The 57,671-nt window shown below is 32.9% G+C and carries 56 protein-coding genes and 2 pseudogenes (2 of these 58 running past the window's edge); 40 read left to right on the top strand and 18 right to left on the bottom strand.

Features of this window, described 5'->3' with window-relative positions; translation table 11 throughout:
* From CCY99_RS03070 to CCY99_RS03040, 7 genes and pseudogenes are all read left to right on the top strand, one after another.
* On the top strand, nt 1-133 hold the 3' end of the coding sequence (locus CCY99_RS03070; protein ID WP_258443203.1) for a (Fe-S)-binding protein. It extends 1,340 nt beyond the left edge of the window; the window shows 133 of its 1,473 coding nt (coding positions 1,341-1,473); the start codon falls outside the window, past its left edge; the stop codon is at nt 131-133.
* A 63-nt stretch (nt 134-196) separates the two neighbouring features.
* Complete coding sequence (locus tag CCY99_RS03065) at nt 197-1,012, top strand: metal ABC transporter permease (protein ID WP_112059942.1); 816 nt, start codon at nt 197-199, stop codon at nt 1,010-1,012.
* A complete protein-coding gene (locus tag CCY99_RS03060) occupies nt 1,005-1,274 on the top strand; it encodes a DUF5408 family protein (RefSeq protein WP_112059941.1) in 270 nt (89 codons plus the stop codon). Before CCY99_RS03065 ends, CCY99_RS03060 begins: the two co-directional genes overlap by 8 nt.
* A gap of 163 nt (nt 1,275-1,437) precedes the next feature.
* Nucleotides 1,438-2,076: pseudogene (locus CCY99_RS03055) on the top strand (DNA adenine methylase); the annotation flags it as partial.
* A gap of 324 nt (nt 2,077-2,400) precedes the next feature.
* A pseudogene (locus tag CCY99_RS09830) lies at nt 2,401-2,823 on the top strand (DNA adenine methylase); the annotation flags it as partial.
* 235 nt (nt 2,824-3,058) lie between these two features.
* Complete coding sequence (locus tag CCY99_RS03045; protein ID WP_112059940.1) at nt 3,059-3,370, top strand: hypothetical protein; 312 nt, start codon at nt 3,059-3,061, stop codon at nt 3,368-3,370.
* Nucleotides 3,371-3,486: 116 nt separating this feature from the next.
* Nucleotides 3,487-4,110 (top strand): FkbM family methyltransferase, encoded by a 624-nt coding sequence (locus CCY99_RS03040; RefSeq protein ID WP_112059939.1) that lies wholly within the window; start codon nt 3,487-3,489, stop codon nt 4,108-4,110.
* A 93-nt stretch (nt 4,111-4,203) separates the two neighbouring features.
* On the opposite strand, the gene nikR is transcribed toward CCY99_RS03040, so the two are convergent.
* Nucleotides 4,204-4,623: a nickel-responsive transcriptional regulator NikR gene (nikR, locus tag CCY99_RS03035; protein WP_112059938.1), complete on the bottom strand. Its 420-nt coding sequence runs from the start codon at nt 4,621-4,623 to the stop codon at nt 4,204-4,206.
* A 188-nt stretch (nt 4,624-4,811) separates the two neighbouring features.
* Here nikR and exbB point away from each other — a divergent pair, with 188 nt between their 5' ends.
* The 3 genes from exbB to CCY99_RS03020 are packed head-to-tail and all read left to right on the top strand — an operon-like array spanning nt 4,812 to nt 6,285.
* A complete protein-coding gene (gene exbB / locus CCY99_RS03030; protein WP_112059937.1) occupies nt 4,812-5,231 on the top strand; it encodes a TonB-system energizer ExbB in 420 nt (139 codons plus the stop codon).
* Nucleotides 5,228-5,611 carry a TonB system transport protein ExbD gene (gene exbD / locus CCY99_RS03025; RefSeq protein WP_112059936.1) on the top strand — a complete coding sequence of 128 codons (384 nt, stop codon included), beginning with the start codon at nt 5,228-5,230 and terminating at the stop codon, nt 5,609-5,611. The genes exbB and exbD overlap by 4 nt, the downstream gene beginning before the upstream one ends.
* On the top strand, nt 5,611-6,285 hold the full coding sequence (locus CCY99_RS03020; RefSeq protein WP_112059935.1) for a TonB family protein: 675 nt from the start codon (nt 5,611-5,613) through the stop codon (nt 6,283-6,285). The genes exbD and CCY99_RS03020 overlap by 1 nt, the downstream gene beginning before the upstream one ends.
* Here the strand turns inward: CCY99_RS03020 and CCY99_RS03015 are convergent.
* The 6 genes from CCY99_RS03015 to purL form a co-directional block, all read right to left on the bottom strand.
* Nucleotides 6,277-6,990 (bottom strand): MnmC family methyltransferase, encoded by a 714-nt coding sequence (locus CCY99_RS03015; RefSeq protein ID WP_181646809.1) that lies wholly within the window; start codon nt 6,988-6,990, stop codon nt 6,277-6,279. The genes CCY99_RS03020 and CCY99_RS03015 overlap by 9 nt on opposite strands.
* Before the next feature lie 2 nt (nt 6,991-6,992).
* The gene (locus CCY99_RS03010) at nt 6,993-10,046 is read right to left on the bottom strand and encodes an efflux RND transporter permease subunit (protein ID WP_112059933.1); all 3,054 of its coding nucleotides are present in this window, start codon (nt 10,044-10,046) and stop codon (nt 6,993-6,995) included.
* Nucleotides 10,046-10,783: an efflux RND transporter periplasmic adaptor subunit gene (locus CCY99_RS03005; protein WP_112059932.1), complete on the bottom strand. Its 738-nt coding sequence runs from the start codon at nt 10,781-10,783 to the stop codon at nt 10,046-10,048. The genes CCY99_RS03010 and CCY99_RS03005 overlap by 1 nt, the downstream gene beginning before the upstream one ends.
* A gap of 29 nt (nt 10,784-10,812) precedes the next feature.
* Nucleotides 10,813-12,279, bottom strand: coding sequence for a TolC family protein (locus CCY99_RS03000; RefSeq protein ID WP_112059931.1), 1,467 nt, complete (start codon nt 12,277-12,279; stop codon nt 10,813-10,815).
* Nucleotides 12,280-12,458: 179 nt separating this feature from the next.
* Nucleotides 12,459-12,932 carry a cyclic pyranopterin monophosphate synthase MoaC gene (gene moaC / locus CCY99_RS02995; protein ID WP_112059930.1) on the bottom strand — a complete coding sequence of 158 codons (474 nt, stop codon included), beginning with the start codon at nt 12,930-12,932 and terminating at the stop codon, nt 12,459-12,461.
* Nucleotides 12,933-13,023: 91 nt separating this feature from the next.
* The gene (purL, locus tag CCY99_RS02990) at nt 13,024-15,216 is read right to left on the bottom strand and encodes a phosphoribosylformylglycinamidine synthase subunit PurL (RefSeq protein ID WP_112059929.1); all 2,193 of its coding nucleotides are present in this window, start codon (nt 15,214-15,216) and stop codon (nt 13,024-13,026) included.
* Nucleotides 15,217-15,297: 81 nt separating this feature from the next.
* Between purL and CCY99_RS02985 the strand changes: the two genes are divergently transcribed.
* The 6 genes from CCY99_RS02985 (at nt 15,298) to CCY99_RS02960 (ending at nt 18,867) form a co-directional block, all read left to right on the top strand.
* Complete coding sequence (locus tag CCY99_RS02985) at nt 15,298-16,530, top strand: molybdopterin molybdotransferase MoeA (RefSeq protein WP_112059928.1); 1,233 nt, start codon at nt 15,298-15,300, stop codon at nt 16,528-16,530.
* The gene (locus CCY99_RS02980; RefSeq protein WP_112059927.1) at nt 16,531-16,755 is read left to right on the top strand and encodes a MoaD/ThiS family protein; all 225 of its coding nucleotides are present in this window, start codon (nt 16,531-16,533) and stop codon (nt 16,753-16,755) included.
* Between the two features lie 8 nt (nt 16,756-16,763).
* A complete protein-coding gene (locus CCY99_RS02975; protein ID WP_112059926.1) occupies nt 16,764-17,207 on the top strand; it encodes a molybdenum cofactor biosynthesis protein MoaE in 444 nt (147 codons plus the stop codon).
* Nucleotides 17,204-17,686, top strand: a complete 483-nt coding sequence (mobB, locus tag CCY99_RS02970) for a molybdopterin-guanine dinucleotide biosynthesis protein B (protein ID WP_112059925.1) — start codon at nt 17,204-17,206, stop codon at nt 17,684-17,686. The genes CCY99_RS02975 and mobB overlap by 4 nt, the downstream gene beginning before the upstream one ends.
* The gene (gene mog / locus CCY99_RS02965; protein WP_112059924.1) at nt 17,680-18,198 is read left to right on the top strand and encodes a molybdopterin adenylyltransferase; all 519 of its coding nucleotides are present in this window, start codon (nt 17,680-17,682) and stop codon (nt 18,196-18,198) included. The genes mobB and mog overlap by 7 nt, the downstream gene beginning before the upstream one ends.
* A gap of 111 nt (nt 18,199-18,309) precedes the next feature.
* Nucleotides 18,310-18,867, top strand: a complete 558-nt coding sequence (locus CCY99_RS02960) for a prepilin-type N-terminal cleavage/methylation domain-containing protein (RefSeq protein WP_112059923.1) — start codon at nt 18,310-18,312, stop codon at nt 18,865-18,867.
* A gap of 360 nt (nt 18,868-19,227) precedes the next feature.
* On the opposite strand, the gene CCY99_RS02955 is transcribed toward CCY99_RS02960, so the two are convergent.
* The gene (locus tag CCY99_RS02955) at nt 19,228-20,091 is read right to left on the bottom strand and encodes a biotin synthase (RefSeq protein WP_112059922.1); all 864 of its coding nucleotides are present in this window, start codon (nt 20,089-20,091) and stop codon (nt 19,228-19,230) included.
* Nucleotides 20,088-22,286: a type I DNA topoisomerase gene (gene topA, locus CCY99_RS02950; protein WP_112059921.1), complete on the bottom strand. Its 2,199-nt coding sequence runs from the start codon at nt 22,284-22,286 to the stop codon at nt 20,088-20,090. The genes CCY99_RS02955 and topA overlap by 4 nt, the downstream gene beginning before the upstream one ends.
* Nucleotides 22,287-22,426: 140 nt before the next feature.
* Here topA and CCY99_RS02945 point away from each other — a divergent pair, with 140 nt between their 5' ends.
* Nucleotides 22,427-23,968 (top strand): flagellin B, encoded by a 1,542-nt coding sequence (locus CCY99_RS02945; protein ID WP_112059920.1) that lies wholly within the window; start codon nt 22,427-22,429, stop codon nt 23,966-23,968.
* Between the two features lies 1 nt (nt 23,969).
* Nucleotides 23,970-26,039, top strand: a complete 2,070-nt coding sequence (locus CCY99_RS02940; RefSeq protein ID WP_112059919.1) for a 6-hydroxymethylpterin diphosphokinase MptE-like protein — start codon at nt 23,970-23,972, stop codon at nt 26,037-26,039.
* A gap of 6 nt (nt 26,040-26,045) precedes the next feature.
* Here CCY99_RS02940 and tsaD read toward each other — a convergent pair whose 3' ends face one another.
* Nucleotides 26,046-27,035: a tRNA (adenosine(37)-N6)-threonylcarbamoyltransferase complex transferase subunit TsaD gene (gene tsaD, locus CCY99_RS02935; RefSeq protein ID WP_112059918.1), complete on the bottom strand. Its 990-nt coding sequence runs from the start codon at nt 27,033-27,035 to the stop codon at nt 26,046-26,048.
* Nucleotides 27,036-27,096: 61 nt separating this feature from the next.
* Here tsaD and CCY99_RS02930 point away from each other — a divergent pair, with 61 nt between their 5' ends.
* The gene (locus tag CCY99_RS02930) at nt 27,097-28,110 is read left to right on the top strand and encodes an agmatine deiminase family protein (protein ID WP_112059917.1); all 1,014 of its coding nucleotides are present in this window, start codon (nt 27,097-27,099) and stop codon (nt 28,108-28,110) included.
* Between the two features lie 70 nt (nt 28,111-28,180).
* Nucleotides 28,181-29,605, top strand: coding sequence for an Asp-tRNA(Asn)/Glu-tRNA(Gln) amidotransferase subunit GatB (gatB, locus tag CCY99_RS02925; RefSeq protein WP_112059916.1), 1,425 nt, complete (start codon nt 28,181-28,183; stop codon nt 29,603-29,605).
* A gap of 250 nt (nt 29,606-29,855) precedes the next feature.
* Here the strand turns inward: gatB and nspC are convergent, their stop codons facing one another.
* On the bottom strand, nt 29,856-31,058 hold the full coding sequence (gene nspC, locus CCY99_RS02920) for a carboxynorspermidine decarboxylase (RefSeq protein ID WP_112059915.1): 1,203 nt from the start codon (nt 31,056-31,058) through the stop codon (nt 29,856-29,858).
* A gap of 102 nt (nt 31,059-31,160) precedes the next feature.
* Between nspC and CCY99_RS02915 the strand changes: the two genes are divergently transcribed.
* From CCY99_RS02915 to CCY99_RS02860, 12 genes are all read left to right on the top strand, one after another.
* Nucleotides 31,161-31,646 carry a DUF2147 domain-containing protein gene (locus CCY99_RS02915; RefSeq protein ID WP_181646808.1) on the top strand — a complete coding sequence of 162 codons (486 nt, stop codon included), beginning with the start codon at nt 31,161-31,163 and terminating at the stop codon, nt 31,644-31,646.
* Nucleotide 31,647: 1 nt separating this feature from the next.
* Nucleotides 31,648-31,950 carry a YciI family protein gene (locus CCY99_RS02910; RefSeq protein WP_112059913.1) on the top strand — a complete coding sequence of 101 codons (303 nt, stop codon included), beginning with the start codon at nt 31,648-31,650 and terminating at the stop codon, nt 31,948-31,950.
* Nucleotides 31,951-31,993: 43 nt separating this feature from the next.
* Entirely contained in the window at nt 31,994-33,208 is a 1,215-nt protein-coding gene (locus CCY99_RS02905) for an MFS transporter (RefSeq protein WP_112059912.1), read from the top strand.
* A gap of 59 nt (nt 33,209-33,267) precedes the next feature.
* Nucleotides 33,268-33,765 (top strand): 5-(carboxyamino)imidazole ribonucleotide mutase, encoded by a 498-nt coding sequence (purE, locus tag CCY99_RS02900; RefSeq protein ID WP_112059911.1) that lies wholly within the window; start codon nt 33,268-33,270, stop codon nt 33,763-33,765.
* A gap of 2 nt (nt 33,766-33,767) precedes the next feature.
* Nucleotides 33,768-34,232, top strand: a complete 465-nt coding sequence (locus tag CCY99_RS02895) for a DUF3972 domain-containing protein (RefSeq protein ID WP_112059910.1) — start codon at nt 33,768-33,770, stop codon at nt 34,230-34,232.
* Nucleotides 34,229-35,053, top strand: a complete 825-nt coding sequence (locus CCY99_RS02890; RefSeq protein WP_112059909.1) for an ARMT1-like domain-containing protein — start codon at nt 34,229-34,231, stop codon at nt 35,051-35,053. The genes CCY99_RS02895 and CCY99_RS02890 overlap by 4 nt, the downstream gene beginning before the upstream one ends.
* 132 nt (nt 35,054-35,185) lie before the next feature.
* Nucleotides 35,186-35,695, top strand: coding sequence for a prepilin-type N-terminal cleavage/methylation domain-containing protein (locus CCY99_RS02885; RefSeq protein ID WP_112059908.1), 510 nt, complete (start codon nt 35,186-35,188; stop codon nt 35,693-35,695).
* 600 nt (nt 35,696-36,295) lie between these two features.
* Complete coding sequence (locus CCY99_RS02880) at nt 36,296-37,162, top strand: YihY family inner membrane protein (RefSeq protein WP_112059907.1); 867 nt, start codon at nt 36,296-36,298, stop codon at nt 37,160-37,162.
* 22 nt (nt 37,163-37,184) lie between these two features.
* Entirely contained in the window at nt 37,185-38,468 is a 1,284-nt protein-coding gene (rmuC, locus tag CCY99_RS02875; protein WP_112059906.1) for a DNA recombination protein RmuC, read from the top strand.
* Nucleotides 38,469-38,628: 160 nt separating this feature from the next.
* Nucleotides 38,629-39,120 (top strand): cytochrome c nitrite reductase small subunit, encoded by a 492-nt coding sequence (gene nrfH / locus CCY99_RS02870; protein WP_112059905.1) that lies wholly within the window; start codon nt 38,629-38,631, stop codon nt 39,118-39,120.
* Between the two features lie 20 nt (nt 39,121-39,140).
* Entirely contained in the window at nt 39,141-40,964 is a 1,824-nt protein-coding gene (locus CCY99_RS02865; protein ID WP_112059904.1) for an ammonia-forming cytochrome c nitrite reductase subunit c552, read from the top strand.
* Between the two features lie 122 nt (nt 40,965-41,086).
* Nucleotides 41,087-41,998, top strand: coding sequence for a hypothetical protein (locus CCY99_RS02860; protein WP_112059903.1), 912 nt, complete (start codon nt 41,087-41,089; stop codon nt 41,996-41,998).
* 71 nt (nt 41,999-42,069) lie between these two features.
* Here the strand turns inward: CCY99_RS02860 and CCY99_RS02855 are convergent, their stop codons facing one another.
* Entirely contained in the window at nt 42,070-42,489 is a 420-nt protein-coding gene (locus tag CCY99_RS02855; RefSeq protein ID WP_112059902.1) for a type II secretion system protein, read from the bottom strand.
* A gap of 173 nt (nt 42,490-42,662) precedes the next feature.
* On the opposite strand from CCY99_RS02855, the gene CCY99_RS02850 reads away from it, so the two are divergent.
* The 7 genes from CCY99_RS02850 (at nt 42,663) to CCY99_RS02820 (ending at nt 49,710) form a co-directional block, all read left to right on the top strand.
* Nucleotides 42,663-44,246: a PilT/PilU family type 4a pilus ATPase gene (locus CCY99_RS02850; protein WP_258443172.1), complete on the top strand. Its 1,584-nt coding sequence runs from the start codon at nt 42,663-42,665 to the stop codon at nt 44,244-44,246.
* Between the two features lie 53 nt (nt 44,247-44,299).
* A complete protein-coding gene (locus tag CCY99_RS02845; protein ID WP_112059901.1) occupies nt 44,300-45,796 on the top strand; it encodes an MATE family efflux transporter in 1,497 nt (498 codons plus the stop codon).
* Nucleotides 45,793-46,446 (top strand): HAD family hydrolase, encoded by a 654-nt coding sequence (locus CCY99_RS02840; RefSeq protein ID WP_258443169.1) that lies wholly within the window; start codon nt 45,793-45,795, stop codon nt 46,444-46,446. The genes CCY99_RS02845 and CCY99_RS02840 overlap by 4 nt, the downstream gene beginning before the upstream one ends.
* A gap of 113 nt (nt 46,447-46,559) precedes the next feature.
* Nucleotides 46,560-47,120, top strand: a complete 561-nt coding sequence (locus CCY99_RS02835) for a pyruvate flavodoxin oxidoreductase subunit gamma (protein ID WP_112059900.1) — start codon at nt 46,560-46,562, stop codon at nt 47,118-47,120.
* 7 nt (nt 47,121-47,127) lie between these two features.
* Nucleotides 47,128-47,523: a 4Fe-4S dicluster-binding protein gene (locus CCY99_RS02830; protein WP_112059899.1), complete on the top strand. Its 396-nt coding sequence runs from the start codon at nt 47,128-47,130 to the stop codon at nt 47,521-47,523.
* Nucleotides 47,524-47,532: 9 nt separating this feature from the next.
* Complete coding sequence (locus CCY99_RS02825) at nt 47,533-48,756, top strand: 2-oxoacid:ferredoxin oxidoreductase subunit alpha (protein WP_112059898.1); 1,224 nt, start codon at nt 47,533-47,535, stop codon at nt 48,754-48,756.
* A 9-nt stretch (nt 48,757-48,765) separates the two neighbouring features.
* Nucleotides 48,766-49,710 carry a thiamine pyrophosphate-dependent enzyme gene (locus tag CCY99_RS02820; RefSeq protein ID WP_112059897.1) on the top strand — a complete coding sequence of 315 codons (945 nt, stop codon included), beginning with the start codon at nt 48,766-48,768 and terminating at the stop codon, nt 49,708-49,710.
* Nucleotides 49,711-49,819: 109 nt separating this feature from the next.
* Here CCY99_RS02820 and fabI read toward each other — a convergent pair whose 3' ends face one another.
* Nucleotides 49,820-50,653, bottom strand: a complete 834-nt coding sequence (gene fabI, locus CCY99_RS02815) for an enoyl-ACP reductase FabI (RefSeq protein ID WP_112059896.1) — start codon at nt 50,651-50,653, stop codon at nt 49,820-49,822.
* Nucleotides 50,654-51,202: 549 nt separating this feature from the next.
* Nucleotides 51,203-51,883 (bottom strand): triose-phosphate isomerase, encoded by a 681-nt coding sequence (locus CCY99_RS02810; protein WP_181646807.1) that lies wholly within the window; start codon nt 51,881-51,883, stop codon nt 51,203-51,205.
* Nucleotides 51,884-51,954: 71 nt separating this feature from the next.
* Between CCY99_RS02810 and CCY99_RS02805 the strand changes: the two genes are divergently transcribed.
* Nucleotides 51,955-53,163 (top strand): hypothetical protein, encoded by a 1,209-nt coding sequence (locus CCY99_RS02805; RefSeq protein WP_112059895.1) that lies wholly within the window; start codon nt 51,955-51,957, stop codon nt 53,161-53,163.
* Between the two features lie 111 nt (nt 53,164-53,274).
* Here CCY99_RS02805 and CCY99_RS02800 read toward each other — a convergent pair whose 3' ends face one another.
* The 4 genes in view from CCY99_RS02800 to thrC are tightly spaced (at most 30 nt apart) and all read right to left on the bottom strand, a layout consistent with a single transcriptional unit that may run on beyond the window.
* A complete protein-coding gene (locus CCY99_RS02800) occupies nt 53,275-54,267 on the bottom strand; it encodes a Dam family site-specific DNA-(adenine-N6)-methyltransferase (RefSeq protein ID WP_112059894.1) in 993 nt (330 codons plus the stop codon).
* Complete coding sequence (locus CCY99_RS02795) at nt 54,252-55,265, bottom strand: DNA adenine methylase (RefSeq protein ID WP_112059956.1); 1,014 nt, start codon at nt 55,263-55,265, stop codon at nt 54,252-54,254. Before CCY99_RS02795 ends, CCY99_RS02800 begins: the two co-directional genes overlap by 16 nt.
* Nucleotides 55,266-55,292: 27 nt before the next feature.
* A complete protein-coding gene (locus tag CCY99_RS02790) occupies nt 55,293-57,284 on the bottom strand; it encodes an AlwI family type II restriction endonuclease (RefSeq protein WP_112059893.1) in 1,992 nt (663 codons plus the stop codon).
* 30 nt (nt 57,285-57,314) lie between these two features.
* Nucleotides 57,315-57,671, bottom strand: partial view of a threonine synthase gene (gene thrC, locus CCY99_RS02785; RefSeq protein WP_220092226.1) — the 3' portion only. The gene runs 1,392 nt beyond the window's last position; 357 of the gene's 1,749 nt are visible here — the last part of the coding sequence; its start codon lies beyond the right edge, outside the window; it ends in the stop codon at nt 57,315-57,317.

Genomic DNA, 57,671 nt, shown 5'->3' with positions numbered 1-57,671 from the left:
TTCTGGAGCATCCATCGTAAGTGCGGAATGCAGTGCGTGTCGAATGCAACTAAATAATGCACTTGATAATCAACAAGCAAATATTGTATTTAAACACCCTTTGGAATTGGTAAGAGAATCGTTAAGATGTTAAGATTTCTAGATTCTCTTTATGGGCGGCATATAAAAAGATTTAATTATATATTTAGGAATAATTTTGTTTGAGATATTATCATTACAATTCGTTCAACTTGCCCTAATATCTGCTTTGTTAGTATCCATATGTGGCGGGATTGTAGGCTCGCTCATCGTATCAAATAAGACCGTGTTTTTAAGCGGTGGCGTGGCTCATAGTGCCTTTGGGGGCGTTGGCTTGGCACTTTATTTTGGCTTTAGCACAATGCTTGGAGCGGCTATCACTAGCGTTATTATGTCTTTAATTCTACTATACTTTATCATCTATAAAAAAATAAATATAGACTCTTTTATCGCTGCTGCGTGGGCTTTTGGTATGGCTTTGGGGATAATTTTGATTGATATTACGCCCGGCTATGCAAGTGATATGACTAGCTATCTTTTTGGCTCAATTTTGGCAGTGAGTAAAAATGATATTGTGATAATTGCGATTTATGATATTTTGCTTATTGGTTTCATCATTACTTATTATAGGGAAATACTAAGTATTTCTTATGATGAAACTTTTTGTAGATTAAAAAATATCAATATCAATATATTTTTATTGTTTATTTATATTTTTATATCACTTGGGATTGTAATGAGTATGAATATCGCTGGGCTGATTTTGGTTCTAGCAATCCTTAGTATTCCAGCTTATATCGCAAGTATGTTTGTCCGCTCACTTGGAGAAATGATGATTATCTCTGGAATCTTATCGTTTATTTTTATTTGTAGTGGGTTTTTCGCTTCGTATCGCTATAATGTCAGCATTGGGGCGTGCGTGGTGATGTGTGCGTGTGCGGGAATGATTATGGGAAGTGCTTTAAAATATATCTTAAGGAAATATAATGGATAAAGATTTAGAAATTATCGAAAAAAAGGCGTTAAAAGCGATAAAAATAGCGATGTTAGCGGTGTTTATTTCCGTAATGCTTGGGATTCTCTCCCTTTGGGTTTTGCTAAATCAAGTAACAGTTAGCGCTGGAATCGATAAAAAATTAATATCAATCGAAAAGCGATTAGAAAAAATCGAAAATGTGGAATCTGGGGAATCTACGGAATCTACAAAATTTACAGAATCTGCGGAATCTGCTGAATCTGGCAAGGGAAACAATTAGGATTCTTTGGAATCTTTAGCAACGGAGCTTAAGTTTTGGGCAGACCTTTGTCGAGCGGGGCGATAATAATGTCAAAAAATCGCATGAGTTGTTGGTTGTGAATTTTTAAAAAGGGCGTTAAAATGCTAATAGAATGCGTGAAATATCGCAAAAAGCGTGATAAATGAACTACATCGGCTCGAAGTTTAAGCTAAGTGGATTTTTAAAAAATGGCATTAAAAATGCGGTAGCAAAACCGCTTGGGGAATACACTTTCTGCGATATGTTTGCTGGGACTTGTGCGGTAGCTAGGGCATTTCAAGGGGAAGTTGGGCGGATTATTACGAATGATAGGGAGTTTTATAGCTTTGTTTTAGCGAGGCATTATATCGGTAATTTTGCCAAAAACTGGGATTTTAGCAACCTACCATATTCTATGCCACATTCTAAAATCTCGCAAATTAGGGCAAATGAGCTTATAGAAAATCTAAATAATGAAGCCAAAACGCCAAATATAAAGGGCAAGATTTATCGCCACTACGCACTTGGAGGCGGAGAAAATCGCCAATATTTTAGCGACAAAAACGCCATTAGGATAGATTCCATTCGCATAAAAATCGAAAGCCTAAAATCGCAACGCCAAATCTCGCAAGATGAATATTATTTTTTGCTCGCTTCCTTGCTGGAATCTGCCGATAAAGTCGCAAATACCGCTTCTGTCTATGGGGCATTTTTGAAAAATCTTAAGAAATCCGCCGCAAAGGATTTTACGCTCCGCCCAGCGGATTTTAGGCGAGATATGGGGCAAGTGGATTCTGCAGATTCTGTGGATTCTGTGAAATTGGATAAATTTGGGAATTCTGCGACCTTAAAAGATTCGGCAGAATCTGTGGAATCTCGTGTGAATTCTGCAGATTCTTCGATTTTAAAAAAATCGTGTGGCGAATCTAATGCGGAATTTGTGGAATCTCGTGTGAATTCCGCAAATAAATACGGCGAATCTACGGAATCCAAAATAGAATTTCACACGGAATCTAGGGCAGAATCTAAGGCAGAATCTCACGCTAAATCCGCGGAATCCAAAGCCAAATCCCACGCAGATTCCCCGCCCACAAATACAATTTACGAAATTTGCGAGAATTGCGAGATTTACAACGAAAATGCGAACGACCTAATCAAGCGGATTTCAGGCGATATTCTCTACCTTGACCCGCCATATAATGCCCGTGAATATGGGGCGAATTATCACATTTTAAATACCATTGCACTCTATGACGACTTCACGCCACGGGGCAAAACGGGCTTAAGGGAATACGAAAAATCCGCGTTTTGTAAGAAAAATCTAGTCGCCGATGCGTTAGATTATCTAATAAAAAACGCGGATTTTGATTATATTTTCCTAAGCTACAACGACGAGGGGCTTTTGGGCTTGGGCGAGATTGAAGAAATTTTTAAAAAATACGGCAAATACGAGCGAATGGAGCAAATCTATCAGCGATTTAAGGCAGATTCCAGTCGCTTTTGTAAGCAAGATTCCACCACTGAATACTTGCATATCTTGCAAAAATAACCCTAAGAAAAATAAGACAAAAATCTCACTTTAGCGGAGTTATCCTAATATCACCAAAGAAATAAGTCGCTTTAGTAAAAATCCATTATATATTACAACACAAGATTTTCTATAATTTGTTTTATTGGAATGAGAATCTAGATTTCTACTTTATATCGCTATTAAACCTAAATAGAATCATTTGCTATAATGCAATCTTTAAAATCTCAGCTTAAAATTTCAACAAGGAGAGAATATGAGAAGTCTAAAAAATTTCATTAAACAAAAAATACAAAATGTAATAGGGGTAAATGAGGTAAATACTAGATTTAATTTCTTAATGTCTTATAATATTATAAAAGAGCTAGATATGCCACGAGAGCAAAAAGAGGCGATACTTTTATCTATGTATCCGGGTGCTATGGGCGGGATACAGCTAAGCTATAATATTGAAAATATCAAAAAATACCTAAATCTAATTCGTCCAATTTGCGTTAGTGTAGGAAAACTAAGTAGAATTGGTGGAGAGAATGACGGAGGGTATGTTATGCTCGCCCCCCCCCGATAAATGCAGAAACCACAAATATAAAATCTATAGATTCCAGCGATAACCACAAATCCCAAAATACAATCCCCAAAGCCCTATCACTCGGCGTTTCTCCATATTCCCCTTGGGATTTAGAAATGGCAAATATGGGCTACAAAGTCCTACAATACGACGCTAGTATAAATACTGCTCCATATAATCACCCAAATATCACATTTATTAAGAAGTTCGTAGGCGTGAAAGATAGCTGTGATACGATTAGCTTTGAGCGTGTGGTGCGGGAAAATAGCTTAGATAAAAATCACCATAACATTATGCAAATCGACATTGAGGGGGCGGAATGGGACATTTTAAGGGAAATCGATTTGGGCTTTGTCTCGCAGTATTTTCCGCAGATTGTGTTTGAATTCCACGATTGCAATCCAAATGATATAGAGGGAATGAAAATGCGATTGCCTATTTTAGAAAAATTAAGAAAATATTACACGCCTATCCACACGCATTTTAATAATAATGGAAGTATTTTTTATGGCAAGGGATTATTTTTAAGCACTTGTATTGAGGTTAGCTATGTGCGAAATGACTTAGTGGAGAATTTAAGTGTTTTGAGTAATTCAACAAATTCTAGCGATGTGAAAGATTTGCAAAATAACAAGCAGAATCTAAATCCCATCTATAAAAGCGGACTTGGAAATATAGTGGGGTTAGATTCACCAAATACCAAAGGATACCCAGATGTGCCAATTATTTTTTATGATTAATGTTAAGAACTGCTTTGAAATTTGATTGTTTATTAGGTTAAATTTTACAAGAAAAAAGCACAAATAAATAATGCTTTAGATTCTGCTTTAACATTAAAAACTAGATGTTTTTATAATCTTGTAGAATTTTACACCTTTTAATCCACCAATAGATAGGCTTAGATTCTCTATATCGCTTTTACTTCCCTTTAGCATTATGCTCTCCAAACAATTATTATGATTTAAGTGAATATGCGTAGTGCAGAGAATCTTAACGATGCTATTGTGCTGAATATCTATAATTTTTTGATTAAGCTCTCTTTGATGATGGTCGTAGATAATAGTCAAAACTGCCACAAGCTCCACAGAATCACTCTCATTCTCCCATTTTTCATCTACCATTTTTTCGCGTATCATATCGCGTATAAGCTCACTTCTAGATGAATAACCATTATTTATAATCCTTTTGTCTAGCTCATCTAATAAATCATAAGGAAGTGATATTGAGAATCTAGTAAGAGTATTTTTATCCATTTTAATCCTTATATAATTTTTTATATTATAATATTCATAGATAATACGAAAAATAAATTAGTATTATTTGTATTGCTAGTGCTTATGTTATCAAACTTTGCTTATCTTTTAGATTAAAAGTTAGTAGCAAATATCTTAGATTATGCTATCATTATACAATGATAATCAATCTTATTATTGGAAAGAAAATGGAATTTTTAAAAGAGTATATTGACCTTATAATTTTTGGAATCTTAGGGATTATGAGCTTTATTGTTGTTTGGTTTAGCATTGAGAGAATAATCTTTTATAAAAGATTAGATTTTTCAAAATTTAGTGATATTGATATGTTTGAGGAAGCTATAACAAAAAATCTAACTTCTTTATACATTATATATTCAAACGCCCCATATGTAGGACTTCTTGGCACTGTGATTGGGATTATGATTACATTTTATGATATGGGTGTAAGTGGAGAGATGAATGCCGCAGATATTATGGTGGGACTTAGTCTTGCTCTAAAAGCAACTGCTCTTGGGCTTGTTGTGGCGATTCCTACCTTAATTATTTATAATGCATTTTTACGAAAAGTAGATGTGTTAATCAACCGCTACAAGGCAAAAAAATGAGATTGCCGCGTAAAGAAGGGTTAAATATCATACCGCTAGTGGATATTATGCTAGTTTTATTGGCAATTGTGCTAAGCACTGCTAGTTTTATCGCTCAAGGGCAAATCAAAGTCAATCTCCCTGAATCTGAATCTGCAGTATTAAACAAAGAAAATAAAAAGATTCAAATTGGTATTGATAACGCAAATAATTTCCTATACGAGGGAAAAATCATAGATATAGAAAAGCTAAAAAGCAAGATTATGCTTATTGATAATAAAACGCAAATAGAATTAGTAAGTGATAGCGAGGCAAGATTTTCATCATTCATAGAAATATTAGATATTTTAAAAAAGAAAAATCACGAGAATTTCACCATTCAAGCTAGGATAAAAAACTAATGTCTCCGTTAAAAATTGGATTTATCGCTTCATTTGTATTTCATACGCTATTAATTGCGATGGTTACGATAAATCTCAATGAAAAGAAAATATCTGCAAAAAGTGATTACACTATATCAATCAATCTTTCAAATGTGGCAAATACGGGAGCTGGCTCTCAAGAAATCCAACAATATAAAAAGAAAGAGAAAAAACAGCATAAAAAGAAAAAAGATGTAGTAAAAAAGAATATTCCAAATAAAACCATAACTAAGAATCCAAAACAAGAAAAAGAGGTTGTAGAGGAAACCACAGAAAGTGCCGAATCTAACATAGAATCTAATCAGCAAGATACAGAATCTAATAATTTTAATGATTCACAAAATGCAAATTTTGGCGGTGGTGGAATCCAAACATTAGATAATGATAGTGAGCTTTTTGCAATGATAAAAAAAATTATTGAAAAACATAATCAATATCCAAGAATGGCGCGTAAAAGGGAGATTGAGGGTAATGTTGTCGTTGAATTTGTGCTATTTAAAAATGGTGAAATTAGTGATATAAAAATCCTAAATAACGCACATAATACCCTAAATCAAGGAGCAATAAATGCGATTAAAAGGTCTTATAAGGAATTTCCAAGCATTGATAATAATGTAAAAATAAAAATAATCATTTCATACAATCTAATTTAATCTATCAATCTTATTTAGAATAATATTTTCTATATTTTTTATATCTATATCTTGTTTTGTAAAAATACTACCTTGCTTCAACTTGAAATATTTCATATTAAAGACAAAAAAACCACATAAAAAAGCATTTTTACGCACAAAAGATGAACTCGAATAAGTCGTAATAACCCCATCATTATGCAGGATTCTATATAGCTCTCTAAAATGAGATTCGCTCCAAAGCTCGTTATTTTTAGATGGACTAAAAGCATCTTGATAGATAATATCAAAAAAACCATCTTTAAATTGTTGTAGATAAATACTAGCATCGCCTTTAAAAACATATAGGGATAGATTGGATTGATTATACTTTTTGCTTTGAGTAATGGAATGTAAAATATTATTAATATCTAGGTAATTGTATAGAATCTTAGGATATTTAAAATTTCTCAATCCATCTAATAATAAAATATCCTTTTCTGGGGAAAATATCTCTACATTAATATTAAATTTTTTTGCATAAGCTAGTGTGAAAAGTGAGTTATATCCAAGTCCAAAGCAAATATCTAGAATCTTTAAAGAAGTTTTATCTACAATGCTAAAAGACGGAATAATATGCTTATATAAGGTTTCTAAGATTGCTCCGTCTTTTTGGCTATGGTAGTAATCGTCATATTTATCATTATATGCACTAATACTACCATCATTAGTTTTTACATATTTCAAAATTATTCAAATTCTAGGTTTTTAGCATAGAATTTTCTAATCCAATCATCGACTGGCACCATAATCTTATAAAATGCCGGCACAGCAAGTAAGCTTAAGAACATCGATACGATAAGCCCACCAATCATCGCAATTCCTATTGGATATTTCATCGCAGAACCCGCTCCAGTAGATAGTGCAAGCGGAAGCATACCAAATACCATCGCAAACACAGTCATAAGAATCGGTCTAAGTCTAGATTCCCCTGCTAGGCAAATAGCTTCATCGACGCTCTTACCTTGTTTTCTAAATTCATTTGCCATATCAACCACAAGCGTGGCATTCTTACCGACCACACCCATCAGCACCATTAACCCAACTAATCCAAACATACTTAGGCTATTACCCGTCAAATAGAGTGCTATAAATGCTCCCGAGAAGCTCAAAGGCAATGTAATCATAATGATTATAGGTTGAACTAAAGATTCATACAATGCCGCTAAAACAAGATAAATCAAGATAAACGCCGTTACTACAGCAATACCAATTTGTGCTAAGGTTTCCTTAGCATATTTTGCTTCACCATCTAGTGAGTAGGTTACGCCATCTAGCATCCATTCGCTTTTTTTACCCTCCACAACACCATTTAAAACATCATTTAAGGTAGTTTGTCGTTGGTCTAGATTCCCATATATGGTTACACTTCGCTCTCTATCATATCGCTTGATTGAGGCTGGAAGTGTAGTCTCTCTTATATCTATTAAACCATCGATAAAGACCATATCACCATCTGCATTTGGAATCTGCAAGTATTTCAAATCATCAATGGTTTTTCGCTCACTATCTGGCACTCTTATAACAATATCATATTCCTTTGCATTTTCTCTAAAATATGATATTTGATTTTGTCCAGAGAATGCTGAATTTATCGCAGAGCCAATACTTTGAGCACTAACATTATTTTTATTAGCATTTTGTCTTAAAATATCAATAGTATATTGCGGGGCATAATCTGGCGTATCAGTTCTAATACTAGTTATACCTTTGGTTTCTTTTAAAAGAGCGATTAGATTATCCGCTGATTTGGATACATCATCTTGAACATCACCTTTTATGATAACCTGCACAGGCGAGTTTGGACCGCCACCCATAGATGAAATCTCGGCTGTGGATATACTCATATCTGGTAATGCTTCGCCTATTTGTTTTTGTAAATCCGCCATAATGTCAAATTGGCTTCTGCCTTTTCGCTCTTTTTCTGGGGTTAAAGCAACATATATCTTTGAGCGATACGCATTTTGGAGGCTATTATAACCAATCTGCATACTAACAAATGTTACATCTTTATCACTCTTTATTATATCTTGAGCGGTAGTTACTTTTTCTCTCATATAATCCACTGTAATACCCGGTGTAGTCTCAACAAATACATTGAATTCACCTTTATCCTCAGATACCATAAAGTTAAATCCAAGCCTAGAAATCAAAAATAATGAAAGTATAAAGAATATAACCACGGCTAAGAGTGTGCTAAACTTGAATCTTGTTGTAAATTTAACCATTTTTACATATATATTATCCATTCCTCTAAAAAATGGCTCTGTTGCGATATAGAATTTACTTTGCTTAGAACTTACAACAAGCGAACTAACCGTCGGTATAATAGTAACAACAACAAAATATGATATTACAATAGCCGCAACAACAGCTAATGCAAAAGCCTTTAAGATTCTACCTATCATCTCACCCATCGAGGCAATCGGCACGAAAACCGATAAAAGCATCGCAGAAATCGCAATAATAGCAAATCCAATCTCCCTAACGCCCTCATAGGCTGCCTCAATTCTAGGCATACCTTTTTCTATCTTTTTATGAATATTTTCTATTACAACTATCGCATCATCGATGATAATACCAATAGCAAGAGTTAGGGCTAGCATTGTCATCATATTTAGGCTTTCCCCCATCGCTTGGACGAATGCAAATGTCCCCATAATAGATACAGGAAGGCTTATTGCCGATACTATTGTCATAGTAAAATTTCGTAAGAATATAAAAACTATCAGTGTTGCAAGAACAGCTCCAAGTGCTAAGTCAAACTTTACTTCTGCAATGGATTGTTTAATGTATTCTGTAGTATCACTAAAAACCTCTATCTCATAATCTTTTAATTGCTCTTGTAGTGCGGGTAATGCAGCCTTAACACTATCTGCTATTTGGACATCATTTTGTCCGGCGATTTTTTGCACCTCATAAATTACACCCATTTTGCCATTTACAGAAGCATAGGTGGTATCCTCGCTAACATAATCAACCACTTCGGCAATATCGCCTAATTTTAGATTATTTGAGATTCTAATCTGTTTTAAATCATCTACCTTTTTCGCATCAGCACTAGTAGTTATAACCCACTCTTTTTGGTCGGTTTGAATCTTACCTCCATCAATCTCAACATTTTCTGCTGCAATAATATTTGCTAATTGTGTAAAGGTAATATTATATTTATTCATTAAGCTAATATCTGGATAGATTCTAATAGTTCTTTCTCTATATCCAATAGCATTTGTTCCCGCAACACCCGAGATTCTCTCCAATGCTGGTTTTACTATATTATAGGCATCCATCATTAAATCAGTTATAGGAGCTTTATCCGAGCTTACAAAAACACTTATAATAGGCGAAGAGCTACTATCGAACTTCATAATAACAGGATTCTGTATATTGGTATCTTCAAATTGAACAGAGCCGACCTTATCCCTTACATCGCTCATTGCTTCTTCTTTTGGTTTATCTAAAAGAAATTGCACGATTACAAGCGATACATTTTGTGAGGTTATAGAAGTAATCTTATCTACTCCATCAATTCCGCCCAATGCTTCTTCAATCTTATCAGTTACTTTTGTTTCAATTGTTTCGGCATTTGCACCCGGATAAGTAGTCATAACAGCAGCAACAGGGAAGTCAATATCTGGAAACAAAGCAATTGGGAATCTAAACAATGCTAATGTTCCAAAAAATATCAATAATAACCCAAAAACAAGTGTTAAAATTGGTCTTGAAATAGCTATTTTATACATTATTTAGTCCTTATATTTCCATCACCAAAGACCCCAGACATCATATTTTTCACCAATGCTTCAGCTTTTAATTTTCTATTTTGAGAATCTATACTTGGGTAAACTTTTGTGATTTTTACGCTTTGCTTGTTTGTAGAGCCATCAACCGAAAAGGTATAAGTATCTCCTACTTTTACTTTTCCTGCATATTTGGAATCAAACTCCAAAACTAATTTCACATCATTGCTTACTAGGTAAAACAATGTAGTACTATTTTGTGCAACACCATCTCCTAGCTCTATTGTTTTATCAGCTATTACACCATCAAACGGAGCTATTAAATAAGTATTTGCTAATAATTCTTCTTGATACTTTAGTGTTGCTTGAGCGACTTTTAAATCATTTTCTGTTTTTTTGAAATTAAAATAAATCTGCTCATATGTGTTTCTATCAATTGCATTTTTACTTTGCTCATATCGCTCAAATTGATTTTTTTGGAATTGATATGTTTGCGCAGAGGCGGCTACTTGAGCTTTTTGGATATTTACACTCTCCATTTGCGTATTATTTTGAATCTTTAGTAGTATATCACCCTTTTTTACCCTAGAACCAATATCAACCATTATAGAATCCACGATTCCAGATGAATTAAGCTTTAGCGATGCTTCTTTCACACCTTGTGATAAAAATGTAGCATATACATCTTCGGCATAAACACTAGCACATAAAAATATAAATAAACATAGAATCTTTTTCATCTTTTTCCTTTCAAATTTTCTAACATTTTTTAATCAACATAATCTAACAATGTTTGACCGCTATAAAAAATATAATTTGCTTTTTGCAGTTCATAATTATTCAAACTTTGTATAAAAGTGGCTTCAGCATCGTATTTTGTGCTTAACGCATCTAAATAATCATTATAATTTACTAATTGAGCATTATATTTTTCTGCAACATTATCAAAAGAAATACTTGCAGATTTCAACGACGCTTCCGCACTTTTAATCTGTGATAATGCCGCTTCTATAGACTTTTTATAGAATTTAATATTACTTTTTTGTTCCTCTTTAGCATAGGCAATACCTTTTTGTAATCTTAAATGTGTAAGCCTTAGGGCTTCTTTCTGCCTATTTGTGCTAAATCCACTAAATATATTCCAAGTAACACTCACACCAAATACATTTTGCTGTCGTGGGTAGTTATACGACATTAATAGCCCTTGTTCGCCAGAAATATTGGAATTGCCATTAAAATTCCAAGTGAAAGTATCAAAAAGCGAGATTGTAGGCCAGTAGGTGATTGTCCCTATTTGATATTCTGCACTTTGTGCTTGCTCTTCTTGCATTGTAATATTTAGGCTTTGAATCTCTTTAAACTCTGGATTGTATATCTCATCTCTTTTTAATTTTTCTACATCGATATTTGTGTATAACGATAATTGAAGTTTTATTTGCTCGAAATTTAATCTTAGGGTTTCTAATTGATATTCAGTAGAACTTAACTCTGCTTTTAATGCTTCTAGGGCATCAATGGTTTGCAAACCTGCATCGTATAAAACTTGGATTCTAGCGACATTAGCAGCAATATTAATTTTCTTTTGCTCCATCGCAATAATCTGTCCTTTGATGGAAAAATACTGATAATATGAGCTTATAACCTGTAAGAATAATGTTTCTTGCGAATAACCTTTATCGGCGATTGCCGCACGAATTAGAGCATTATTTGATAATAACGAAAACTCCCTAGATGCTCCATCAAAAAGCACCCAATTTGCACTAGCTTGTGCGGAATGCATATTATTTGTTGGCTGCCAACCATTTATATTTCGCTTTGTGATGTTAAGATTATAACCCAAATCAAGGCTAGGCAAATATCGTCCATATACCGATGAGCGAGTAGCTTCTGCCTCTTGAATAGCAATATCTTTTGCTTGTAGATTATAATTATCTTTTGCTTTATCTAATAATTCTTTGAGATTTAAAACATCAGTAGAATCCTCATAAACATCTAAAATATCTTTTATCTGCGTATCTGGTGCAATAGTTGGAATAAAAACATCATCTAATGGGATATTGATATTTTCATTTATATTATTAGAATATATGGAATCCAAACTCAAAGAATCTGTGTTTGTAATGTCTAAATTACTAGATTCTTCTTTTTGTATAATCATATCACTCGTTTCTGTATTTGTAGTTTCTGCAAACAAACTACAGCAAAAAACGCAAACAATGAAAAAATGTTTTTTCATATAAAAAACTCCTTAAAAAATAAGCATAAAAAATTATTAAAACAAAATAATTTGCAATTGTATATAAATAATATTAATTAAAAATTAAACATAAAATAATTTACATTGCTTAATAGTTTATAAAACACCATAAATAAAGCAGTTTTTAATATTAAACTTTTTAGACTTATGGTATAGTATTATAATCGCCTATATTCTCCGCTCTTACCGCCACTTTTACTTATTAAAACAATATTAGAAATAGTCATATTTTTATCTATCGCTTTTAGCATATCATAGATGGTTAATAATCCTATTGATACTCCACTTAAAGCTTCCATCTCAACCCCTGTTTTACCCTCACATTTCACGCTAACTTCAAGTGTAATTGTGTAAGTTTTATAATCTTTTTTGATATTACAATCAACCTTACTTAAAAAAAGCGGATGGCACATAGGGATAAAATCACTAGTTTTTTTCGCTCCCATAATCGCTGCAATTATCGCAGTATCGATAACGGGACCTTTTTTGACATTATTATTAATCAAAGCTTCAAATGATTTTTTGCTTAATTGTATATCACCTGATGCAACTGCCACTCGGCTAGTTACATCTTTTTGTGATACATCAACCATTGTTGGATTATTATTGTCATTAATATGGGTAAGATTCAAAAAAATAGCTCCATTTAGAATATTTGTTTAGCTAGGATTCTACCATAAAAGAGATTCTAAATACTGCTTAAATAAATCAATCGCAACAATATCAATTATTCATTAAAGTGCTAAAAGTATCAAAATATAATTTTCTTACTTCATTTTGCGTGATTGCAACAGAATCTATATTTATATTTGCACCTTTTTGGGTAACTTTTCCAATAATCTTATAAGGAATGCTAAATTTATTTGATAATTCATTTAATCTATTTAATTTATTTTCATTAATCTCAATACAAACGCAACTTTGAGATTCACTAAAAATCATATCCTTAGAAATATCCATTTCCACATCAATACCAAATCCACCAAGTAAAGCCATCTTAGTTAAAGCGATAGCTATACCGCCCTCTTTTACACTTTTTGCTGATTTTATAAATTCTCCGCTTTCTTGTAAAAGTTTCCATAAAGCTAATTCTTTGTAGAGATTTATTTTAGGCGGGATTCCAGCGATTTGATTTCTTGATATTTTAAGCAATAAACTTCCGCCAAAATCCTCTCTCAATTCTCCCAAAACAACTAAAATATGACCTTTTTGTTTTAATGCAGAATCTTTTAGATTTTCTATTTTGTCAATGATTCCAACCATTCCAATACTTGGCGTTGGATAAATATCAATTTGCTCACTTTGATTATAAAGTGAAACATTTCCGCTAACAACAGGGGTTTGCAAGATTTCACAAGCCTCCGCTATCCCCTCACAGGCTTCTTTAAACTGCCACATTACATTTGGATTATCTGGACTACCGAAGTTTAGGCAATCTGTAATGCTAAGCGGCTTTGCCCCACGCGTCGCACAATTCCGCCCGGCGGTTGCTACGGCGATTTTCCCACCCTCTCTTGGGTCTAGGTAGCAATATCTAGGATTGCAATATAGGCTCATAGCCAAGAATTTGCCATTTTCTTTTACGCGAATTACACTCGCATCGCCACTTCCGCTACCTAGAATGGTGTTTGTTAAAATAGTGCTGTCGTATTGATTATAAATCCAGCTTTTATCACAAATATCAGGGCTTCCTAATAGCTCCCTAAAAATCTCATTTTGGGATTTTTGACTAGGAATAAAAGTAAAATTCTGCAAATTATCCAAATATTGTGGCTTTTCTATAGGTCTATGTAGCACGGGTGCAGCGTCGCTCAATGGGGCAATTGGGATATTCGCACAGATTTCGCCATTAAAGAAAAGCTCCATATTTCCGCTATCGGTAACCTCGCCGATAACTGCCACATCGATTTCCCATTTGTTGAAAATCTCAATTACCTCATTTTCCTTGCCATTTTTAGCACAAATTAGCATTCGCTCTTGAGATTCGCTTAGCATTAGCTCATATGGGGTCATATTCTCTTCCCTAGTCGGCACTTTATCAAGGTGCATTTTCATTCCACTTCCCGCACGCGACGCCATTTCAAACGATGAGCTAGTAAGCCCAGCTGCCCCCATATCCTGAATCCCAATAATTAAATCTTTTTTAAATAGCTCCAAACACGCCTCCAAAAGGAGCTTTTCGCTAAATGGGTCGCCCACTTGCACGGTTGGGCGGAGATTCTTAGATTCTTCATTGAAGCTATCGCTACTCATCACAGCCCCACCTAAGCCGTCTCTGCCCGTTTTACTGCCTACATAAATGATTGGATTCCCCACGCCTTTTGCTTTGCCATAGAAAATATTTTCTTTTTTCACAATGCCTAGATTAAAGGCGTTCACTAAGATATTTCCATTGTAGCAAGATTCAAAGCTAGTCTCGCCCCCAATAGTTGGAATCCCCATACAATTCCCATAGTCGCCTATCCCAGCTACCACGCCACGAACTAGATATTTATGCTTTTTTGCGTGTTTAGAATCTAAAATATCCCCAAATCGTATGGAATCTAAACTCGCCACAGGTCTAGCTCCCATCGTAAAAATATCCCTTAAGATTCCGCCCACGCCCGTTGCAGCCCCAGCGTATGGCTCTATGAAGCTAGGGTGATTGTGCGACTCCATTTTAAAAACCGCGCAGTATCCGCCGCCAATATCGATTATCCCAGCGTTTTCGCCCGGACCTTGCACGACATAGGGGGCGGAAGTGGGGAAATTCCGCAAGTAAATCTTGCTAGATTTATAGCTACAATGCTCACTCCACATCGCAGAAAAAATGCCGATTTCAACGATATTTGGTACTCTCCCTAGAATCTTTTTGATATTTTCATAATCTTCAACGCTTAATTTATGATTTTTAAGCACATCTTGTATATTTTGCATTTTGTTTTCGCTTTTTTAAAGTTTTGCAAATACGATTTTATATAAAATAGCGACACTATGTCAAAAAATTAAGGTATAAATATGAATAAATATGTAACTTTCAATGAAGCTTTGAAACTTATACAACAAACGAAAATAAATGAACTTGGCATTGAAAAAATATTTATAAATCAAAGTGTAGGTAGAATCTTATACAATGACATAAGAGCAAAAGATAATATGCCGAAATTTGACACTTCAAATATGGACGGATATGCATTTTGCTATGATGATTTAGAAATATTAAAAAATAGCGGATTAACAATAGATTCCATAAATAAGGCTGGAAATGAGTTTAAATGTGAGGTTAAAAAAGGATTCTGTATTAAAACTTTCACAGGCTCTAAAATGCCAGAAAATGCCGATAGCCTAGTGATTGTAGAGCAAGTGAAAGTAGTAGATAATAAGATATTTTTAAAACAAAATGAAAATGTAGAAAAAGCTAAATGGATTAGAAAAAAGGGTGAAAATTATAAGAAAAATGATATTTTGCTACACAAAGGAACGCATATTAGCCCATTTGATATAGGAATCCTAGCACAAAATAATAATGTTTTTGTAGAAGTTTATCGACAACCAAAAGTTGCTATTCTAACAAGTGGCGATGAGATACTTGAGATTGGCGAGATTCCAAACAATGATAATTATATTTATAGTTCAAATAATCACATTTTAAATGCGATTGTATCATCTCTTGGGTGTATTGGGAGTATCTATCCTATCTTAAAAGATTCCAACACAACAATAAAAAATGCACTAAAAGATGCACTAAAGCAAAATGATGTTGTAATAACTACGGGCGGAATGAGTAAGGGGGATTTTGATTTTACAAAAAATATTATAGGGGAATTTGGTAGTAGCATTTTTGAAAGTGTTCAAATCAAGCCGGGGAAAGTTATCTCATATATAAATTGTAATGCAGATAAGCACATTATCGCGCTTCCGGGCAATCCTATCTCTTGCGTTGTTTCGTTTCTTTTATTTGGAAGATTGATAATAGCAAAAATGCTTGGTGTTACACCAACAATACCAATACATAAAGCAAAATTAATAAATGATATAAAAGATATTGATACTAGTAGAATGGAGTTTGCATTAGCAGATTTATATTTAAGAGATGGAAAATATGAAGTAGAATTAAAGCCAAATAGGCAATCTTATATGATTAATAATATTAATGGGGCAATGATTTTAATTGATAAAAAACCTATAAAAAAAGATAATTTAGTGGATATAATTCTACTTGATGAACTAATAAAATTAAAAGGATTATAAATGGTAAAAGTTAATTTTTTAGGACCAATAGGATTAGATTCTATGGAGATTGATGTAAAAAACTTTAGTGAATTAAAAGAAAAATTATATGAAATTAAAACACTTAAAGATTGGCTTCCGCTCTGTGCTATTGCTCTAAATGATGAGATAATCCAAAATACATCAAATATTACATTTAAAGACAATGACAATATCTCGCTTCTACCTCCTGTATGTGGCGGATAAGATAATTTATGAAAAATAATCTCTCTATTTATAAAGGGGCATTAGAAACCTTAAAAATCTATGCTTTATGGGAAAAAGAAGTAAAGTTAAATAATTGCGGTGCATTTTGTGTTTTTACAGGAATTGTCCGGAGTGAAAATGGCATTTCTGGGCTAAGCTTTGATATATATATGCCAATCCTGCAATTATGGTTTAATAATTGGCAAAAAAAAGCAGAATCTAAGAATGCGAGAATCTTTATGGCACACTCAAATGGTGATGTCAAGGTTGGAGAATCCTCTTATATGTGTGCCATCGTATCGCCAAATAGAAAATCAGCTTTAGAACTATATGAGAGTTTTATAGAAGATTTTAAGAGTAATGCTCCAATATGGAAATATGATATTATAGATAATCAAAGAATCTACGCAAAAGATAGAAGCAAACCAATAAATGGAGCTGGTATTTTATGACAAAAGTAATTAGCTTTAGTGGTATTTCAAATAGCGGTAAAACGACTTTAATTGAGGGACTTTGTAAGATTCTAATACCTAATTTTAAGGTTGGTGTGATAAAACACGACCCAAAAAATAAAATGGTTTTTGATACAAAAGGTAAAGATAGCTATAAATTTTTTGAAAGTGGTGCAGATGTAGCTGTTATTTCACCATCACAAACAACAATTAGATTTCATCAATCATTGCCAAATAACAAGGTTTTAGATATTATGAATAACAATAAATCTTTAGATTATCTGTTTATAGAGGGTTTTAAAACAATGCCTTATAAAAGGATTTGTGTCATAAGGGATGCGTTTGTGAAAGAAGATGTTATAAACGCAGATGCAATCGCTACTATTGATAGCCTAAAAGGGCAATTTAGCGATAAAGTAACACTTGATTTGAATAATCATAATGAAATATTAGATTGGATAAATGCTATAAAATGGTAAAAATTGGTATATTAACAGCATCAGATAGAGCTGCAAAAGGGATATATGAGGATTTAAGTGGAAAAGCTATTATTGCTACATTAGATTCATATATAAAGACGCCGTGGGTGGCAGAATATAAGTTAGTTAGTGATGAATTAGAGTGTATTAAAAATACATTATTAGAATTATCTCAAATATGCTCTTTAATACTCACCACAGGAGGCACAGGACCAGCACCAAGAGATGTAACCCCAGAGGCAACCGAGCTTGTTTGTGAAAAAATGCTTCCGGGATTTGGTGAATTAATGCGTAGTGTAAGTTTGCAATATGTTCCAACAGCAATACTCTCTAGGCAAAGTGCTGGAATCTGCGATAAATCGCTTATTATAAATCTACCCGGAAAACCAAAAAGTATAAAGGAATGTTTGGAAGCTGTATTTCCTGCTGTGCCCTACTGCTTGGATTTAATCGGTGGAGATTATATAGAAACTAATGAAGAAGTGATAAAAGCTTTTAGACCAAAAAGCTAAGATTTAGAGCTTGGTTTAAGATATGCCTTTAAGTAAAAATTAAAAAAAAAAAGTTTATAATTCGTTTACTTTAAGATTTAATCTAAAAGAATTCAGCATTAAGGATTGAGTATGAAAAATGTAAATAGAAGTGGTTTCTCAATGATTGAATTAGTTTTCGTTATCGTTATTTTAGGAGTTTTAGCCGCAGTTGCTGTTCCTAGATTTGTAACAACAAGAACTGATGCACAAGTAGCTATGGCTAGAAGTGATATAGCAACTGTTTTAAAAGCAATTCCAGCTAGGGTTTTCGCTGAAAATATTGACCCAACATCTTCTACCGCTCCAGATGGATTTTCAACTTGGGGAGAGTGGATGATTGATACAGGTGGTATGGATAAAAGTAGATGGGCAGTAGGTGGAAATGGTGCAATAGGAACTCGTGGCATACAACCACTAGGAAATGTTCAAAGTAGAGGTGGAGCAGTAGCTACAACTGGTGGCTGTGGAGCAGTAATAAATATAGACACAGATGGTAATCTAATATTTGACCCAAAAAATATCAACCTAGCAGGTGGAGCAACACAAGGTGGAAATGATGGGGTTTTCTGTAAAAACCTAAGAGATTCCTATCCAAGCAATTCTAATAGAATTATCCCACTTGCTACAACAGGTGCAGTTAAATTCTAAATCTTATTATATTAAGGGACTTAATCCCTTAATATAAACTTCAAATAATTCTTAAATAAATATTCTAAATATTCTAATACTTATTAATTACTAATATATTTGGAGATTCTAAGATAAAGGCTGGAATCTTAAATAATTTTGATTATGGGAATCTTAACTTACGGGGTAAATCTTATAAAATTATTAAGTAATTTAAAATTTAGCTTTAGAGATTAATCTAATATTAGGATTCCATTGATAATTCTTTGTTTCTAATGGAACTAATTCTATATTTATAAATAATCTTAGAGATTCTTAAATTAAGGGCTTATTGTGAACTTCAAATATTCTTAAATACTCTAAAAGATTCATTTTTTAAATTCACACCACACATTGCCTATCTTCGATTAAATGTCCTATTTTTAGGTGATAGTTTTGCAACATTTCTAAATCTTTATATGGTTTATCGCCACTTGTGGTAAGGTAATTACCCAATACAATAGCATCAATACCATAATCAAATATTTTCTTTTGTTCGTTCTCAAAGACGACTTCACGACCGCCTGCAAGCATTAATATGGAATCTTTTAACATCTCCCTAGACATTATAATACACTCTAAAGCCTCATCTTTGCTGATTTTAGGTTGTTTTATCGGTAAAGCATCATTTGGGATATAAAAATTTATTGGTGAGCTATGAGGATTTAACTCTTTTAGTGTTTTTAAAAACTCGATTCTCTGCTCAAAACTCTCGCCTATTCCATAGATTCCACCACTACATAATTTTAAGCCCACGCTTAGAACATTATTGCAAGTTTCCAATCTATCATAAAAACTATGTGTAGTGCAAATATTACTAAAATTACTTTCTGCTGTTTCTAGATTATGATTATAGCTATCTACGCCATTTTCTTTAAGGTATTTTAGTGAATCTCTATCTGCAATACCACAACAAGCAATAATCAACATTTTTGGTAATGCGGATTTAATAAAAGAGGAAAGAGTGGCTATATATTCACATTTTTTGGAATCTAATCCAAGACCAGAAGTAACTAGACAAAATCCACTAGCTCCAAACTTTGCTAATTGTTTTGCTTCTTCTAACACCTGCTCTTTTGATTTATTTTTATAAATTTCTATATTTGTATTATATTTTGCACTCTGCGTGCAATAAAAGCAATCTTCCTTACACGCTCCACTTGTAACATTACTTATCGAGCAAAGATAAATTTTTTTTGCCATCATATTTCTTTTTTATACTTACATTTTATACATTGCAAGTATTTTTTTGTTTTTGTTTCTTTTTTAGCCATAATAGAGCCACATTCCTGACATTTCTCATTAGTTGGTTCATCTTTACTTATAAAATTACATTTTGGGTAATTATCGCAACCAAAAAATGTGCCCCTTTTGGAGAATCTTTGGACAATATTCCCTCCATCAAGAGGGCATTTAACATTTTGGAGTATTTTTTTAGTATTATTTTTTGCTAATGATTTTATATTTTTGCAATCTGGATAGCCACTACAAGCTAAAAATTCACCATATCTACCTTTTTTCTTAACCATAGCTTTTCCGCAAATCTCACATTTTTCTTCACTTTGGATTATTTCATCTTGCTTTTGCTCTTGTTTTATATATTTACATTTTGGATAACCACTACAACCGATAAACTCACCATATTTGCTATTTCTAATGACTAGTTCTTTTCCACAATCCGCACAAAATTCCCCTGTTTGTTTTACTACTTTTAATGAAGCGATATTTGCCTTTCCATCATTAATTTGATGTATAAATGGCTCATAAAAATCCCATAAAACCTTTTGCCAATCAAGGGTAGAATCTGCGATTTTATCAAGCTTCTCTTCTAATTTTGCCGTAAAGCTAGAATCTACAATCTCTAAGAAATGTTTCTCAAGCATATCAATAACAACAAATGAAATGTCTCTAGCAAAAATTTGCTTCTTTTCTATTTTTATATATTCTCTATTGGCTAAAAGCGAGATAGTCGGTGCATAGGTGCTTGGGCGACCAATTCCTAAACTTTCTAATGTTTTCACAAGCGAAGCTTCGGAGAATCTAGGTGGCGGTTCTGTTTGATGTGCATTTACCTTGCATTCATCTAAAAGCAATTCTTCACCTATTTCTAAAGGTGCTAAAAGCTTATCTTTGTCCTTATTTCCTATGATTTTATAGAATCCATCAAATATTAATTTTGAGCCACTAGCTTTAAAAACTGCCTTTTCATCGCTTATAAATCCATTTTGCGATTGAAAAATAGCATCACTACTTTGAGATGCTAAGAATCTATTGTAGATTAATGTATAGACTTTTAGTTCATCGCTTTTTAGATATTTAGAAGCAATTTCTGGGGTAAAATCAAGCCTCGTTGGGCGGATTGCCTCGTGGGCTTCTTGGGCGTTTTTTTGTTTTGTTGTGTAGATTCTAGGAGTTTTAGGGATAAAATCCTCCCCAAACATTTCTACAATGAGTTTTCTAGCCTCATTTTGAGCCACTTTAGCAATATTTAAACTATCTGTTCGCATATATGTTATAAGCCCCATTATACCTTTATCGCTTAGGATTCCCTCATATAATCTTTGTGCAATCTGCATTGTTTTAGACGGAGAATATCCAAGCACATTTGAGGCACTTTGCTGTAAAGTAGAAGTCATAAAAGGCGGTGGCGGAGAAACTTTTTTATTTTTTGTTTCAATATTTTTAACACTAAATTTAGATTTTACAATCCAATCTCTCATCATCTCTGCTTCTTCTTTTTTTCGTAGAGATAGCTTTTCTATTTTATTGCCCTCCCATTCTATAAGCTGGGCTTCTATTTTTTGCTTATTTTTATGAAAGATAGAATCTATACTAAAATATTGGATTGGTATAAAACTCTTAATCTCTTTTTCTCTATCAACTATTAATTTCAATGCACTACTTTGAACCCTACCAGCACTTAAGCCTTTTTGTATTTTTTGGTTTAAAAGTGGACTTAGCTTAAAACCTACGATTCTATCGAGCAATCGCCTCGCTTGTTGTGCATTTACCATATTTGCATTAATCTCTCTTGGATTTTTAAGAGAATCTAAAATAGCTTTTTTTGTTATTTCGTGAAATACGATTCTAGGATAAGAAGCATTTTTATTAATAAGCTGCCCTATATGATAGCCTATTGCTTCACCTTCCCTATCTTCATCAGTTGCGATATAAATCACATCTGCTTCTTTTGCAAGCTTTTTGATATGCTGGACTATTTCTTTATGGTCTTTAGATACTTCGTATTCTGGATAAAAATTCTTACCCTCAATCTTTATGCCAAAAGCTTTTTTAGGCAAATCTCTAATATGCCCTTTTGATGCAACCACCACAAAATCATCACCTAAAAAATTTTTTATTGTTTTAGCTTTAGCTGGGGATTCTACTATTATTAACTTCAATGATTTTCCTTAAATTTTAGGATTTCAATAAAAAAATGCATTTTAACACAAAAAATACTTCCATTAATATATTTATAAAACAAATTTATGGAATACAAATTGCTTTAGCTATCTCATAAATATTTAGCAAAGGAAAGCAAATGAGTTTTAGGATTAACACTAACATTTCCGCTTTAAGTGCCCATACTATTGGAGTGCAAAATAATAGAAGTATCCATAATTCGCTAGAAAAGCTTAGCTCTGGTTTAAGGTTAAATAAAGCCGCAGATGATGCTTCCGGAATGGCGATTGCCGATAGTTTGCGTTCTCAAAGCGAAGCTTTAGGACAAGCAGTTAGAAACGCAAATGACGCAATTGGTATGATACAAGTCGCCGATAAAGCGATGGACGAGCAATTAAAAATACTAGATACCATCAAAACAAAAGCCGTTCAAGCAGCCCAAGATGGACAAACAACAGAATCTAGACGAGCATTGCAAAGTGATGTTTTAAGATTATTAGAGGAATTAGATAATATCGCAAATACCACAAGTTTTAACGGACAGCAAATGCTTTCCGGTAGCTTTTCAAATAAGGAATTCCAAATTGGTGCATATTCAAACACCACGATAAAAGCCTCAATTGGTCCAACAAGTAGCGATAAAATCGGGCATGTAAGAATGGAAAGCTCATCATATTCCGGCGAGGGAATGGAGCCTGAAAATGGGAGAGAGAATCTAACAGAAGTCGCCCTTAGAGCATTAGAAGTCGATGGCGTAAATAGCTATGAATTAGAAACGGTAAAGATTTCGACAAGTGCTGGAACAGGTATTGGCGTATTAAGTGAAGTTATAAATAAATATTCCGATAAACTTGGAATGAGAGCATCTTTTAATGTTATGGCGACAGGTAGCTCAGCAGTGCTATCCGGCACCATTCGAGGACTTACTATAAATGGCGTTCAAATCGGGACGATTAATGATGTCCGGAAAAATGACTCCGATGGTAGACTTATAAATGCGATAAATTCTATAAAAGAGCGAACAGGCGTCGAGGCATTTACAGATATTACTGGAAGAATAAATCTAAGAAGCACCGATGGACGAGCGATAAGCATTAGCACATTAGAGGGACACGAGGTGTTTGGTGGTGGAAATTTCACTGGAATCGATGGCGATAATCACGCGATTGTAGGTCGCCTTACATTGGTTAGAACGGATGCTAGGGATATTATCATCTCTGGGATAAATTATAGCCACATAGGATTCCACTCTGAACAAGGCACAGCGGAATACACAGTAAATCTTAGGGCAGTTCGTGGCGAGTTTGATGCAAATATCGCCTCTGCTTCTGGGGCAAATGCGAATGTGGCTCAAGCACAATTAAACGCAAACGGCATTGGTGCGGGAGTTACAAGCCTAAAGGGTGCAATGGTCGTTATGGATATGGCGGAATCTGCAAGAGCCCAGCTTGATAAACTTAGAGCTGATATTGGTTCAGCACAAATCCAGCTAGTTGCCACGATAAACAATGTCTCGGTAACGCAAGTAAATATAAAAGCAGCGGAATCTTTGATTAGAGATGTGGACTTTGCAGCGGAATCTGCCACATTTAGTAAGCATAACATACTAGCTCAAAGTGGTAGCTTTGCTATGGCTCAAGCAAACTTAGTTCAGCAAAATGTCCTAAGGCTACTACAATAATATGGATACTTTTAAGCAGAATCTAGCTGCGATTTCAAAGCTGGATTCTGCCCTTGCTACGCTACTATTAAATATCACTCCAAATGAAAATTTAGAAATATTTGTAGGAAAAGATTCTGCGGATATAAACTTTTTTGATAAAAAGCATAATATTTTTTTATTCCAACATAATGGCGTTGAATTTAGCATAAATAAGATTAATGAATTTAATGAATTTGCATTATATTCGTATCTATATTGTTTTGGGCTTGGGAATGGAATCTTTTATAAAATGCTACTTACGAATAAGCATTTAAAGCGACTTATTGTCATAGAGCCAAATATAGAAATAATTTTTAGTGTTTTAAATCTAGTAAATCTAAAAAAAGAGCTAGAATCTAATCGCCTTATAATACTCTATTCAAAAGATTTAAACTACGAGAATCTCTCGCCATTTTTTCACAAAAACAAAAACGCCCTACTCTACTCCAAGCTATACAATCTGCATATTTTCAATGAATATTATGATATTTATATGAGCGAGGCAATGCGAATAAACCGCCTATTTATCGATATTATCGAGCATGGCGTAGTAGCTGTGGGGAATGATTCCAAAGACGCAATTACTGGGATAAAGCACCACATCGCAAACCTGCCCTTAATGCTACAAAGCCCAACTTTACTTGAGCTAATAGCAAAAGCTAAAAATACAAATACCGCAATCATCGTATCCACGGGACCATCACTCTACAAACAGCTAGATTTACTCAAGGAAATCGCCCCATATGTGAGTATATTCTGCATTGATGCCTCTTTCCCAATCCTATGCAAACACGATATTAAGCCGGATATCGTGCTTACAATGGAGCGAGTAGAAGAGGGAGCGAAGTTTTACGAAGTGGTGGAAAAAGAAAAATATCAAGGCGTCATCTTTGAAATCACATCAATCGCACATAAAAGGGTAATCCAAACCATACAGCAAAAAGGCGGAACAATACAATTCTCAGAGCGTCCATTTGGCTACACAAGCTACTTTGAGTTAAATGAATACGGCTATATCGGCATTGGAATGAGTGCGGCAAATATGGCGTATGAGCTAGTGGTGCATTCCGGATTTGAAACTTGCATATTTATCGGGCAGGATTTGGCATTTGGCGAGAATGGCAAAAGCCACAGCAAAGGGGCGGTTTATGGCGAAGATGAGATAAAAAAAGAGTCGCAAAATAGCAAGATTCTAGTAGAGAGATACGGCGGAGGCGGATTTGTCGAATCTACTAGGGTTTGGAAGCTATTTCTAAACTTTTTTATCAAAGATATTTACGACACCAAGGATAGAATAAAAGTCATAAATGCCACAGAGGGCGGAGCGAGAATCCCCGGCACAATCGAAATGAGTTTCAAAAAAGCAATTGCAAATATCCCAAAAAATACCCCAAAAAAGACGATAACTCTAACGCCCCCAAATAAAGAAAAAGTGCAAGAAAATCTAAAAAATGCAAGGGCGAAAGTGGAGCATTGGCTTAGCTATGGGAAAGAGAAAAAGGCGACAATTGAGGCATTATTTTTAAAAGTGGTTGAGAAAACAGAGGAATTAGAGCGATTAAATAAAAGTGCTTTGGCAAATGGGGAATCTCCGGCAAATGCCAAATCTACGGAGAATCTAGCAGAATCTATGGAATCTAAGAAAATCGCCAAATCTATAGAATCTGTAGAATCTATGCCAAACGCAGAATCCACCGAATCCAACACAAACAACACAAATAATACAAACGAAGCAAATGCCAAAAATATCCTAGAAAATTTTGATTTTAAATCCCTAGAACCAATTTTTGATGAAATAGAAGAGATAAAAGGGCTATTTACCAATAGGGAATTTATGAATATGTTTAATGAAGCCACCCAAGCCTACATTTTCCACCAAGAAATGGAGCTCGCCAAAATCACCACGACCTACACAAAAGACCCAATGCTACAAAAAGCAAAGCAAATCGAGTGGCTATTCGCACATAAGGCGTGGCTATTTTCCCTTGCTGGGTGCTTGGATTCTGTCCTATTTTGCGTAAAAGATAGTTTTGAAAGCTGGAAAAAATAGTAACTTTTAGAATCTTGATTTTGGTGAAATATCCAAATCCATAAATGATACAAACTCTCCTAAATGATAAGCATCAATCCCACATCTGCCAATCATAGCGGCATTATCGCTACAAAACTCAAGTGGAGCAAATAATATATCTTTATCAAATTGAATGCATAGCTTTTCTAGCTCCATACGCAAAGATTTATTTGCACTTGCACCGCCTACAACACCAAAATATTTAATATTAGAATATTGCATATATTTTTTACTTTTTTGGATTATATGCTTTATGGCACTTTCTTGAAATGCATAGCAAATCTCGCTTTTAATAGATTGATTTAAACTTTTGTTTTCAATAAATACCCTAACGGCATTTTTAAGCCCTGAAAAACTAAATGCCATCTCATTGGAATATCTAAGCGGAATAGGAAAGCAAATATCTCCCTTGCCATTTAATGCATAAGATTCTACTATGGGACCACCGGGATAACCCAAATCTAGCATTTTAGCCACTTTATCAAAAGCTTCTCCAAAGCTATCGTCCATTGTTGTTGCAATAAGCTTAATATTATTATAATCATATGCCTCCAAAATAAGGCTATGTCCGCCTGATAAAAGCAAAATAGAAATAGGGAAAATCGCTTTTTTTTCTAAGAATAAAGAATAAATATGCCCTTTTAGATGATTTATAGCAAGTAGCGGAATCTGTAAGCTAATAGAAAGTGCCTTTGCCATCATCACACCCTCTATTAACGATACACTTAAACCCGGCTCGTTAGTTACTGCTATCGCCTTTATCTTACTAAAATCAAATCCATCATTTTTAATATTCTCTAATATTCTTGGCAGACTAGCAGAATGTAATCTTGATGCAAGTTCCGGCACAACTCCGCCATAACGCGAATGCTCTTTGTCTTGTGAGATTTTTTGATGGAATAAAAGCTTGTAATTATCTATATTACTAAGGGCTATGCTACTATCATCACAACTACTTTCAATACTTAAAATCACTTATTTCTCTTAACATTAAAATTTAAGTAAAATTATATCTTAAAAGTTATAAGGATTTACGATGAATAAAAAGCTTAGATTCCCTGCTGAATGGGAAACTCAAAGTGGGACAATAGTAGCTATGCCACATAAAGATTCCCATTGGAATGCATACTTAAAACAATCACAAAATAAAATACTTGAGATAATTACCCATATAGCAAGATTCCAGCCTGTTATTGTGGTTTATAAATATGCTAAAGATGTAGCACTACTGCAAAATAAGGCTAATATCCACCTAATCAACATTAACACAAATGATACTTGGTGTAGGGATTTCGCACCAATTAGCCTAATAAAAAATAATAAAATAATAATGTTTGATTTTATTTTTAATGCTTGGGGTTTGAAATTTGCCGCAAACCTTGATAATGCATTTTCAAAAAAACTATATAAGAGTGGAATCCTAAAATATATATCAAAAAATATCTCATTGAAATCAAAACATTTTATTTTAGAAGGCGGTAGCATTGATACAAATGGAAAAGGGGTTTTACTCACAACTACACAATGTTTATTAGAATCTAATCGAAATAATATAAGCAAAAATAAAATAGAAAAAAAACTAAAAAAATATTTTAATGCGAAATTAATCTTGTGGCTAGAAAATGGCTTTTTAAGTGGTGATGATACAGATTGTCATATTGATAATTTGGCTAGATTTGTAGATAGTAATACTATTATTTATCTAAAATGTAATAATAGATTTGATAAACATTACAAAGCATTAAATGCGATGGAAAAGGAATTAGCCACATTTAGAGCGTTAAATGGCAAGGCGTTTAATCTTATCCCACTTCCTATGCCAAAAGCAGTATATTATAAAAAAGCTAGATTACCAGCTGGTTATATTAATTTTCTATTTATCAATAATGCTATTTTATTGCCTATTTTTAATGATAAAAACGATGAGATTGCAATTAATACATTTAAAAATCTATTTCCACATAGAGAGATTATCCCGATAGATTCTAGGATTCTACTGCGACAGGGTGGCTCTATCCATTGTCTTAGTATGAATATACCATCAATATAAACTAAATAATAAATTGTGATTTAATCATTTTAAAAGTAGAATCCAGCAAAAAATACTATAAGGTTAAACAATGGATTTTGAAACTATCATTGGGCTAGAAGTGCATGTCCAATTAAACACTAAAACAAAGATATTCTGCTCTTGTGCAACATCATTTGGTGATATTCCAAATACAAATGTCTGCCCTACTTGTTTGGGGCTTCCGGGTGCTTTACCCGTGCTAAATAAAGAAGCATTGAAAAAAGCTATTTCTTTTGGAGTGGCAATAAATGCTACGATAAATCAGGATTCAATCTTTGCTAGAAAAAACTATTTTTATCCAGATTTGCCAAAAGCTTATCAAATAAGTCAATTTGAAAAACCAATCGTTGGATTAGGAAGTATTAATATCGAAGTAGATGGAGAGATTAAAAAGATAAATATCACAAGGGCACATTTAGAAGAAGATGCTGGGAAAAATATCCATCAAAGTGATTATTCACAAGTCGATTTGAATCGTGCTTGCACTCCGCTTTTAGAAATCGTGAGTGAGCCTGATATGAGAAGTGCACAAGAGGCAATAGCATATCTTAAAAAATTACATTCGGTTGTAAGATTTATTGAGATTTCGGATGCAAATATGCAAGAGGGTAGTTTTAGATGTGATGCAAATGTATCAATACGACCGCTTGGAGATAAGAATCTATACAAAAGAGTAGAGATTAAGAATCTAAATAGTTTTAAATTTATTCAAAAAGCAATTGATTATGAGGTCGAGAGACAAATTGAATCTTGGAGAAGTGGAAACTATGATAAAGAAATTATTCAAGAAACAAGATTATTTGATACACAAAAAGGCATTACAAGAGGAATGCGTGATAAAGAGGAGTCGGCTGATTATAGGTATTTCCCAGACCCTGACTTATTAAGCGTTCATATTCCGCAAGATTTATTAGATGAAGCAAGTAATATAGGGGAACTTCCAGAAGATAAACTAAATCGTTTTATAAATGAATTAGGGATTAAAAAAGATGATGCCAAAACGCTCATTAGCTCTTTAGAAATGGCAAGATTTTTTGAAGATATGCTAGATTCTGGTGCTAGTATCAAAAATAGTGTAACTTGGCTTAATGTAGAGCTTTTAGGACGATTAAAGGGAGATATTAATCTACAAAATTGTGGCATAACAGCACAAGGATTGGGAATCCTAGTAAAGCGAATCGATGAAGGAAAAATAAATGGAAAAAGTGCAAAAGAAATACTAGATTCTATGCTTAAGCAAAGAAATAATGATGTTGATTTTCTCATTAAATCGCTAGGATTAGAGCAAATAGATAATGATGATATGATAATTAGCACGATTGATAGTATTTTAAGTGCAAATAGCGATAAAGTAAATGAATATAAAAGTGGCAAAGATAAACTTTTTGGCTTTTTTGTAGGACAAGTGATGAAGAATCTAAAAGGAGTAAATCCTGTAAAAGTCAATGAAATCTTAAAAGAAAAATTAAAATAGATAAATCTTTTTATTAAAGCTTAGATTCTTTATATTACATACTAGAATCTAAGTAGAATCTAAAGCTTATTATTTTTATCCATTTCTTTTTTTTATAATCGTTATATGCAAATTTTGCCATTTTCTTTTAGGATTCCAAGAGGTGGCACAAGAAATTACACAAGAAACTGCACAATAGATTGCAATGGAGTGCCATTATTAGATTCTATTTAATTTTAATAATAATCTTAGAATCTAAAGCTTATTATTTTTATCCATTTCTTTTTTTATAATCGTTATATGCAAATTTTTTGACTATTTTTAGTTTGCCATTTTCTTTTAGGATTCCAAGAGATGGCAGTGGAATGCCATTAAATGTATTATTTTTCACAATAGTATAGTGAATCATATCTTCGATGATAATCTTATCACCAATGCAAAGCTCTTTATTAAAAGCATAATCACCTATAATATCACCTGCCAAACAGCTAGGAGAACCCAATCTATAGGCATATTTACTTTCTTTATCTGTATCTAAGTTAATAATCTTAGCATCGCGAATCTCTGGCGTATAAGGCATCTCAAGACAATCTGGCATATGTGTAGCTGCACTAATATTTGTAATAGCTATTTTATAATCATTACTAATAATATCCATTATCTGCCCCACAAGAACGCCACATTGCCACCCCACAGCCTCACCGGGCTCTAAATAAACATCAATATTATTATGGGATTCTTTGAATTTTTTAATGATATTAATGAGTTTTGAAATATCATAATCTTTTCTAGTGATATGATGTCCGCCACCAAAATTTACCCATTTCATCGTTTTTAGATATTTGCCAAAATATTTTTCAAAATATTCTAATGTCCGCTCCAATGCATCGCTATTTTGTTCGCAATGCGTATGAAAATGGATTCCACTTACCTCATCTAGAGAATAAATCTTAAGTGCTTTTGTGAATTCATCTGGTGTTATACCAAGCCTTGAGCCTTTAATGCAGGGATTATAAATAGGCGGAGTTACTGTGGAATACATAGGATTCACCCGCAAACCTATATCAACCTTAGAATCTTTTAGTAAATCTTTAAATCTCCCAAATTGACTAAACGAATTAAAAATAATGTGATTTGCAAATGGAAGTAATTTTTTAATCTCTTTTTTGCTAAATGCAGGTGAAAAAACCGCAATTTCAGCATTTTTATTATATTTTCTAAACTCCTCAAAACCCAATCTCGCCTCATAGATTCCACTTGCAGTAATGCCTTTAAGATATGTTGAAACCATCTTAAAACTACTCCAAAATGCAAAACCTTTTAAAGCTAAAAGGATTTTTGCACCGCTTTGTTGTTGGATAGAATCTAGAATCTCCAAATTACGCCTTAATTTCGCCTCTTCTAAGATATAGATTGGGGATTTTATCTTATGCAAGATATTTTCTATATTTGGATTGTTTTTAGTATTTTTCATTATTCGCCTTATTAAAAAAATTATAATATTGATATAATACATTTTTTTTAAATTTCGTTTAATAAAAAGGTATTTGAAATAAAACTAGCAATATCTTATATGATGATAAATATATTTATGGTAAATATATTTGCTAATGATATTTCTAAATATGATATAGATGGAATATGGGAGATTCCAGAAGAGATAGAAGGACAAGTATCAATAGGAGAGATTATCACACAAGATGAAAAATCATTTGCATATGCTTTTGCATACACAAGAAGAGATGGAGATAAATTAATAGAAAGAGAGATTCGCAACGAAGAAAGCAATGCCAAAGATATGGTTGGCAAGGTTTTTTTATCTAATCTTGAATTTAATGGTAAAAAATGGATAAATGGTAGAATCTATAATCCAAATAATGGGAATGTTTATTACGCAGAAGCCTCTTTATCACCTGATAAAAATGTATTAGCGATAAGAGCTACAATTGATAGTTTTGGATTTATAGGAGTAACATTATATTGGAATAGAGTAAAAACCCCATCTTATACTCCGCTTAGTCGCAATGAAATAATTTTAATTGAAGCATTAAAGGAAAATTAATATGAACAATTTATTTTTAGTTATAGTTACTTATATTAAGCCACTAGATGAAGTAGAAGCTTTACGACCCAAACATAGAGAATATCTAAAAGAAGGATATAAAAATAAAAATCTCCTTTTAAGCGGTCCCCACAAAGAGCATAATGGAAAATTTGGCGGAATCCTAATAGCTAGATTCCCATCTAAAGAAAATGTAGAAGAATTCACCAAAAACGACCCTTTTTATTTAAACAATGTTGCAACATATGACATAATAGAATTTGAGGCAGTTTTATTCGATGAGATTCTAAAAAATTATTTTTAAACTTTATTAATAGATTCATTTAGTATATTTAAAAGGATTCTACTTGGAAGAAAAATTAATTAAAGATAATATTTGCGATACTAAATTATTTTATTTTGCATTTTTCTCTATAGCTGCAATGACTGTTTTAGGCGGTGCAGCAATCTCGCCATCTCTGCCAAGCTTAGAAAAACATTTTAGCTATGTAAAAAATATTGACATAATAGGAAAGTTTGTATTAACCACACCTGCGTTATTTGTTATATTTTTCTCGCCGATTAGTGGATTTTTATTTGATAAATTTGGGCGATTAAAATTAATGTATCCAGCTATGATTGTTTGGAGTCTTAGTGGCGTAGCGGGATTTTTCTTAGATAATGTATATCATATATTAATCTCAAGGGCGATTTTTGGCATTGCAACGGCTTTCGTTATGACGGGCTCAGCGGCACTACTAGCGGATTATTATAGTGGAGCAAAGAGGGAAAGAGCTATAAGCATACAGGGATTCTACACATCATTTGGTGGAGCGACATTTCTAACGATAAGTGGTTTTCTATCAAATATCAATTGGCGTTATCCATTTTTAGTATATTTGCTTGGATTAGTTGTATTTTTCCTAGCCTCTAGAGTGTTGTTTGAACCAGCAAGAAAATTTCCAAATAAAGCAAAACCTAAAGAAGAATCCACAGATGAAAGTTTTCATATTTCCACATTCCTACCCATATATTTCTTAGGATTTTGTGGAATTAGTCTATATTATATTATCCCTACACAAGTTCCATTCTTTATCGTAGATGTTTTGCATAAAGGTGGGGAATTAGTAGGAATATCCGTTGCTGTTTCATCTATATCTGGGGCGATGAGTTCGCTATTTTACGCTAGAGTTAGGTATTTATTAAAATTAGAAAAAGAGAGTATGTATTGCATTGGATTTAGTCTTGTTGGTTTAGGATTTTGTTTGATACATATTTTTCATAGTTATAATGCCCTATTATTATCGCTAATTTTTATTGGTTCTGGATATGGAATCTTTCTTGTTACAAATGCCTCGTGGCTTTTTTCGCTAACAAAAGATAGTTTTCGTGCAAAAGCATATGGATTCTTGGCAAGTTCATATTTTCTAGGACAATTTCTATCACCCATCATCACCCAACCCATAGTTGAAATGATAAATATTGTAAATATGTTTTTAGCTATTGGCATAATATCCTTACTTTTTGGAATATGGTTTTTTATCGAAGTAAGATTAAAAAATATAAAAACTGCAGAATCTTAAATATTATAAGGATAAATTTGCGACAATACATTAATCTAAAATAGATTATGGAGAATAATATGGAATTTATAAGCATTATTATGGGAAGTAAGAGTGATTGGAAGGTTATGCAAGAATGCGTTGAGATACTAAAAAAATTTGATTGTGCATATGAGGTTATCATTAGCTCGGCACATAGAAGTCCAGAGCGAACAAAAGAATATATCAAAGACGCACAAAATCGTGGTGCTTGTGTATTTATCGCAGCAGCAGGAATGGCAGCACATCTAGCTGGAGCGATAGCAGCACAAACATCAAAGCCTGTTATTGGTGTGCCACTAGATTCCAGCTCTTTAGGTGGATTAGACGCACTTTTATCAACAGTGCAAATGCCAAGTGGAATGCCCGTTGCAACAATGGCTATAGGAAAAAGCGGAGCGATAAATGCGGCATATTTTGCAATGCAGATTCTATCATTGAAAAATGAGGAATTAAGCGGTAAATTAATCGAAGATAGGGTTATAAAATCAAAAAAAGTTGAGTTAGATTCTAATGAAATAGAAATTAGGATTGTATAGATATGAAAGCAAATTGGATTAAACTTGAGGAATTCCTAGAGATTACCGGACTTAGTAGAGAAAGTGTAAAAAAGCTTATACAAAATGGACAAATCAATGCTAAATATATCAATGAAATACTTTATGTAGATAGTATAAGCGGGACAAATGCGATTGTGAAAAGCACACATAATTCATTTGTATCAAAAAGTTTAGATGCTGATTTCGTAGAGCAAAGCATAGGAACGATATTAAATCTACACGAAAAAGTCATAGAAGCAAAAGATGAAACGATTTTGGCTATAAAAAATGAAAATCAATTCTTAAAAGATTCTCTAATTAGTGCGAAAGAAACGCAAATAGATGATAAAAAAACAATAGAATCCCTAAAGCAAGAAATACAAAGCAAAAAAGCCGAATTAGAGGCGATAAATCGCAAATATAAACTAATGTGGGGAAAAATGCTAAACAAAGATAGAGAAATTTGAAAATACAAGATGAATGCTCAATCTGCCTTTTTAGACAGATTGAGCGATTTTTAGATGGCAAGAATCCGCATATTTTACAAGCAATAGAATCTGCTATAAAAAAGATAGATATGCAAGATTCTCCCCCAAAATCGGCGATTAAAATCTATGATATATTAAAAGATTCCCTAAAATGCAATGACCCATACTATGAAATAAAACAAGATTCTATGATATTAGCAAAACAAATCGCCCAAACAATAAACCCAAATAATCTACAAGAAGCGATAAAGGCAGCTGTAATAGGCAATGCTATCGATTATGGTTCACAAAACCAAGATAATATCCACGATGCGATAGAAAAAACAATGAGCGAAGATTTTGCGATAAATCATATTAGTAATTTTAAAGAAACTTTAAATAAAGCAGAATCATTGCTTTTTATCGCAGATAACGCAGGAGAAAACTATTTTGATGAGATTTTGCTTAGATTTATCAAGCAACACTATAGCATTAAAATCACATATTTAGTTCGTGGAAAGCCCATAATCAATGATTTAGTGATGAGCGATGTAGAAAATCATAAAAGTTTATTTGATATTTGCGAGGTAAAAAGCAGTGGAGTGCCATCTCCGGGGTTTATTTATGATTTAGCAAATGAGGATTCTAAAAGGCATTTTATGCAAGATTCTATAATCATCGCAAAAGGTATGGGTAATTTTGAATGCCTAGAATCCACAAAAGATAAACGATTATTTTTACTATTTAAGATTAAATGTAATGTTGTTAGTGGATTTTTAAACCAGAATCTAAATAAATTAATATTTTTGAATAATTATTAACACTCATTTAAAATTCATTTGTTTTTTTATTATTTTTAAGGAGAGATTAAAAAAAAAAGGTTTATAATCCATTAACTTTTATAGATTTTCGTGGAATTTATTAAAAGTAAAAATCTTATTAAGGAATATAGAATGAAAAGAAATGGTTTCTCAATGATTGAATTAGTTTTCGTTATCGTTATATTAGGTGTTTTGGCGGCTGTGGCTGTTCCTAGATTTGTAACAACTAGGACAGATGCACAAGTTGCAATGCTAAGAAGTGATATTGCATCAACGCTAAAAGCAATCCCAGCTAGGGTTTTCGCTGAGAATCTAGACCCAACAGCTTCCGCTCCAACAGGGTTTTCAAATTGGGGAGAATGGATGATAGATACAGGTGGACTAGATAGAGGTAGATGGCAAGCAAGTGGGAATCAATTACAAATCATAGCTCAAACAGAGTCTAATGGGACTAAACAACCTTGTAATGGAACCTATATCGAGCTCCAAACAAATACAGGTGATTTGATATTTGACCCATCTAAGATTGCTGCTCCTTCTTCTGGAACAGGTAAAGTGCTATGTGATAATCTAAAAAATTCCTATCCAAGCAATTCAAATAGGGTTATCCCACTTGCCACAACAGGTGCAGTTAAGTTCTAAATCTTATTATATTAAGGGACTTAATCCCTTAATATAAACTTCAAATAATGCTTAAATAAATATTTTAAATATTCTAATACTTATAATTATTAATATATTTTAAAGATTCTAGTTTTTCTTTAAAATTAAAGTTTGTTGAAATATATTTGGAGATTCTAAATAAAGATGGCTGGAATCTTAAATAATTTAAAGATTTAGCTTTATAGATTAATCTAAATATTAGGATTCCATTAACAATTCTTTTACTTCAAATAAAATAATCTCTCGTGCCACAATAGATAAAGTTAAATTCTAAATCTTATTATATTAAGGGCTTAGTCCCTTAATATAAACTTCAAATAATTCTTAAATATCTTAAAAAATTCTAACTTTTCTTTAAAAATAATGGTAGCTTAACTCTAAATATTAAAGTTTATTGAAATATATTTAGAGATTCTTATCCAAGCAATCCAAATAGAATAATCCCGTTTGCTATAATAGATAAAGTTAAACTCTAAAAATTCTTTAGGAATCCTAATTATTAAAGGGTAAGATTCCCTTTAACAATTCTTACAAATATCACTATAATATCAAATCTATAATTTTATACATCGGGGACAAATGAGTATTATAAAAAAAATATATATAAAATACATTGATACGAAAAATACATTATGGGGTGTATTTTTAAGTCTTAGAAATAGGGTGTTGGAATTTATATCATTTTTTAACAATGTAGAGACTTACGCCGCCTCACTTTCTCTTTATTCGTTATCGGCGATAGTTCCATTGATTATTATAGTATTATCGATTTTTCTATCTGTGCCAAATTTCCAAGACCAAGTTGATTATCTTAAAAATATTATATTATCAAATCTATCTCCTACAAATACGGAAATCATCGCTGGATATTTAGACCAATTTATGGAAAATTCCAAAACACTAGGAATGAGTGCATTTATTTATGTTTTTGTCGCCTCTGTGCTATTTTTCAGGAATCTTGAAAATATCTCATCAAAACTATTTGAATCCAAAAAAAGAGGTTTTTTTGATGCATTAATAGTATATTGGGCTTTGATGACTCTATTCCCACTTGGCATTGGTGTATCTTTGTATTTTAGCTTAGAAGTGCAATCATTATTAAAACAAGTAGATTTTATGAATCTTTTTGACTTTATCCCATATATTACCATTTGGATTCTATTTTTTATACTTTTTAAGATTCTAGCAAATAAGCCATTACCATTTTTATCATTATTGCTTTCATCATTAATAACTATGATTGTTTGGAGTTTGCTAAAATGGGCGTTTGTGTATTATGTCTTTTTCAATAAAGCCTATACTACGATTTATGGCTCATTTTCCATTTTAATGTTTTTTATACTATGGATTTACTGCTCGTGGATTGTAGTGCTATATGGAATGAGATTAACACAAGGGCTAATAACTAATTTTGGCGGCAAAAAAGACGATAGTATGATGATTTAGATTTAAACTTTAAGGGGTTATTATGGTTTATGTTGTGGTATTTTTGATTCTCATTTCTATAATATGCTTAAGTCTTTGTGTTTATTTTTATATGAAAAATAAAAATATTATGCAAAAAAATAATATATTAATCTCAAATATAAAATTAAATGAAGAAAGAATTTCTATCTTTGAAAACGACATAGATAGCCTAAATCAAGAAATAAAATCATTGATAGAGCAAAATGCCAATCTAAAAACCTCATTAGAATACGAAAAAAAGATAAATCAAGAAAAACTAGATGAGTTTAAAAATCTAAAAGAGCAAACTAAAAATGAATTTAAGGTTTTATCACAAAGCATACTTGAAGAGCGTATAAAAGCACATAAAATGAGCCAAGAAGAGAATCTAAGCAATATCCTAAAACCATTTCAAACTCAAATAGATAATTTCAAAAAAAGGGTTGAAGAGGTATATGATAAAGAAACCAAAGGGCGAAGCGAACTTTTTAGCGAAATAAAACACCTAAGAAATCTAAATGATAGAATCTCCCAAGATGCGATAAATCTAACCAATGCTCTAAAAGGAAATAATAAAATACAAGGTAATTGGGGCGAAGTAATCCTAGAAAACCTACTACAAGATTCTGGATTAATTAAGGATAGAGAATATGTATTACAACAAACACATAAGAATGAAAAAGGTAGCTATTCGCGTCCAGATGTGATTATAAAACTACCTAATAATAAAAAAATAATAATTGATTCAAAAGTTTCATTGATTGATTATGAGCGATATATAAATAAGGGCGGATTGGTAAATAGCAATGATAAGAATGATGATTTATTTTTGCATATTACTTCGATTAAAAATCATATTAAGAATCTTAGCAATAAGAATTATAATGACTTATTAGATGGCTCAAAACTTGATTTTGTCCTAATGTTTATCCCGCTTGAAGGGGCATTTTTAGATGCAATAAAATATGATAGTGAATTATTTTTATATGCATATAATAAAAATATTATTTTAGTTAGCCCTACTACACTCTATGCCACATTAAGGACAATTGAAAATATCTGGAGAAATGAAAGACAAAATAATAATATGGAAGAGATTCTAAAAACTGCAAGTGGACTTTATGATAAGTTTTTAATTTTCTATGAAGGTTTAGAATCCTTAGGTAAGAATCTCCAAAATGCCGAAGACAACTATAAAACATCATTAAATAGACTAAAAGATGGCAGAGGCTCGATAGTATCACAGATTCAAAAATTAGAAGAACTCGGGGTAAAAGGTAAGAGAAAGATTCCAAAGGAATTATAGATTTTCAATCCCTAGAATTTCTAAATTCTTAATTCTTATACAACAAAAAAATAACAAAACCTTGACTATAATCAAAAAAATTGGAATAAAAAACTAATACCATTACAAAGCATTCTTAGTAGTATTTACTAGTGCAAATAAATGTGATAGGAGGGTGTTTTTGGAAAATAACGAGCAAAAAAAGCCTCTTCCTGTTCTTACTTTGACAGTTATTTTCGCAATTATTTTTGTTGCTTTATTAGGTGGATTTACATTTTGGTATGCGAAAGGATTTTCGTATTTTAGTAACTCATCTGAAGCTTGCAATAATTGTCATGTTATGAATGAGGTATATAAGGATTGGAGGACTGGTAGCCATAGAGAGCATGCTACTTGCAATGATTGCCATATTCCTAATGAGTTTATATCGAAATGGCTTACAAAAGCAGAAAGTGGTGTTAGTCATGCTTATGCATTTACTTTTAAAGATTTACCGACAACATTAAGTGCAACTCAAAAGAGTAAGGTTATCGTGCAAGATAATTGCATACGATGCCATTCTCAAATAGCAAGCAATGTTGTAAATCCTACTACAAAAGTAGTTCATAATTATGATAAAGCATTAAGTTGTGTTTCTTGCCATAGAAATATAGGACATATAAGGAATTTTTAATTTTATTTTAGGAGGAAAAGATGTCAAAAGAAAAATCATCAGTAATGCCAATAATACTTGTTGTTGTGGTTATTATAGGTATTGCTATAATAATGTTACTTGTTAATATAAGTCAAAAGAAAGGGGAGGAAATGGCTATGGCTGTTACCCCTAAAAGCTTTGTAGAGCTAAGCGATGATAATCCTACATTCGATTATTGGGGGAAAAACTATCCAGAATATTTGGATATGTATCTAACTGTGGAGACTGAAGAGCCAAAGACTACAAACTACGGCGGGAATCTTGCTTATAGCAAACTCATTCGTTATCCGCAATTAACCATTCTTTGGGGCGGATATGCTTTCGCAGTTGATGCAAATGAGGAGCGAGGGCACTTCTGGATTCAAGTAGACCAAATGGATACAGCTAGAAATAATAAGGATTTCTTAAACGCTCACGGCTTGAAAGGCTTCGGCGGACAGCCAACTGCGTGTATGAACTGCCATAGTGGATGGTCTCCGTGGCTATATAAAAATACTGCAAAGGGCGATTGGACTGCGTTTAACTCTACTAAATATTGGACTATGATTAAAAATGTGCCACTAGTAGAGGGTGTAAAAGACCATAGCGGACCACACGGCGGAAAAAGAATGGGTGTAACTTGTGCTGACTGCCACAGCCCAACTGATATGAGCCTAAGAATCACAAGACAAGGGCTTATTAATTCACTTGAAATGCGAGGCTATGAAAAAGACCCAGTGCAAGGCGTAAAAGCTGATAGAAACGAAATGAGAACTCTAGTATGTGCTCAATGCCATGTTGAGTATTATTTCAAAAATACTGGCACAAAAGTAAAAGTTATGGGTGAGAGCATAGCAAATGACCCAACTAAAAAATGGTGGAATGGCACTCAAAAAACATATGATGAATTCGATTCTTGGAGAGATGGCAATGAGCCTACAGAAATCGAAGTAGATGGTATCGAGCTAATATTCCCTTGGAGTGCTTGGGAAAAAGACAAACCATTTAGAATTGAAATGTTTGATGAACATTATGATAAAGTTCGAAATTTAGATGGTAAATTAGCATTCAAATCAGATTGGTCGCATAAAGAAACAAAAGCTCCTATGCTTAAGATTCAGCACCCTGAATTCGAGCTATTTAGCGGTGGCGTTCATGCTGCAAATGGTATAAGTTGTGCGGATTGTCATATGCCTTATGTGCGAAAAGGTGCTAAGAAAGTATCACAGCACAACATAACTTCACCTTTATTTGATGTAAATAGTGCTTGTAAAAGTTGCCATAATCAAAGTGAAGAGTATCTAAAAAATCAAATTGCAGATATTCAAAAATCAGTTGCATTTGATTTAAGAAGTGCGGAATATGCGACAGTTAGCCTAATCTGGGATATTAAGAAAGTTAGAGATGCACTAGCAAAACAAGGCAAGAGTGAAGAGCAAATCAACGCTTTATTAAAAGAGCCAATGGAATTGCATAGAAGAGGACAAATGAGAGGCGACTTCGTGGGAGCTGAGAACTCCACTGGATTCCACAATCCACGAGAAGCTAGTAGAATGCTACTTCAAGCAGTCGAAATGGCTAGAAAAGGTCAAACTGCCCTAGCTGTGATAGCTGCAAAAAACAATATCGCTTATACACCAAGCGAGGCGACTTTTGAAGAGATTCAAAAATTCAATCCGGGTGATATTCGATACAATGTGGATATTGGAACACATAAAGCTGGAGATAGATTCTACGAGCATTTAGATATTAATGGCAATCCACCAGCTGAGTTATTAGAGCTTGATAAAAATACTAAGCCTTATAACTACAAAGTGCTTGATGCCAAGCTAAACACTAAATAATATGATTTGGCAGGATTCCCTCCTGCCAAGCATACTACACTCTTTTACTATCATTACGATATTTTATAAACTTTAAATCTTAAGTTAGTTATTATTGCAAATTATTTACTTAAGAAGTGTAGATGAAGAAAAAATTAGTATTTACAATATTTTTCATTATATTTGCTATTGGTATTTTTCTATTTACCGCTAATGAATATTTAAAGCGTATCGAGCAAAATGCCATAGAAACATATCTATATTCAATAAAAAATGAATCACTAGAATATGCACTAAATATTGAGATAAATCCTGTAGTATGCAAAGGATTCATTCGACATCAATGCAATATTAGCAATATCAAAATATATGATAATAAGATAGAAATATCCCTACAAAATGCTAGTGCAAAAATAATAGACATTTCCCACGATAGCATAGAAGTGGCATTCCATATAGATGAGATAACATACAATTCCCATACAAATTTAGCTCTACTTCCTAGAAAATTCACATATACATTAAATCTACAAAAACAAGATTCTAGACTTGGATATGTTCTGCTTAATCGCTCCATTTATCTTGATTTTAATACTTTTGATATAAATATTAATCTTGATATTTTATTGCGTGAAGAAATTTTTAGAAACAAAAGCATATTATTTTTACTAAAAGAATGGTTTGACAACACTACGCCAAGTTTTTATGAATATAGTTTGGATACATTAAAAATAAATATAAATTCAAAAAAGATAAAAAACGAGTCGCATAATCCAAGCATTTCCCTAAAATCAATAATCGATAAATACCAACAAGAGAATCCATTATTTCACAATGATTTCGCGAATCATTATTTTAATGAATTTATAAAAGATACTTATAGATTACTAGATAATAAAATAGATACATTGGATTTAAGCATAAAGAGAAAAAATCAAAACCTAGTATTTTTCAATCTCCTTAGTGATGAGGCTTCCAAAAAGAAGATATTGGAAATTATACAGGTATTAAACTCTATCAATGAAACCTATAAGATAGATTTACAAACTAGATAGAATCTAAATATTTATAGAAAGAGCCATATCTTAGCCATCTAGATTCTAAATATATTTAAGGATTAGCTTTATTAGTTTGATTTTACCTTTCCTGTAAGTTTTCTACACATTTCATTATCCAAATCACAAGTGAGGGTTGGAGATTTTGTTGTTGTATCTGTTGTAACATTCAATGCAAAAGCATCTTTCTTAACCTTAACTACAATATTATTTACATTATTTACGGTAAAGGAGCATCCATCGCTATTATTTCCCTCTAATGTTTTCAAATAACCTAGCAATTCGTTATTATTCATCGTAGTGCCTTGTAGGAATCTTTTTGTATATTCCCTTGAAAGAATGGTTTCTGTTTCTGAAAGTCCAGCCCTAAGTTTCGCATAGCACGCATCATCTCTACCCAAACTCAATCTAGGAATAGCAACTGCAGTCAAAACACCGATAATAACAATGACAAAAACAAGCTCTATCATATTAAAGCCTTTTCTTTTCATACTATCTCCTTAAATAAATATTTAAAATTTACTTTTCGTTTATTATTGTAATTAAATAATCCTTAACTACAACCATATTTTTAAACTTAATTTTATAAATTTACGATTTTTTTAATGAAAATTAAATTAAAATGGCATAATTTCTAAATTCATAGTTCAAATAAAGGCTAGTTATGGAAAATCATATAAAATTAAACACACAGACAACAACTGCTGTGCCAAAGATTAATGGAATTGATGTATTAGCTAATGCTAAACCTATAAGAGTAAATACGCAACAACAAGAAAAAAGAGAAATAAGAGAAGAAATAAATAAAATTAGAAATAATCAAAACTTAAATAGTGGAGTAAATCCAACTATAAATAAAGAGCGAGTAAATACACAGATTCCAGTCCAGCAACAAAGACAAAACATCAATCCAATTAATCAAACAATAAGACCATCTCAAAAATCACAAACACCACCTCAACCTACAAATACACAACATAGAGAAGTCAATAAACAATCTCAAGCTGAAAATATACGAAATACAACAGAGATGAATGAAATAAATACAGAAAGCCGAATAGACACATCACTAGAAAATATAAATAAAAATCCTAATCTAAAATCACTAATAGTTGATGTAGATAAACTAGATTTCGAGGTTACAAAAAAAGTTAGAATATATCTTAAAAAATTAGTAAGCATAGGTGGGAGCGACCTACATCTAAAAGCAGGAAGTAAGATTCGTGCGAGGATTAATGGTGATATTGTGATTTTTAGTGAAGATGTATTCTCTAAAGAAGATGCAATAACCCTAGCAAAAGAATTAACAAGGACAAGATTCCCAGAATTCGCTTTAAATAAAGAAATGGATATGACTTATATTTATGATTCTAATACGAGGTTTAGGGTTAATTTATATTTCCAAATGGAAGGTGTTTCATTTGCATTTAGGTCTATACCAACTACACAAAGCACCATAGATGAACTTGGACTTCCTGATGCTATACACGATATAGTTGATATGGAAAGGGGCTTGGTGCTAGTAACAGGTATCACAGGCTCTGGTAAATCGACGACTTTAGCAGCGATTATCAACGAAATAAATCACAAAAAAGCAAAACATATAATAACCATCGAAGACCCAATTGAGTTTATACATAAAGATGAAAAAAGTATGCTAAATCAAAGAAGTGTAGGAATGGATACAAATAGCTTTGCATCTGCACTAAAAGCCGCACTTAGGGAAGACCCAGATATTATTCTAGTGGGCGAGATGAGAGATATTGAAACGATTGAGATGGCACTTCACGCCGCAGAAACGGGGCATTTAGTGCTATCCACCCTCCACACACTAGATGCAAAAGAAACGATAAATAGGATTATTTCTGTTTTCCCTACAAACGACCAAGTGAGAATTAGAGCAACCTTAGGAAGCACATTAGCAGCAATTATTTCTCAAAGACTATTAAAAGCAAGAAATGGAGGAAGAATAGCGGCAATTGAGCTTTTATTTAAAACCCCTAGAATTGAGCTTATTATAAATGAGGGAAGAGATGGGGAAATCCTAGAAGCACTAGCAGAGGGTAAAGAGATTTACCACACACAAACCTTTGACCAACATCTATTTGAGCTTGTAACAAATGGGATAGTTGATGAAGATGTTGCTATGGAAAAAGCCACTTCACCATCAGATTTAAAACTTCGCTTACAAAATATAAACTTTACAGAGCAAGAAGGGAATATGGATACCATATCAATAAAAAAGTAGAATCTAAAATTTAGATTCTAGAATAAATAACTAAAAGGAAATAACACTTCGCAATGAAGCCATATTTCCTAATAAATCTATTATCATCTACGATACTTTCAAATCAAATCTATATAATTAATCAAAGATTCTTTTTAAATAGCATTTTAAAGCCTATTGACTTATATTTTTATACAAGTAGAATCCCTAAAAAAAATAATAAAAATATAGGAGAAAATATGGCAATAGACCTTAGAAATACGCCTATTTTTAGATTATTTTTATCATATTTTTTTCCATCTTTCATAGGAATGTTAGTTTTATCTTCATATGTCATAGTAGATGGAATCTTCGTTGGCAAAGGTGTAGGTGAATATGGCTTAGGTGCTATTGGAATCGTAAATCCATTATTTTCATTTTTTATGGCAATTGAATTATTATTTGGGATTGGCGGAGCAGTTCTCGTTGGAATGGCACTTGGGAGGGGTAAACTCCATAAAGCTAGGATTATTTTTAGCTCTGTGGTTTATTTCTCTGGCATTTTGGGAGCTTTGCTTGGGATTTTGGTGTTTATTTTAAAAGAAAATATGGCACTTTGGCTTGGGGCAGATGAGATATTGCTATCATTCGTTTTGCCGTATTTAAGCGTGATTGTGCTTGGCTGTCCTATTATTTTATTACAATCTATCCTCTGCACTTTCGCTAGAAATGATAAAGCCCCAAATCTCGTGATGATTTCATTTATAAGTGGCTCAATAATAAACATCATATTAAATTATATTTTTATCTTTATTTTTAAATGGGGAATGTTTGGAGCAGCACTCTCTACGATACTAGGACATTTGCTAGGGCTAATTATCGTGCTAAAGCATTTTATCTGCAAAAATGGTGATTTATATTTCGTGGCATTTTTTAGCATTAAGGCAGTGATAAAATCTGCAAAAGGCGGACTTGCTTCATCAATGCCAGAGATTGCATTTGGTATTGTTGTTATCCTTATGAATATCCTTTTAATGCAGGTTTCAGGCAAAGATGGCGTTGCTATTTTTAGCATATTAATGTATATTGCGATGTTTTGCTTTTCTAGCATTTTGGCGGTTTCACACGGATTGCAACCAATTGTAAGCTATAATTTTGGCTCTGGAAATCTACATAGGGTTTATCAAGCTTTTAAGATAAGTGTATTGTTTGCTACAGCTATGGGCGTTTTATTATATACCATTTTATTTTTTGGAATGCCACTTATCGCCAAAATATTCCTAAAAGCCGATACGCAAATTATGGATAGTCTAGTAATTGCCGCTAGAATCTACTTTTTGGGATATTTATTTTTAGGGGCAAATGTTATAATTTCATCATTTTTACAGGCAATCGGGCGGAATGTCTCTGCATTAATAACATCTTTATCCCATAATTTGGGTTTTATGATGATTTTTCTACCAATTGGAGCAAAACTATTTGGCATAAATGGAATCTGGATTAGCTACCCAATGTCGCTATTTTGTGCGTGTTTAGTGAGTATTTTTATCATCAAAAAAGAGTTAAAATCTTTCAAAGGGAAACAAAGTTGAAAAAGATAATTTTATTTGATATGGATGGGACCTTGATAGATTCTGCAAGCGGAATCTATGAGAGTTTTGAAGCAGTTTTCAAAGCAAATAATATGAAATTACCAAAAAGGGAAGAAATATCAAAATATATTGGATATACATTGCAAGATATGTTTGCCTTTTTAGGTGTAAATCGGGAGCTTGTGGAGCAATTTAGCGAAGAATATAAGAATTATTATGTAAATATTTGCAAGCAAGAAACGAAAATGTTACCAAATGCAATTAATTCTATTAAATTAGCTTATAGTTTTGCCACACTTGGGATAGTTACTACAAAAACGAGTGCTACTTCTAAGAAGATTCTAGCACATTTTGATGTGGAAAAATATTTTACAACAATTATCGGGAGGGAAGATGTAACACAAACAAAACCCGATAAAGAGCCAATTCTAAAAGCTATAAATAATATCAACAAAAGCGGAATCTATACAGAAAATAATAATATATTTATCATTGGGGATACAATCTTAGATTTGATAGCCGCACAAAACGCTGGGATAAATGGCATTGGAGTGCTATGTGGGTTTGGTGAAGAGAGACATTTAAGAGAACATAGTAATGTCGTAGTGCAAGATTCTCTTTCGGCAGTGAAATATATACAAACGCTCTAAATTTGTGTATTTTTTTGAAACTTTAATTAAAAAATCCAAATATATCATATTTTTTTAAGACCTTGTATCGTAGAATTATAAGTATTTAATTTTTAAAATTGGGGGATAAGTAAATGTTGGAAATTAGATGGCATAGCCGTGCAGGACAAGGAGCGGTAACAGGTGCAAAGGGTCTAGCTGATGTAATATCTGGAATTGGAAAACAAGTTCAAGCTTTTGCATTTTATGGCTCTGCGAAAAGAGGTGCTGCGATGACAGCTCATAATAGAATCGATGATAATGTAATATTAAATCACGAAAAATTTATGAATCCGGATTATGTCCTAGTGATAGACCCGGGTCTTACTTTCATAACTGATATATGCGAGTTTGAAAAAGAAGATACAAAATATATAATAACAACGCATTTTAGCAAAGAAGAGCTTTTAGAGAAAAAACCAGATTTAAAGGGAAAGCAAGTTTTTGTGGTTGATTGCATAAAAATTTCACAAGAAACATTAGGCAAACCTATTCCAAATGCGCCTATGCTTGGGGCATTTATTAAGATTTCGGGATTACTTGAATTAGACTTTTTCTTGGAATCTTTCAAAAAAGTCTTAGGGAAAAAGCTTCCTCAAACAATAATCGATAAAAATATGATGGCAATTAAACGCGCATATGATGAAGTAAAATAAGGAGTGTATGATGAAAAAAGGTTGGAATGAGTTTGAAATAGGTTGCGTATTGTTTCCATTTGAAGATAGCAGTAAAGATAATTTAGATAAACAACAAGAAGATAGAAAATATACTCAAAATAGTTCATACACTGCGAGTGTGGCACATTGGAGAGTTGATAAACCAGTTTTTAACTCAAATTTTTGTATTAATTGTTTTAATTGCTGGTTATACTGCCCAGATAGCTCGATTTTAGTTAGAGAGGAAAAGCTAAAGGGTGTTGATTACGAGCATTGTAAAGGTTGCGGAGTTTGCTCTGCTGTCTGCCCTACAAATCCTAAATCATTGCTTATGTATAATGATTATGAAGATAATGATAGCATTTTGAAATCATGGCCACAAAAAGAAGAAAAAAAGAAATAGGGGGAAATTATGGCATTAAAAATGGAATTACAAAAAACAGAGGTTTGGGACGGAAATATGGCTGCAAGCCAAGCCTTAAGACAAGCACAAGTTGATGTTGTAGCTGCATATCCAATCACTCCATCAACGCCAATTGTGCAAAATTATGGAAGCTTCGTTGCTGATGGATATATCGATGGTGAATTCGTAATGGTGGAATCCGAACACGCCGCAATGAGTGGCTGTGTGGGAGCTGCAGCGGCTGGTGGTAGAGTGGCAACTGCGACAAGCTCACAAGGATTTGCATTAATGATTGAGGTTTTATATCAAACTTCTGGAATGCGATTGCCAATATTGCTAAATGTTGTAAATAGAGCCCTTGCATCTCCATTAAATATATTAGGCGACCATTCGGATATGTATTTAGGTAGAGATTCTGGTTGGATTAGCCTATGTGCCTATAATCCACAAGAAGTATATGACTTTAATCTAATGGGATTTAAAATCGCAGAAGATTTGAGAGTAAGATTACCTGTAATGGTTAATCAAGATGGATTTATCTGCTCACATACCGCACAGAATGTTATGCCACTTAGCGATGATGACGCATATAAATTTATAGGCGATTATAAAAAACATAATGCGATGCTGGATTTCGATAGACCTGTAACATATGGCTCACAAACAGAAGAAGATTGGCATTTCGAGCATAAAGCACAATTACACAATGCAATAATGGATTCAAAAGTGGTTATTGAGGAAATTTTTAATGAATTCGAGAAATTCACAGGCAGAAAATATAATATTGTTGAAAAATATGATGTAGAAGATGCAGATTTAATAATAGTCGCACTTGGGACAACGGTAGAATCTGCAAGAGTAGCAAGTGCTAAAATGAGAAAAAATGGGCTAAAAACAGGAGTTGTATCATTTAGAACACTTAGACCTTTCCCGTATAAAGAGCTTGGTGAAGCATTGAAAAATGCAAAGGCGATTGCCGCACTCGATAGAAGTCTTCCAGCAGGGACAATGGGAATGCTATTTAACGAAATTGCGGGTTGCTTGTATCAAGTAAAAGATTCTAAACACCCTGTAATATCTAATTACATCTATGGTTTAGGCGGGAGAGATTTAACCCAACAGCTTTTAGAAAGAGTTTATAATGAGCTAGATAAAAATGCAAAAGCTGGAAAGCTAACTCACCCAGCACAGCAGTTTTTAGGGCTTCGCGGTAAAGATATGGGATTTAACTAGGAGGAATATATGACAAGAGAAATTAAAAATCTAAAACAATTTTCAAATGTAGCAGAGAGATTCGAAGGGGCACATTTACTTTGTCCGGGCTGTGCTCATAGTATAATAGTTAGAGAAGTGCTAAATGCCACAGAAGCCCCGCTTTTGCTTGGAACATCAACAGGTTGCTTAGAGGTATCGACTGCGGTTTATCCTTATACTTCTTGGAATGTTCCTTGGATACACATTGGCTTTGAAAATGGCTCTACAGCAGTAGCTGGAGCGGAAGCAATGTATAAAGCACTACTTAGAAAAGGTCGCTACAAAGGCGAAAAACCAAAGTTCGTTGCATTCGGTGGCGATGGCTCTACTTATGATATTGGATTCCAATGGATTAGCGGTTGTTTTGAAAGAGGACACGATATAACTTATATCTGCCTTGATAACGAAGTATATGCAAATACAGGCGGACAGCGAAGTGGTTCTACTCCGCTTGGCTCATCTACTTCTACAAGTCCAGCGGGAAGAGTTAGCTATGGTAAAAAAGAAAAGAAAAAAGATATTTTATCCATTATGGCAGCACACGGGGCACCATATGTGGCTCAAGTAGCACCAAATAAATGGAAAGATATGAATAAAAAAATAAAAAAGGCAATCGATACTGATGGACCAACTTTTATCAATGCTATGAGTGCTTGCACGACTGAGTGGAAATTTAACTCTGATAAAACTATAGAGGTAAGTGATTTAGCGGTTGATTCGCTTGTATTTCCTTTATTTGAGATAATAAATGGTGTAGAGTTAAATATCACTTATAGACCGAAAAATATCGTATCTGTTAGGGATTATCTCGCTGCACAAGGTAGATTTAAACATCTATTTAAGCCAGAAAACGAGCATATAATCGAGCAATTACAAAAAGATGTAGATAGCAGATGGGAATACCTACAAAGGCGGGAGGAAGCTAGAGTATAGTTTGTAAGAATCTTAGAAATTCTAAGATTCTTAATTGGCTTTTATCCACAATTAGGATTCTATAAATATAGAATCCAATCTTCTAAATATGGCTAAAAAGCCATAAATCTTATTCCTTATTTTCTTTGCCTTTTGTCTCCCACGCCACTTGCACTTTGCCATCTTTGTCCTCTGTAGCACAGATTCCCATTATGTTATATCCATTATCGACATAGTGTATTTCACCTGTAACCGCAGAGGATAGCGGAGATAAAAGATACATCGCGGAGTTGCCAACCTCTTCAATACTTACATTTTTTTTGAGCGGGGAATTTACCTCATTCCATTTTAAAATAAGCCTAAAATCGCCGATTCCACTTGCGGCAAGTGTGCGGATAGGACCTGCGGAAATAGCATTTATGCGGATATTTCGCTTTCCTAGTTCATATGCCAAATATCGCACAGAGGATTCCAAAGCTGCCTTTGCTACACCCATCACATTATAATGCGTTATATACTTCGCTCCGCCAAGATAGCTAAGTGTGAGTATCGAAGCCCCATCATTTAGCACAGGAAGTAGCTCACGAATAAGCTCGATTAGCGAATAAACGGAGATTTCCATAGCGATATTAAAAGCCTCTTTTGAGGTATCGATAAACTCGCCGTCCAACGCCTCTCGTGGAGCAAACGCCACAGAATGCACCAAAAAATCGATTTTACCAAAATCTTTTTTGATAGATTCTCGCAAAGCTTCAAAATGCTCTTTTTTGCTTACATCAAGCTCATATATATTTTTGCTCCCAAACTCCGTAGCAATCGGCTCTACTCGTTTTTTAATGCTATCATTCACATAGGTAAATGCGAGTTTTGCCCCTTGTTCGTAACACGCACTTGCGATGCCATAAGCAATTGATTTATTATTTGCTACACCGACTACAAGCCCAACTTTATCTTTTAAAATCATTTTTGTCTCCTTTTAATTTTTACTTCTCGGGCGAACAAGTCCGCCCTACGACGGGGAGTTTTACTCCCTAGTCTTACTTAAAACTACGATTATTTTGCGGGAAACTTGGCTTTAAGCCTCGTTTTGCTATGCAAAAAATCGATAAGTAAAGTATTGGCAGACGAGCTAAGCTCGTCCTTACAACAAGGGGATTCCGCTCATTGACCCCCAAAAACAAGTGATAGCGAAGTTTCACTGCCAACACACGAGATTAGGTAATTTACTTTTAAAAACAATAAAGTCAAATTCCAACCTTATTCTCGCCCCTTGCGTGATATAAAATCAAAATCTAAGGAAGCGATAGTGCCTCCGCTGATTTTAGGCTATAAAGGAAAAAGCGAGGCTCTCCCCTTGTTTATAAAAAGATTTGCTTTTTTATAAACAAGGGGAGGAAATAAAGCCCTTTTGATGAGAAACTTTGCTTTGCTCGTTTTGCGAATTTAAAATAAAAACTTGAGCGTAAATGAGAAAATAGATTGGTTTTAAAAAAGATTTAATTTTCACTTACAATTAACCTTTTATTATCTCATAAAAACTCTCCACTTTTAAACTCGCACTGCCGACCAAAACACCATCACAGATTCCCAAAATCTCACTAGCATTTTTTTCATTCACACTTCCGCCATAGATTATTGGGGCATTTGTGCGGGATTTTAGGAATCTATAAATCTCGCTAATCTGCTCGGCTTTCGCCACTCTCCCAGTGCCAATCGCCCAAAGTGGTTCATAGGCTAAAACCAAATTTTGATAATCTAAATCAATCTTTGAGATTTGGGAATCTAGAAATTCTAGCATTTTCCCACTTTCTCTAACCTCCAAACTCTCGCCAATACAATAAAAAATCCTAAAATCTCGCTCCTTAAAAAAATCAAATTTCGTCGCACAGATTTCATCGCTCTCACCAAATAGATTCCGCCGCTCACTATGGGCGATTAGAATGGTTTTAATATTAAATTCCTCTAAATGATGAAGTGTGATTTCACCGGTGAATGCTCCAGATTCCGCATAATGAGCGTTTTGAGCACCTAAAATTATATGTTTAAAATTATTTTCCACAAGCGAACTTGTGGCTGGAAAAATATAAATCTCTTTATTTGATATATTATCTAATGTAGAATCTAAGCTTTTTAAAAAACCAATTGTGGATTTTCGGTTTAAATTTGATTTAAAATTACCTGCTATGATTTTCAAAATATACCTTTTGTAAAAATTATTGTAAAATTTTACCAAATTCTAAATAAATCTTTACTAGAGGTTAAGATATGGAAGATATATTTAAAGTAATTAATAAAAAAGTAAAAAATAAAGTGAATATTCTAATAAATACCATATTGCCTTCTAAGATTCCAGAATTTAGCATAAATGAGGTTGAAGAGCCGATATTTTTTATCTATCTTAATAAGAATGAAATAGCTTTTATAAGTCATCTTGATAATAAAGAAGCCGATGAAATAATAAAAGTTGGCATTACAAATAATGAATTTGTATTTTATCCATTAAAAGAAAATTCTATGTTTTTTGGTAAAGATTTTGAGTTTAAGACTTTTGAGTTTATTGAGGTTATCTTATCAAATAAATTACATTTAATCGCAAAAAAAATATATAAGGATATTTGTTTTTTAAGTGATAAGATACTTGAATACAAAACAGTTTATATATCAAAACTAAAAAATATTGATTTTTTTATTGATGTAGTTGATAATTCTAATATTACTAATGTAAATGAAACACTAAATAGCTTATTTAATAATGCGATTAAAGATAAACTTTATAATATTGCTAAGACAAATATACTAGATACTCCATTAAATATTTTTGGTCTTATTTTCCCCGATGGAATACATGAAATATCATATTTTATGGAACAAAAAAGTGCCTTAGAAGCAAGTATGCTAAAAAACTACTATAATAAATCAAATATAGCAAATCCTAAATTAATAGAATCCCTCCAAGTAGAAATAAATGGAAAGGAATTTGAGTTTGAATACTGCATAAACTCGTTTTTCTTGCAATATTCTGTAACAAAAAAGATATTTGCTAAAGCAAAAGTTTGCATCAACAATATTAATGCCCTAAATATCCAACCAGATACTATTCTATACTCAAATAATGATTTAAAAGTAGTAGTAAAAAGAAACAATATCGCAGTATATAATCAAACTGATAGTAGTATTTCACTATATGGCTTATGTAGCATTTTTTTACTAGATAATAATAAGCCTTTTGAAACAAAAATAGAAAATATTAATCTAAAAATACCGATAAATGAAGAAATATCAATGGTATCAAAAAAAGATACTTATTTTGGAACGATAAAAAATCTAAATACAGATATTATTAAAAATGGTAAGATAAAACATAGTATAAAACTAACCTACTCTCTATCAAATAATAAGCATATAGAAACCAAAAATCTAGTTGGCAGTAGTCAGTATATGTTATGTGATATTTTTGATAATATTAATAACTAAATAAAATCTCTTATATTTTTATATGCTTTAGATGGATTCTAATATCGCTTATGCTTATTAATGTTATATTAGAATCTCCCTTTGCTATCATTTATCATTCTAGATTCTAATTTAATAATTATTCACTAAAACTTCCTTGCTCTCGCACTTTTTATATTTGTGCTGATAGCTTGAATTGGCGTAATTATAAGTTAGATGATGAATCTTAAAACTGGATTCCAAGCACCAATTGTGCAGATTCTCATTATATTTCCCCTTGTGTTCTAAGACATTTGATAGGGCGAATCTAATGCCAAAACTATCCGCTTTATTTAAAAAAGCAAATAAATCGCTCTCATCATTTTCGCCCCAGCCACCATTTTCATTATAAGTCGCCGTGCCTAAAATATAGGGTGGGTCAAGGTAGAAAAAGGAATCTTTTGGAATTTTGGCTAAATCAATCTCCCTAAAATCCTTGCAAATAAATTTAGCATTTTGGATATTTGCCACAAATCCCCGTAGTTTTTTGCGTAAATTGGCGTTAAAGTCGCGCTTCCCAACGGGCAGATTAAACTCATCAAAGCTATTAAATCGTATTTGATTATTAAAGCTAAAAATAATTAGCACCAACAGCAAAAGTGGATTTTTGCTCACATTGTAGGCAGTTTTAAGGCGATTAAATCTCTCTTTATTATAGCTTCCTAAGCCACTAGATGAATTACAATTATAATGCGTGTAGCCAAAATTATAAGAATCGCTAAGATTGTATTTAAGAATTATTTTATCGATTTTAGATTCTAGGTTGTGCGTGGTTTTGATGAGTTCTAAAACCGTAATTAGCTTTGGATTTTTATCAATGCCAATTATATTTTTTGCTTCCACATTCGCACCCACATTGAATCCACCACAAAATATATCATAAAAATTATCTATATCTTTTGGAAATTTATTGTAGATTTGGCTTAAAAGCCTAAATTTACCGCCAGTGTAATTTAGTGGCGATTGAGCGGGAATCTTGCTGTAAATGGGAATCTTTTTGCTTGGAATCTTGGGAAACTGCGTGTTGCTTGGAATCTTTAGAATCTTATCGCCACTATTTTCGAGCGAATTTACCTTACTTCGCATAAAAAGATTCTCTCTTTGTGGTTTGTGATATTTGATTTCCCAGCATTAAATGGGGCGAAATCCTTTTCAAAAATCCTAACTTTGCCTTTTTTGCCTAAAATCTCTAAAATCTCATTATCGCTAATTTTGGCATTAGACCTTGCATTTGCCTTATTGTGCGTGTTATTGTAAGAAAGCAGTATATATTTAGCATTGATATTTGCCACAAGTTCGCTTAGATACACACTCGCATCACTTAAACAATAATTGCTTTTTAGCCCACTTCTATCCATCTTTTTTGCCACACCTACGACTTGGGGCTTGGTATTTTTGGCGACATTTTCTAAGAAATGATAGGCATCGCAATACTGCCTTGAATTATATGGCGGGGCAAGGGAGAAAAAATCTGCTTTTTTTTTTTTTGCTATATCGTTTGCATCACGGCAATATATTTGATTATTGGCGTTTAAGCTATTATCAATTAGCGGAATCCTAAGATTTAGCTTTTTCTCCAAATCGCCATTTTTGCGATATGAGTCATAATGCCCAACCGTGTTTGCTATCCTATCAATGGCGTAAAGTAGGGAAGTTATAAGTATGGAATGCTCCCTTTTATTGATTATATTTTGCTCTAAATTAAGCTCAATGTTATCCCTAATAAATCCCACAATTTTTAGATTTTCTTCGCTTAGATAGGTATTTGTGAAATTTTTACTATAATAATTTGGTGCTAGATTCTTGGCGTTATTATAAGATTCAAGCAAGGTAAGAATCTTGTCTTTATCATACGCCACATTAGAGAAAAAACAAGTATAAATATGGTAATTGCAAGTTAGATTGTCATTTAGTATGAGATTATAATTTTTGTTAAATCTATTTGCCACAACGCCACTTCCAGCGAATATATCAGCAAAACTATGGCAGTTTTTGGTATGCGACTTTACTATATTTTCTATGAAATCTAGCAATTGCTGTTTGCTGCCTAAATACCTACGATTAGCGATATTGAAAGTATCCACATTTAACTCCGCTTAAGAATCTTGGTTTCATCGCAAAGTCAGCGAATGAGTGGAATCTGTGGAATATATAATTTTGGCAGAATTTGTATATTCAATAGAATCTAATTTCGCCCAAATTTCATCAAACCAGCCATTATTTATTGGATTGGGCTTTTTGTATTGATAGTCTTTAAAAGCCGTTTTTAGTAAATCAATATGCGTTACATTGTGCTTTAATAAATAGATAATCTTTTTAATATCAAGCGAAAATATTTTTACGCCATTTGTGAAATTGTCCCTATTTTGTGAACTTTCAAGCTCTATATGTGCTGTTGCTCTAAATATATTGATGACATTTATATCTAGCTCATCAGCAACAAAAAAGATAAAAGTATCTTTATTCATTTTGTTGTTTTCAATGGTTAGATTCGCACTATGTCTTATAACTGGCTCTAATTCGCCTCGTTTTTGGGCGTTTTTATCCATAAGCGTAGCTTCTAGCATAATATCAAAATCTTTGTATTTTGCTACTATATCTCCACTTCCGCCCGGTGCGTGTGATAGTGGCAATCTGTCTGCATCAAGGCTTAGATTCATACTATCTCGTAGCTCAAAAGATTCCTTGCTAATCCTATGCCACGCAATAGCTAAAATATACTCAAAAATAGTCGGCACACTCGCATTGTCAGTTACTAATTCTTGTATGTTTTTATATTCATTTTCTTTGCCAAATTTCTCTAAAATGTCGCATAGTTTTTCATTTGTGTAACGAGCTAAAATCTTTCTTTCAAATTCTTTATTTAATCTGTCTTTGAAAAAGTCTTTTATGTCGTTTTCTATATGGTATTTTTTTCGTAGATTCTGCTCTATTGTTGTGCTATTTTCTAGCCCCAATATCGCTAAAGTGCTAATATCTTGTAAAAATTCCGTGTCGTTTAAATCATTTGTTGCTAGTTTTAAATCCAAAAATATCTCACTAATTAGCTCTTTTTGAGAGAGATTGACTAGGGCGTTATCAAAGCTAATAAGCCCACAAAGCCTAAATGTGCGAACTAACATATCGCTATATTCTTTTATTAAATCATCATATTTTGAGCTTTTATATAAAGCGTAGAATCTAGCATTAAACTCAGTTAAATTACTAGAAGTAAAAATATGGTTTTCGGCGTGAGTTAAAAAATCTTTAATTGAATTATTTTTAGGAAAATTAAAAAGTGTTTTGCCAAATCCAAATGCCTTTTTTATGGCTGGATTCTTGGAAATTTCTTGCAGTTTTTGTAATTTTTCCTTTGTTTGGATTCTAAAAAAATCTACACAACTATTATAAAATAGCCAATATGCATCCGTCATCTTAGATGATTTTTTATTTTTAAAAATGTTGTTGAAAATTTCATTATCCATAATGCCATTATCAAACGATAGATTTTCATCATCTAGCAACAAATTATTAATATAATCATTAAAATTTAATTTGCCATTTTTTACTTGCTCGTAATTATCCAACGAATTTATAATATCTAATTGCGACAGATTTGGTTGAATGGATAATAAAATCTTGCAAAAATGCTCTTGCTCCACATTGTCATATTTCATCAAAAACGCTAGGGCAATGCGAAATATAAAAATGCAAGATTTGGATTCTGCTATTTTTAGTTTTAGCAATTGGCGGAGAAATAATATATTATCGTTGTTTAGATTTAAAAGTCGCTCTAATTTGTCTTGTGTGATATTATTGTTTAAAAAAGCTTTGCCAATAGGACTAACTTTACGATTTTCATCAGCCAAGCCTATTTTAACAATGGCGTTTGTGTAGGTTCTAGCTCGTTTTTTCTGCTCGTAAGTGTCGCAGTCGGTATTTTGTATTAGCCCACTTTTTAGCACATATTGATAAAAAGTGTTTTGCGAAGCGTTGTTAATGTCCCATTTTTCGCTTAAATTCGCCAAACAACTAAGCAAGATTCTATAATCATCTATAAGATTTTTACGCCTAAAACTAGTATCGCCGAAATTTATAGGTGAATTTGGCTTTTTAATAATCATTGAGTTGAGCCTTTTTAGAATCTTAAAAATCTATGCATTTTCCTTAAGCCAATTGGTGATGGTGGCTTTTAGATTTTCTTTATCCAAAATGGTTTTGTTTAGCTCTTTTTTAGCGAAAAGATTCTTGATATTTGCGTGGATTGGGGTGGAGAATCTTTTAGAAATAATGTCTAAGGCTTCTTGGTCGCTAGAATCTGCCGTATTTTCTGCACTTTTTGGATTCCCCGTTTTTGGATTCTCTATTGCCAGATTCTCGCTTTTTAGATTCGCCTTGTTTTCTGTTGCTAGATTTTCGCAGTCCAGATTCTCTATTGCCAGATTCTCATTATTTAGTGCTTTTAAAATCGTTGGGGCGAATTTTGTCCACTCCGCTGTGGAGCAGATGAT

It is taken from the genome of Helicobacter sp. 16-1353, assembly GCF_003288815.1.
GTDB lineage: Bacteria > Campylobacterota > Campylobacteria > Campylobacterales > Helicobacteraceae > NHYM01.
This window is presented reverse-complemented; position numbering and strand designations above follow the sequence as displayed.

Coding starts and splice junctions, on each gene's coding strand:
- CCY99_RS03060 (WP_112059941.1), top strand. CDS start 1,005: ATGGATAAAGATTTAGAAATTATCGAAAAAAAGGCGTTAAAAGCGATA.
- CCY99_RS03045 (WP_112059940.1), top strand. CDS start 3,059: ATGAGAAGTCTAAAAAATTTCATTAAACAAAAAATACAAAATGTAATA.
- CCY99_RS03040 (WP_112059939.1), top strand. CDS start 3,487: ATGGCAAATATGGGCTACAAAGTCCTACAATACGACGCTAGTATAAAT.
- nikR (WP_112059938.1), bottom strand. CDS start 4,623: ATGGATAAAAATACTCTTACTAGATTCTCAATATCACTTCCTTATGAT.
- exbB (WP_112059937.1), top strand. CDS start 4,812: ATGGAATTTTTAAAAGAGTATATTGACCTTATAATTTTTGGAATCTTA.
- exbD (WP_112059936.1), top strand. CDS start 5,228: ATGAGATTGCCGCGTAAAGAAGGGTTAAATATCATACCGCTAGTGGAT.
- CCY99_RS03020 (WP_112059935.1), top strand. CDS start 5,611: ATGTCTCCGTTAAAAATTGGATTTATCGCTTCATTTGTATTTCATACG.
- CCY99_RS03010 (WP_112059933.1), bottom strand. CDS start 10,046: ATGTATAAAATAGCTATTTCAAGACCAATTTTAACACTTGTTTTTGGG.
- CCY99_RS03005 (WP_112059932.1), bottom strand. CDS start 10,783: ATGAAAAAGATTCTATGTTTATTTATATTTTTATGTGCTAGTGTTTAT.
- CCY99_RS03000 (WP_112059931.1), bottom strand. CDS start 12,279: ATGAAAAAACATTTTTTCATTGTTTGCGTTTTTTGCTGTAGTTTGTTT.
- purL (WP_112059929.1), bottom strand. CDS start 15,216: ATGCAAAATATACAAGATGTGCTTAAAAATCATAAATTAAGCGTTGAA.
- CCY99_RS02985 (WP_112059928.1), top strand. CDS start 15,298: ATGAATAAATATGTAACTTTCAATGAAGCTTTGAAACTTATACAACAA.
- CCY99_RS02980 (WP_112059927.1), top strand. CDS start 16,531: ATGGTAAAAGTTAATTTTTTAGGACCAATAGGATTAGATTCTATGGAG.
- CCY99_RS02975 (WP_112059926.1), top strand. CDS start 16,764: ATGAAAAATAATCTCTCTATTTATAAAGGGGCATTAGAAACCTTAAAA.
- mobB (WP_112059925.1), top strand. CDS start 17,204: ATGACAAAAGTAATTAGCTTTAGTGGTATTTCAAATAGCGGTAAAACG.
- mog (WP_112059924.1), top strand. CDS start 17,680: ATGGTAAAAATTGGTATATTAACAGCATCAGATAGAGCTGCAAAAGGG.
- CCY99_RS02960 (WP_112059923.1), top strand. CDS start 18,310: ATGAAAAATGTAAATAGAAGTGGTTTCTCAATGATTGAATTAGTTTTC.
- CCY99_RS02955 (WP_112059922.1), bottom strand. CDS start 20,091: ATGATGGCAAAAAAAATTTATCTTTGCTCGATAAGTAATGTTACAAGT.
- CCY99_RS02945 (WP_112059920.1), top strand. CDS start 22,427: ATGAGTTTTAGGATTAACACTAACATTTCCGCTTTAAGTGCCCATACT.
- CCY99_RS02940 (WP_112059919.1), top strand. CDS start 23,970: ATGGATACTTTTAAGCAGAATCTAGCTGCGATTTCAAAGCTGGATTCT.
- CCY99_RS02930 (WP_112059917.1), top strand. CDS start 27,097: ATGAATAAAAAGCTTAGATTCCCTGCTGAATGGGAAACTCAAAGTGGG.
- gatB (WP_112059916.1), top strand. CDS start 28,181: ATGGATTTTGAAACTATCATTGGGCTAGAAGTGCATGTCCAATTAAAC.
- nspC (WP_112059915.1), bottom strand. CDS start 31,058: ATGAAAAATACTAAAAACAATCCAAATATAGAAAATATCTTGCATAAG.
- CCY99_RS02915 (WP_181646808.1), top strand. CDS start 31,161: ATGATAAATATATTTATGGTAAATATATTTGCTAATGATATTTCTAAA.
- CCY99_RS02910 (WP_112059913.1), top strand. CDS start 31,648: ATGAACAATTTATTTTTAGTTATAGTTACTTATATTAAGCCACTAGAT.
- purE (WP_112059911.1), top strand. CDS start 33,268: ATGGAATTTATAAGCATTATTATGGGAAGTAAGAGTGATTGGAAGGTT.
- CCY99_RS02895 (WP_112059910.1), top strand. CDS start 33,768: ATGAAAGCAAATTGGATTAAACTTGAGGAATTCCTAGAGATTACCGGA.
- CCY99_RS02885 (WP_112059908.1), top strand. CDS start 35,186: ATGAAAAGAAATGGTTTCTCAATGATTGAATTAGTTTTCGTTATCGTT.
- CCY99_RS02880 (WP_112059907.1), top strand. CDS start 36,296: ATGAGTATTATAAAAAAAATATATATAAAATACATTGATACGAAAAAT.
- rmuC (WP_112059906.1), top strand. CDS start 37,185: ATGGTTTATGTTGTGGTATTTTTGATTCTCATTTCTATAATATGCTTA.
- CCY99_RS02865 (WP_112059904.1), top strand. CDS start 39,141: ATGTCAAAAGAAAAATCATCAGTAATGCCAATAATACTTGTTGTTGTG.
- CCY99_RS02860 (WP_112059903.1), top strand. CDS start 41,087: ATGAAGAAAAAATTAGTATTTACAATATTTTTCATTATATTTGCTATT.
- CCY99_RS02855 (WP_112059902.1), bottom strand. CDS start 42,489: ATGAAAAGAAAAGGCTTTAATATGATAGAGCTTGTTTTTGTCATTGTT.
- CCY99_RS02850 (WP_258443172.1), top strand. CDS start 42,663: ATGGAAAATCATATAAAATTAAACACACAGACAACAACTGCTGTGCCA.
- CCY99_RS02845 (WP_112059901.1), top strand. CDS start 44,300: ATGAAGCCATATTTCCTAATAAATCTATTATCATCTACGATACTTTCA.
- CCY99_RS02835 (WP_112059900.1), top strand. CDS start 46,560: ATGTTGGAAATTAGATGGCATAGCCGTGCAGGACAAGGAGCGGTAACA.
- CCY99_RS02830 (WP_112059899.1), top strand. CDS start 47,128: ATGATGAAAAAAGGTTGGAATGAGTTTGAAATAGGTTGCGTATTGTTT.
- CCY99_RS02825 (WP_112059898.1), top strand. CDS start 47,533: ATGGCATTAAAAATGGAATTACAAAAAACAGAGGTTTGGGACGGAAAT.
- CCY99_RS02820 (WP_112059897.1), top strand. CDS start 48,766: ATGACAAGAGAAATTAAAAATCTAAAACAATTTTCAAATGTAGCAGAG.
- fabI (WP_112059896.1), bottom strand. CDS start 50,653: ATGATTTTAAAAGATAAAGTTGGGCTTGTAGTCGGTGTAGCAAATAAT.
- CCY99_RS02805 (WP_112059895.1), top strand. CDS start 51,955: ATGGAAGATATATTTAAAGTAATTAATAAAAAAGTAAAAAATAAAGTG.
- CCY99_RS02800 (WP_112059894.1), bottom strand. CDS start 54,267: ATGCGAAGTAAGGTAAATTCGCTCGAAAATAGTGGCGATAAGATTCTA.
- CCY99_RS02790 (WP_112059893.1), bottom strand. CDS start 57,284: ATGATTATTAAAAAGCCAAATTCACCTATAAATTTCGGCGATACTAGT.